The following is a 57,671-nucleotide window of genomic DNA, read 5'->3' as shown; positions in this document are numbered from 1 at the left end:
ATAGTAATTGTAATTAAGTTATTCTATACTAAGTGAAGACATAAGGTCTTCATACAACATCAATTCTTTATCAGATACATTATTTTGGTCAGAAGAAATTTCCTTTTCTGCATTTTTCTTTCTCTCATGAATATCAGGGTGCGTCGAAAGAAAAGTCACTTTACTTGCATACTTAAGCACCTCATTATTTTCATATTCATCAATAAGAATATCAAATAAATGCACCAAACCTTCTTCGGAAGCATGTACATCCTTTAGGAAATAAAGAGCATATTCGTCAGCTTCACTTTCCATACTTCTACTGTAAGAAAGTTTATTTAAATTATGTAGTTGATCTGTAATTACAGCTGTTAAACCATTAATGTCACTCAGCATTAATGATAAAATAGCATACCCAGCAGCAGCCTCCACCAATGATTTACTAGAATGTCGTTGCTCTACATGGCCTATTTCATGACCTATCAACGCATAAAGCTCATTAATATCTTCCATCTTTTCCAAGAGGCCTGTATACAATACAATCTTACCTCCTGGTAGTGCATAAGCATTGACGATATCACCGTTGACAACGTAGAATTCGATTGGAAACTCTGAGGTAAACCCTGTCTGATGAAACAGCTCATTAGCAAGTAAAGATGCTTCTTTATTGATTTCCTCCTCATCCAAAATGATTTCTGCCGACTTTTCGCCCCATTCAACATCATAGGAAATAGGTAAATTGTCTACTAAACGGTGTGATAAAAAAGGAATGGCAAAAAAATAGAAGCTTAATACAGCTGCTAAAAAAGTGACACCCAAGCCCAATGCTTTTAAGGGTGAATTAAAAATATGATAGAAGGATAAATCTCCATCTATTTTTACATCTTTCTCTTTAAGTTCTTTATAGAAATTGATATCATCGACTTCAAGAATAGGATGTGGAAAATCATCAAATTTGATTTGTACCAATCCTTTTGTAATCAATTCTATAGTGTCGATTTTTTCGTAGGTAAATGAGTTATTGACGATGACCTCCAGATCTTCTTGTACAGTGATTGTTTCGTAAGTAATCTTTAGTTGGTCTCTGTAATCCCAGGTTACAGTAGCAGTATGAGATTTAGAACTTTTACCGTTATATAGTTTACCTTTGTACATCATATTATGTAAAAAAGCCTTGAAGAGCTTTGAGGCTCTTCAAGGCTTGTTATTATTGAATTCTTCCTAAAGTTCGATTTCAAGTGCATCTAGCATATCTTCGCCAGTAGCATCCTTGTAATCTTCTTCAGTTTGCTGTACAATATCAAGATCTAACTCTCCAATAATTGTAATTCTCTCAGCAATGAATTTCATTGTTCTAATAGTAACAAATGGAGCACCTAAACCAAATGTAAACATCACGATAAGTAAGTTAACTAAGATTAAACCAAATAGCTCACCACCAGTTACATCTAGGTCCATATCAAGCTCTTTTCCATTTTGTACTACTTTCATATGTTCATATTCGTAGCGTAAAACTGCTGCTTGGAACCAGAAACCATAGATACCAAATGTGATCATTGTCAAGATTAAACCTTTAAGGTAAATTTTAAATAGCTCCTCACCTTTACCTGTAAACTTCATCTCTACATCTCCATATCGGATATTTCCAATGATGTACTTTCTCAGCTCAACGATAAACCAAGGTGCATAGAAGTTCAATGTAATTAAAGACAAGAACAACCCTTTAAAATACTTTTTAATAAGTTCACCTACTTCACCACGGTAACCAAAATGGATACTCTTCAGAGAAGTTCTCGATAAGCGGTACCTTAATGATCCATGAATTGCAATTGGAATTAATAAGAATAAACCAATATAAAAAACACCAATACCGATAGCCAATAATGTGGAATCACCAGTCATTGCAAGACCCACCATACCTACATAAAAAGCGATCATTAAAGCGACTACTTTAATAAAGCCTTTAAACATTTCTTTACCAGTACCATGAAATGTAAAGCGTTCATTTTGTAAAGAGGTCGAACCATAAAGATATTTAAGTTTCTTAGCCTTTGCCCACGGGTAATACATACCCAAAGTAATACCAGTTAGGAAATAGTTGACGATTTCAATACCAAAGTATTCACTCCCACTCCCACGAAACTGAAGTCTAGTTTTTGTATTCTGCATGATATAAAAAAGTTGAGTTAAGTTTACTTTTTGTTTATATAAAAATTTAAAATGTCTTATTGATTTATAAATAGTCTGCTTAGCAAATTTAAACACATAATTGAGGAAAAAAAACATTATTACATATTTCAAAGTTAGGTTTAAAAAAATTGGCACTCTCAAGTAGTAGAATTACTTTTGCTACTTAACATCAGAGTATTTCACAAACAATCTGTACGATGCGTCTTAATATCACCAACACTTTTACTTCATTACCAGCAGATCCGGATAAAGAAAATACAAGACGTCAAGTAATTAACGCTTGCTATTCTACTGTTACGCCTAAAAAAACTGCTCAACCTCAAATTCTTCATATTTCTGATGAAATGAGAGAAAATCTAGGAATTAGTGAAGAGGAAAGTAAGAGTGAAAAGTTTAGAGATGTCTTTACTGGAAATAAAATTTACTCAGGAACCCAACCTTACGCTATGTGTTATGGTGGTCATCAATTTGGTCATTGGGCAGGTCAACTTGGTGATGGAAGAGCTACCAATCTATTTGAAGTAACACATCAGGACAAACTATGGGCGGTACAATTAAAAGGTGCAGGTGAAACTCCTTATTCTCGTTCTGCAGACGGGTTGGCGGTACTTCGATCTTCCATCAGAGAGTATTTGATGAGTGAAGCAATGTTTCATTTGGGAGTACCTACAACTAGAGCACTTTCATTGGCATTATCTGGCGATCAGGTAATGAGAGATGTAATGTATGATGGTAACTCTGCCTATGAAAAAGGGGCCATTGTTACTAGAGTTGCACCGAGTTTTATAAGGTTTGGTAACTTTGAAATTTTGGCAGCCAATAATGATGTGGTCACACTTCAGAAATTAGCCGACTATACTATCGAAAATTTCTATCCACATTTAGGAACGCCAAATAAAAAAGTCTATCTAGAGTTTTTCAAAGAGGTAGGGGAAAGAAGCTTGGACATGGTTATCGAATGGTTAAGAGTAGGTTTTGTTCATGGTGTGATGAACACTGATAATATGTCTATTCTTGGATTAACAATAGATTACGGTCCCTATGGTTGGTTAGAAGGTTTTGACTTTGGATGGACTCCAAATACCACAGATAGAGAACATAAAAGGTATCGATTTGGTAATCAAGCCGAAATTGTAGCATGGAACTTATATAAATTAGCCAATGCTTTGTATCCACTTATTGGTGAAGCAGAAGGTTTACAAAATGCACTTGAATCATTTAGTGCCATCTATCATCAGAAATATGAAAAAATGATGAAGAGTAAGTTAGGTCTTTTTGAAACGGATACTAATGATAAAGAATTAATAGATCAACTAAATAAGACATTACATTTAGTTGAAACGGACATGACCATCTTCTTTAGAAACCTTTCAAATATCGAAAAAGATAAGCCCTTCGATCAGCAAACTGATATCCTCCTTGATGCTTTCTATCATGAAGAAGAATTTGATGGTAAAGTAAAAGAAGAATGGCAAAATTGGTTTGATAAATACTTAGCAAGATTAGAAAAAGAAACGCAAAGTGATCAACAAAGAAAAGAGAAGATGAATCAGGTCAACCCTAAATATGTTTTGAGAAATTATATGGCACAGCTTGCTATAGATGAAGCAGATAAAGGGAATTATGAATTAATTGATGAGCTTTTCCAATTACTAAAGAAACCATATGATGAACAAGAAGATGCAGAAAAATGGTTTGCAAAAAGGCCAGATTGGGCAAGACACAAAGTAGGTTGTTCGATGCTATCTTGTAGTTCATAAAAAAAGGAGTCCATTGTGACTCCTTTTTTTATAGAAAAGCTAAAATCTGATTAATTGGTTCTTCCTCAATACATAAATCAGCCGCTTCTTTAATAAATGGTTTTCTTGGAAAAACAGCGACAGATTGTGTCGCATTTTTAAACAGGTCAACATCTGCTTCACCATCACCAAAAGCTACAATATCTCCTGTGATAGAAAATTCTTTTACCACTTTATCCAATATTTTGTCTTTATGAAACTCTTCTACATGAATAATACATTTACCTGTACAAACATTATCTTCAAAGACAATTTCATTACTATATACCTTATCCAAGCCTAACTCCTCTGCCGTTATATCATTTAGAAAAGAAAGTCCTGTTGAAATCCCAACACATACATATCCCCTATCTTTATAAAATTGGATTACTTCCTTTGCACCTTTTCTTACTGGGTTATTCGCTAAAGGTTTAATCATTTCTTCTTTCGACTTGCCCTTCCACAAAGCGGCATCTTGATCACACATTTCTTGATAGGTGATTTTCCCTTCTCTCCAATTTGAATAAATTTCACCGCCTTCTTCCTCAGTATTAAAGTAGTGATGCAACATCATCCAAGGATCAAAAATTTGGCGTAAGGTACCATCAATATCAAAAACTGCTAATGACTTTTTCATAATTCTATGAATCGATTATTTACTTGATTTTAATTGTGTATGATAAAGCTGATTGAAAAAAAAGTAAAGAACAAGCACTCTCATTCAAAACACTTAAAATCAGCATTGTAAAATTGATCAATAGATTTTAATACGTATAATATCAGCTTCTTTTCATTCTTACGTTATATTTCCATATTTTTACTCGATTTTAAGTGATTCAAATTTGGGAGACCAAATACAAATAATGTAACTATATATAGCATCATGACAAAAGAAGAGTTATTTGGAGAGATCAAGAAAAAAGAAAGTTTCCTATGCGTAGGCTTAGATACTGATCCGACAAAAATTCCTGCTCATTTACACAAAGAGGATGACCCTATTTTTGCTTTTAACAAACAAATAATTGATGCTACTGCAGATTACTGTGTGTCTTATAAACCTAATATTGCATTCTATGAATCATTAGGACCTCAAGGATGGGACTCACTTCAAAAGACGTTGGAGTATATGCCAAAAACTCACTTTTCAATTGCTGATGCAAAAAGAGGTGATATTGGTAATACATCAAAAATGTATGCAAAAGCATTTTTTGAAAACATGGATTTTGACTCTATTACTGTGGCTCCTTATATGGGAGAAGATTCAGTGACTCCGTTCTTAATGGATGGTAAATGGGTGATTGTTCTTGCACATACTTCCAATAAAGGTGGATTAGATTTTCAAAAAATCATCAACAAAGACACCGGCAATTACTTATTCCAAGATGTAATGCTTAAAAATCAAGAATGGGCTACTCCTGAACAATTGATGTTTGTGGTAGGTGCTACAAGAGCAGAAAGCCTTCTTGATGTAAGAAAAGTGGCTCCTGATAATTTCCTACTTGTACCTGGTGTTGGTGCTCAAGGTGGTGACTTACAAGGAGTAGCAAAATACGGAATGAACAAAGAATGTGGCTTATTAGTCAACTCTTCAAGAGGTATTATATATGCATCTAATGGAGAAGATTTTGCAGAAATTGCTCAACAAGAAGCAAAAAAGCTTCAGGCAGAAATGTCGGAGCTTTTAGATAAATATTTGTAACATGATAGTCAATGCAACGACCTAATCAGATTTCGTTGCATTGACTCTTTGTTATAAGCTTACTAACATAAACACATAGAAAACCGAGTAAAGTATGAAAAACGCCAAAATTGCAGGCTTAGGGTTTTACGTACCCGAAAAGGTCGTTACCAACGATGATTTATCAAAAATCATTACTACTTCAGATGAGTGGATTCAAGAGCGTTCAGGTATTCAAGAAAGAAGATATGCAGCTCCTGAAGAAGCCAACTATCACCTTGCTGCCAAAGCAACACAAGAAGCTTTGGATATGGCCGAAATGAAAGCTGAAGATATTGATCTTATTATTTATTGTACACTCAGTGCCGACTATATTTTCCCTGGTTCTGGTGTGCTTTTACAAAGAGAATTAGGTTTCAGAACGGTACCTGCATTAGATATCAGACAACAATGTTCTGGTTTTGTATATGGTATTTCAATTGCTGACCAATACATTAAGACAGGTATGTATAAGAATGTATTAGTGGTAGGTTCGGAAATTCACTCCCGAGGCTTAGATTTCTCTGATGAAGGAAGAGCCGTAACCGTATTATTTGGTGACGGAGCGGGTGCTGCTATACTTACAGCAACAGATGAGGACAGAGGTATTCTTTCCACACATATGCACTCTGAAGGTGAGCATGCCGAAAAGTTAGCCGTAATTGACCCTGGTTTTACAAAACCTGAAAGATATAATCCAGACTATTGGAAACCTGGTGGTTCTGCTTTCCCTTATATGGATGGTCAGTTTGTCTTTAAAAATGCTGTGGTAAGATTCCAAGAGGTAATTGCCGAAGCACTAAAGGCTAATAATTTACAACCTGGCGATATTGACTTATTGGTACCTCACCAAGCTAACTTAAGAATTTCAAACTTTGTGCAAGCAAAAATGAAATTGCCTGACGAGAAAGTAGTCAATACTATTCAGAAATATGGTAATACTACCGCTGCTTCTATTCCGATCAGTTTAACTACTGCCTTTAAAGAGGGTAGAATAAAAGACGGTGACATTATTTGTTTGGCTGCATTTGGTTCAGGTTTCACTTGGGCTAGTGCTATCATCAAATGGTAAAAATATATCAGGCTACTTCAAATATTTTGAGGTAGCCTTTTTTGATACTTAATTATTTACCTCTACTACAACTTCTTTTCAAGTTCCTTTTTTTTAGATAAATTGTCATACAAATAATTTCACTATTTAATTCATTGCTATAGTGATATGATCTTAAAAGCTACTCTCAATCTACATGAAAAGAAGTGACATCAATCCTGATGATATAAAACATAACCTCAACGACTTAAAACAACCTGAAAATCCGGTAACTACACAAGCTCCTGATCTTGCTGGATATTCTCTAGAAAAGAAAATTGGAGGAATATTAGGTCCATTATTATTTATACTCATAAAACTATTACCACTATTTCCAGATGGTATCACAAATAATGGAATTACGGTTATTGCTCTTGCTGCTTGGATGCTTGTTTGGTGGGTAACTGAAACAGTTCCTTTGGCCGTAACAGCCTTACTCCCACTAGTTGTTTTTCCATTTTTTGATGTACTTTCTATTAAGGCAACAGCAGCTCCGTATGCCAATCCAATAATTTTTCTATTTATGGGTGGTTTTATTGTAGCACTTGCCATGGAAAAATGGAAGCTACATCTAAGAATTGCATTGAGTATTGTGAAGGTTACAGGAACATGTGCTAATCAGATTATTTTAGGGTTTATGCTCGCCACTGCTTTTTTAAGTATGTGGATTTCTAACACTGCAACTACAGTAATGATGCTTCCTATTGCTGCATCAATCATTCTTTTATTGTCATCAAATAATGAAAAAACACTCGAGAAGAATAAAAAGAACTTTGCCATTTCAATGATGCTAGGTATTGCATATGCTGCAAGTATTGGAGGAATTGCCACATTAATAGGTACACCTCCTAATGCCATCTTTGGTGGATTTATGAAAGAAACTTACAATATTGAAATAGATTTTTTTCGTTGGATGCTGATCGGTATTCCGTTTTCATCAGTAATGATGGTTATTCTGTATTTTGTCTTAACGAAACTCATATATCCTAATCACCTAAAAGAACTTAAAGGTGGTAAAGAACTCATTGAGGAAAAATACAATGAACTTGGTCCGATGGGTTGGGAAGAAAAGTCTGTCGCCATAGTTTTTGTATTGTCCGCTTTTCTTTGGACTTTCAGGTCGTTAATCAATCAGTATGCTCCTATTCAATTAAATGATTCCAGTATAGCTATCTTTGTTTCCGTATTACTTTTTATTATTCCCACAAACCAATCTGATGGTACTTTTATTTTAGCATGGAAAGACACTGAGAAATTACCATGGGGAGTGCTAGTTTTATTTGGTGGGGGTTTAAGTATGGCTTCTGCTTTAGGAAACGCTGGTGTAATAGAATTTTTAGGTGAAGCCATATCAAATAGTACTTCGATACAAGGTGTATTTATGATGTTGCTATTAATTACAATTATGTTGTTCGCCACTGAAGTGATGAGCAATACAGCATTAGCGACAATATTTCTTCCAGTTGTAGGCGGTATTGCCGTTGCATTAGGTCATGATGTACTTACTTTTGCAGCTCCTGTAGCAATGGCCGCAAGTTGTGCTTTTATGTTACCAATGGCTACACCTCCAAATGCAATCGTTTTTGCAAGTGGACATATTACAGTAAAACAAATGGTCCGAATAGGTATTATTCTTAACATTATTAGCGTACTATTGCTTACCTTATTATCACAAACACTTGTACCTATCGTTTTTAATGGGTAATCGAATTGACAATCTTTTTTATTTTTTAATTAATGACTCAACAAGAAAATACTAAAAAATATATTTCCCCTGATGAACTCGTATATATTGGGAAGCATAGAAATACTGAAGTAGATGTTCACTTAATGGACTTTGGACCCGACCATTTTGAAGAATTTTCTATCAATAATATTTCAGAAGCAAGAGGATATCTAGAGAAGAAATCTCTAACATGGATCACTTTTAATGGTTTGCATGATGTTGATCTCGTTGAACAATTAAAGAATAACCGTATCAATTCCCATATATTATCAGATATTTTAGATACTTCCTTACGTCCAACCTTTCAGGAATACGAAAATGCATTCTTTATATCATTGAAGATGTTTGATTATGATAAAGAGAAAAAAACGATATCTACAGATCATTTCAGTCTTGTGATTCATAAAAATGCAATTCTCTCTTTCACAGAAAAACCTACAACTATTTTTGATCCATTAATTGAGATTATTAAGAAAGGCAAAAAACGTATTGTTGAGAATTCAATGGACTATTTAGTCTTCAGAATCTTAGACATCGTTGTAGATCACTATATACTGTTGCTAAGAGAGTTAGGAGATGATATTGATGCATTTGAAGAGATCCTTCTTACTGAGCAGAATATGGAAATCTTAGATCAGATTATCACCTACAAGAAACTTGTCAATAGAATAAGAAGAAATATCAAGCCTGCATTAGAAACGATTACAATGCTTACAAAATACGATGTAGAATATATCAACGATAGTTCTAGTGTCTATTTCAATGAGCTTTTGAATGATTTAAAACAATCGAATGAGATCGCTGACGGATATAGGGAAATTCTTTCTGATCAGTTAAATATTTATCACACTACGATCTCCTCAAAACTCAACAGTGTGATGATGACCTTAACCATCTTTTCAGTCATCTTTATTCCGCTCACTTTTATTGCCGGGATCTACGGTACCAACTTCGAAAATATTCCAGAATTGAGGTTCAAATATTCTTATTATTTCATGTGGGTATTTATGATAATCATTACCCTGTTTATGCTCAATTATTTTAGAAAAAAGAAATGGATAAAGTGGTAATTAATTTTTATCATACAAAATAGTTATAAAAAAATAAGGGGTGATTGTATAATGCAATCACCCCTTTCAAGTTATGAAAAGTCAATATTATTTTAATTCTAACTTAGAAGTTTTCTTATAATTTGCTCCTCTTTTAGCTTCAAACTCTTTCAATAGAGATGCTGTAAGCTCAGGGTTAGCTTTGGCAATATTGTTTTGCTGTGCAGGGTCTTCTTTTAGGTTGTAAAGGGCAATTTCATTGCTATTTCCTAATTCGATGTCCACTTTAGTATTTAATTTTGGTCCCTTATATGAAGGAATCAAAACGAAATCACCTTTTCTATAGGAAGTTCTTGTAGTTGCCTCTAAAATCAGAGATTCTCTACCTTCTTTAGACTTACCCACTAATGCATCCAATACATTTTCAGAATCTTGTGATTTCATATCACTACCTACTAATGCTGCAAACGAAGCAAATAAATCCATTTGACAAACAAGTGCCTCAGATTTTGCAGGTTGAATCTGACCTTTCCAATAAGTAATAAAAGGAACATGTGCTCCCGCATCATATAAAGAATATTTTCCTCCTCTTAATCCTCCGCTTGGATCATGATCTCCAAGTTTTTCAACGGCATCATCATAATAACCATCATTCAATACTGGACCATTGTCCGAAGAGATGACAATTAGTGTATTTTCTTCGATACCCGCTTCTCTTATCGTTTTCATTAGTTCGCCTATACACCAATCTGCCTCAACGATAACATCACCTCTAGGTCCCATTCCTGATTTACCAACAAATCTTGGATGTGGCGTTCTAGGTACATGTGGTTGCTGCATTGTATACGTTAAGAAGAATGGCTTTTCTTCTTTCGATTTTTCTTTGATGTATGTTTTTACTTTACCTAAGAAGTGATCCGCCATATCAACATCACTCCATAATGCAGCTTGACCTCCTTTCATAAAACCAATTCTAGGAATACCATTAACAATAGAACTATTATGACCATGGTGCCATTTCATTGTTAATAACTCAGGATTATCTTTACCTGTTGGTTGACCTTTGAAGTTCTTTTTATAATTGATTTCAATTGGATCATTTGGATCTAAATTAACTACATCTCCATTTTCAATATAAACAGTTGGAACTCTATCTTGAGTAGCAGCCATAATGTAAGATTGATCAAATCCTACCTCGTTTGGACCAGGTGAAATATGTTGATTCCAATCTTTATCGTGTGTACCTAAACCTAAATGCCATTTACCTATAATTGCTGTATTATACCCTGCCGCTTGTAACATTTTTGGTAAAGTTACTTGAGCAGTATCAATTAACATCGGTGCTGAACCTGGAAGAATTTTAGCATTTTTTCTCCAAGGATATTGACCCGTAAAAGCGGCGTATCTTGAAGGTGTACATGTTGCCGAAGACGCATAACCATTGGAGAAGTTTATACCACCATTCGCTAATGCATCAAAGTTTGGAGTGTTTAAGTTTTTAGCCCCATTTGCACCAATATCTCCGTATCCCAAATCGTCTAAATAGACAAAAATAATATTGGGTTTACTCGTTACCTCTTTGGTTGCTGTTGAAGTATTTTTTTGACATGATAATCCGATTAAAGATATACATGCCAGTAAATAATAGTTTATTCGTTTCATTTCAAAGTGACTTTAAAAAAATATATTTCTTGTATAAATCTATTAATATAATGCCGTCACGCATCACTTTACTTGATAGTTATAAATGTCACAATTATAAATAAAAAGTGTTTACCTCTGCGTACAAAAAATGTAAAAAGTCAATTTTATATTACTATTTGGTACAAATGTGTAAATTTTATGTACTATAAGAGACATAATACCCCCCTCACCTTTAGTTTCTAGTCATAAAGAAAGGTTTGGCAAATTTGCCAAACCCTGTTGCAGAAAATCAATTTCATTAAGATTTCGAACAATATATATATGATCCTATTGAGGTTCTTCCGTTGAAGCTTTAAAGAGAGAAGTCTTTTTTCTCCACTTAGTATTTTGAAAGAGAAGACACCCAAGGTTAAATATCAAACTTGATATACTATGTATGGCCCCATTTAGACAATCGTTTATTTGGGGTTATTTTTTGAATTGAACAATTCTTAGATATAGAGGGTTCATTAAAACTATCAAGAATAGAAGAATAGTTTTGTACATTTCTAACAATCACAAAATGACTATTGTCTAAAATAAAATCACATTGTTTATTTGTGCTCGCTATAATTTATTCTACCACAATGTTACTCGAAAAATTAACGCTTTCTGCACCCAAATGGGAATTAATTAACTGGAAATTATACCCTACACTTGTTACTGATATCACTACTATATTTCCCCCCAATAAAAATGATAAGTATCTTATAGAAATATGGAATTTAGGGAATCTTAAACAATTTTTCTCAGAATTTTCTGAGGGAGAGACAATATTAGATACATCAAAATGGGTAAAAGGCACCTATAGGATTGATATTACTTTTAAGGAACAAAGGCATAGTTATAAAGTATTAAAGACAACTTAAAATGATTTCACTTTTTGAAATTTCTAATCGCATATTCAAAATTTAAATTTCTCTTTTCAAGAAACGGGCATAATAAAATTTGTACTTTTTTAATTTTAAATTTCTTAAAATATTTTGATTTACATTTATTCAATAATATACTTGCAGTATAAATATTATAACAAACGAACACTTTTTTAACTCATAAATCACCTAACTTATGAAGAATTTATTATTAATCACTACTACTTGTATTATTGCCACCGCTACTGCAAATGCACAAGGTTTAAACATTAAAACTGTGCAGGCTGAAAAGGAAAATAAAACGATCCATCAACTTGTAGAAGACAGGGCCCAAGTAAGAAAAGAAAAAAGAGCAGCAAAAAAGAAGGAAAAAGAATCGATCTCTTTCCATGAAGCTGTAAAAAACATCGTTAGGAAAGAAGATTTATCTTAAGTAAATCCTTATTTCTGCAAAAGATAAATCCTCCTGCCTTATTAGAAGACAGGAGGATTTTCTTATGCTTTATACTTTTTCCAAAGCTTGTTGGATATCCCAAATAATATCGTCTGCATGTTCGACTCCGATGGATAAACGAATAAGACTCGAGGTGATTCCGAATGCCTTTTTATCCTCATCGGATACTCCAATATGAGTCATTGAAGCAGGATGTTGAGCTAAACTTTCAGTTGAACCTAAACTAACGGCCAGCTTAATTAGGCTAAGAGCATTTAGGAATTTAAAACTTGCCTTTTCTCCTCCTTTAATTTCGAATGAAACCATTGCTCCTGGTGAAGAATATTGCTTTTTATATAATTTATACTCCTTTGTCCCTTGAGGAATACAGCCTAAATAATGTACTCTTTTTACCTTAGGATGGTATTTAATAAAGTTGGCAACAGCTTGAGCATTTTTCATTTGTGCCTCCATTCTCACCTTTAACGTTTCCAGAGAACGTAAGAGTAGCCAAGCCGTATGTGGTCCTACCATATTTCCTAAGAAAGTTCGTAAGACTTTAATTCTACCAATCACTTCTTTACTACCTAATACAGCACCTGCAATTAAGTCTGAATGACCTCCTATGTACTTTGTTGCTGAATATAAAACGATATCAGCCCCCAAAGTAAGCGGATGAGACCATAATGGCCCCATATAGGTATTATCTACAGCAACATGAACTTTCTTGTCTTTGTATTTTTTATTGAAGTGCTTCGCTACTTTTGCACATCTTCCAATATCGAAAAGGTCATTGGTAGGGTTAGCTGGAGTTTCTAGATAAATCAATGCCAATCGATCTGCTTTTCCACTCTTCTCAATCATTTTGATCATGTCTTTTTTGGTGTGATCAGGTCTGATTGGCAAAGCTGTAACATTAATTTTCACTAGTAGGTCATGGATAAAATGATCCGTACCACCATAAGTAGGTGTACTATATAGCATCAAATCTCCTGGCTTTAAGAACTCAAGAAGTACTGAACTAATAGCACTCATACCGCTTTCAAATACGGCACAGTCATCTGATTTATCCCACAAGCAAAGTCGGTCCTCTAATATTTCAAGGTTTGGATTATTAAGACGTGAGTAGATAAGGCCTAAATTTTCATCCTGTCCTTTCTCTCTTAATCCATAGGCTACTTCAAAAAATGCTTTACCTTCTTCTGCTGTTTGAAAAACAAAAGTAGAGGTTTGAAAAATAGGAGGTTTAACAGCTCCCTCTGATAGTTCTGGTTTATAGCCATGAGTCATCATTAACGACTCTGGTCTCAACTTATGTGACATATGTGTAAAGGTTGTATGTGTTTATTAACCTACAATATTAAATGTTTATTTTACAATTACTAATTCAAGATTGTTCTATTTCTAACCCAATCAATCTTTTTTCATTGTCAATCAACAAACTTGTCTCCCCTTATATTATGCTTTAAACACTACTAATTACCTTCCCTCTTACAGTAATTTTTAATTACTCAGTACTTTTAAGTCTTTGTTCAATTGAACTATTTCACCTTTCGTCAAATCCAAAGAAATAAGTTGATCATAATATATTATATCGACCTTTCGACTTGTATTCGCTTTTATAGTCACAGTATCTAATTCATTATTACTCCACCTTAAACTCACCTCAAAGTTACCTCTTGCTTTCAGCCCTTTTACTTTACCTGTGCTCCATTCTTTTGGTAAAGCAGGAAGCAATTGTAAGGTATTCATATCACTCTGAAGTAACATTTCTGCCATTCCTGCAATACCGCCTAAATTTCCATCAATTTGAAATGGTGGATGAGCACAAAATAAATTTGGATAAGTACCTCCCTGAAGTGTCATTCCTCCATGATTATGATAGTGGCATTCTTTCAATAGGTTTCTAAAACACAAGTATGCATGATTTGCGTCTTGTAATCTTGCCCAGAAGTTTACCTTCCAAGCAATTGACCAACCTGTGCCTCCGTCTCCTCTAAACTCCAAACTTTTTCGGGTTGCTTTAGCTAATTCTGGAGTATCTTTTAACGAAATCTGCTTTCCGGGGTATAGAGCAAAAAGATGAGAAACATGTCTGTGTTTATTATTTGGATCATCTCTGTCTTCTTTCCATTCTTGTAATTGACCGTATTGGCCTATTTTAAGCCCTAATAATTTTGACCTACTCAGTTTTATTTTTTGTAGAAACTCTTCATCGTTATGAAGTACATCTTGTGCAGAGATAATATTGGTAAACAAGTCCCAAACAATTTCTTGATCCATCATTGCTCCTATTGAGATACCACCATGTTCTGGTGAAAATGATGGCATTGATACTAACTCTCCATTTTCATCTTCCACTAAATAATCTAACCAAAACTCTGCTGCTCCTTTCATAACTGGATAAGCTTGTTCATGTAAGAAGGATGTGTCTTGTGTAAATAGATAATGTTCCCACAAATGTTGACTTAACCATGCCGCTCCAGCGGGAAAGTATCCCCAACTACCCCAATTATTTGCCGTGTACCCAAAGATATTGTTCATCGTATTTACAATCCATCCATTTGCATTGTAAAAATCTTTGGCAGATTGTTCACCAGGCTTTTGAAGTGAAGATACATAGTTCAATAACGCCTGATGAGATTCTGAGAGGTTTGCCACCTCCGCTGGCCAATAATTCATCTGAACATTAATGTCTGTATGATAATCACAAGCCCATTGAGGATTCATTTCTACATTCCATTTACCTTGAAGATTCGCAGGTAAAGAGTTTTCTCTTGAACTACTAATCAACAAATAGCGTCCATATTGAAAATACAAACTTTCAAAACCAGGATCTGCATCACCTTTAGAATACCTTTCTAATCGCTTATCAGTTGGCAACTGATCTAACTTCGAAGAAGGTTTTCCTAACTTAAAGCTCACCCTATCAAATAGATTTTGATAGTCTATTTTATGATCCTTGTAAATTTGCTCTGGACTTTTCTTATCAATTCTTGATAGACGTTCTCTATTCACCTTTCGAAAGTCGGTTCCTTTATAAGTAGGATATTCATTTTTATAATCAGAACTCAGAGTCACCAAAATAGTCAACTTATTCGTATTAGTGATTTCCACTCTTTTTTGATGAAATCTTATATTTTTTGAGTCTTCAGCAACAATTTTAGCTACTGCTTGAAATTCCATTCCATTATTTTTCAATTGGCAGTCCAAGTAATAAACCCCATCTTTAAAAGATGCATTTTTTACTTGATGAAACGTCTCAAACCAAACATTATACGTTATCCCTTCTTTTTTATTATTCTCAAAATCAAAGACCAGGAAGTGGTCGGGATAGCTTGCAAATGACCTTCTTGAATGTGATGTATTACCCACAGAATAATCAAGTCTTGAGACACTATTCTTAATGTCAAGAGACCTATTGTAATTTTCGACTTCCCCAAAGTCCTCTACTTGTACGAGTAAATCTACTGCAGTCTGATAAGTTCCAAAACCCTTAAAAGAGATATCCTGATGTTTAGGGTTTCTTGTTACAGGACGGTTGGCACTTACAGGAATATCCGTTTTTGGACCTTTTTGGACCTCTCCAAATAGTTCGTCTTTCGTCAGTTGATACGCCTCCTTTTTCTTCCCTTCTTTAAGTAATTTTCTAACAGGTTCTAGATGTTTGTATGCACCTGATTTATTCCCATAATTATATTCTTCTAATTCGCCAGGTCCCCCTGCCCAAATCGTTTCTTCATTTATTGGAATGCACTCAATATCCACTTTACCTCTGATTAAGGCACCCATATATCCATTACCGATTGGTAAGGCTTCTTGATACCAATACTCTGCAGGTTGTTCATACCACAATTGAAGTTGTTGTCTATCTATTTGAGTATTCTCTTGGCAAGAAAGCACCATGAATATACTTATTACCTTAATGAAGTATTTAATAAAGTTATTGCTCGTTTTTTTCAATTCTGGATCATTAATTAGTTAATAAGAATTACATGATTTCAATTGCACCGATACTTGGTATCTCTGAAATTGGATTACCTAAAATATCCTCAGATACTTCAAGACCATAAATTAGCCCTATACTATCTTGTTGTATAGTCTGAATTCGGATGCCTTTTTGTTTAATTTCTTTGCTATTATGAGGAATAAAATCTTCAATCGATGACCCTTTTACATTTGCAAAATGTACATCTGCATACTTTGATTGATTCGGTTGAATGAGTACCTCTTTTGGCCAATTTGATCGAGAATAAAAGATATTATTTTTGAAAGTTATATTCTCCACTTCAGAGTCACCACCTTTATCAGGTGTATATTGGTCTCCTAATACCAGCTTGGCATCACCTTCGAAGTGAAAAATATTATTGGCAATAAATACTCCTTTCGTTGCCTTATCAACAGCAATTTTTGCAGTGATTTTGTTATCCAAGTAGATCGTATTGTTATAAATATATGTATTAAAAGGTCCTTTTCGTTTTTTATTTCCTTGGTATCCCGAAAGCCAAAAGACTTTTCCCTCTTGAAAAGCACCATCTTCACCTTTTGTTCTATACCCATCATTTACACTTACATTATAGCGATAACTACAATTATAATTATTGCCTAATACCTCAATAAAACCTCCTGCATTATTCTGACTGTAATTGTATTGTAAAACAATGTTGTTGCAATTATAGTCAATATGTGCTCCTGCGGAGTCCCCCGGACCATTGGCATTTGTTAACCTATTCTTTTCTATTAAAATACTATCAGAACCCCAAGTCCATAATCCACTTCCTCTACCCCATTTTCTAGAGTCGTCATCACTCCCAGAGTGGTCAACAATATTATTATAAACATGTCCTTTTTTAACTCGAGACATTTGTATACCAGGCCCACCAGTATATTCTACTACACAGTTTTTAATCACAAAATTTTCGATTCCAACATTTGCATTCCCTGTTAACTTGATACCCGTATGGGCTACATTCCTAACATGGCAATCTTCAATCAAAAGGTTGTGAAGTGTTGAATTTTTATTTTTAAGAATTGCTCTGATACCCCATCCATACTTTTGCGTTCCATTGGCTGTATTCACTTCTTTAGCACCACGTTCAATCCCTGGTTGGTTGTAGAAAATATCTTCGACTTCTAGGTCTTTAAAAGTAATATTTTCAAAATCACCCGCTTTAGTTATAGTATAAAGCACTCCACAACGCATTGCTTCTTCCTCATCTACTTTACCAGCATTACCCACTAACCTAAGGTTTGTAGCCTTTATATTCGAGCAACTATTGATATATAATGCATGTGTTCCACCCTTTGCATCAATTGTTGCCTTCTCTTTTTCCGTTGAAGTAATAACTAATGGAATTTGCCAGTCTTTACCTAAAAATTCCAAAACCACACCACCTTCAAACGTTTGTCCACTTTTGAAAAGTATACTATCTCCTGCCTCCAACTGAAGTGATTTTATCTTTTCCAACGATTTAAAAGGTGATGTCTTTGTTCCATCATTTAGGTCATCTCCAACAATAGTATCAAAATAATAGGCTGTTGAAGTTTGCTCTTTTTGAGTGGTGCAATTCATTAAAAGTAAACCCACACAAAATAAAATTAGTTTATATATTTTCATTGCTTTAAACTTTGATGATTCATTTCATTTTTTCTAAAGCAATTTCTTAAATCAAAACCTGTAATAAGGGGACAAATCCATCAAAGATGAGTCTAAATTAGGATTTTTACTTTGTGTTAAAGTATAATAGGGTTAATGAACGATTCTTAGTTGAACTGAGTATAACAAAATCAACTCTTGGAAATTAAAGCATCCATCTAATAGATCCTAAAACCTGTCTTCCTCTAAGCTGAAAATAAGTATTTGTTGTTTGATAAAACATCATTTCATTAGTGGCAAATGATTTCTCATCCAAGAGGTTTTGAATTTCGATGCCTATCCTTACTTTTTTTGATGTAAACGTATAGTCATAATTCATATTCATCATGATAATACCATTAGCTAAAGCAGAGTTTTCTAAGTAGTTATTTTCCCAATTAAAATGATGCTTTGTTGAAGTATATTCCAAGGTAGCCCCAACACTGCTCTCAATTATTGAACCCAATTGGTTGAATTGAAAGGAGTTTCTTTGTGTAAAATAATGATAGTTGGCGATGAGGTTCAACCTGTCACTCATAGATATATTAATTGAAGCATTCGCCCTTTGGTATTCTCCTAAGTTATTACTCAAAACCTTTGTCACCATAATATCTTCAGAAAGTTGTCCAAAGGTATAACTACCATTAATTTTAGTATGAAGAGAAGAGATATCCCAACCCAAAATAGCTTGAATTGATTGGTTATCTTTTAGGTTTTCATCAAATGCAATATACGATACTCCATTCAATCCATCTTCTTGCACTTCAATGCTCGATATCCAATTTCTTTTGACTGTTTCATAGTTATAGTTGACGGTAAGATCTAACATCAACAATTCCAAAAAGGTATTTATTTGTGCATGATAATTATTCACAGTATTGGAAAGCAAGGGTAAATTCTTTTGGAGGAAAGTTCTATAATCCGTCAATATATAACCGCTGTAAATATCAGGTAATGAATTAAATTCCACATCTCTCCTGTGATAAAGCTCAACAAAGAAGTGATCTGATTTATAATGAAATTTAGTTGAAGGTTCGAAGGTTAACTTTGCAACATGATCACTATCGGTGGTAATACTATTATTCAACTCTTGAAACTGATAAGCAAATTGAGGTGTCGTCGTAAATAAAAACCTTCCTTTCTTAAAACTAAACTCTGGTCGAATAGAAGGTATAAAAGAGTTTGATTCTATATCATTTACATAGGTATCACTTCTTGAAACCTGTTCTCTAAGACCCAAGGATGAGGAAAGTTTTTGGTTACTGTAGGATAAATCCATTTTGGTTTCTAGAGCGATATTATTCCATTGCTTTTTATAAGCACTACTAACATAGGCTTTTGAAGTGGTCGTCTCTACCTTTTGATCATATTGCTGATCATCCCAAAATAGTCTAACATCTTGTAGTGGCCCTCCATTGACAAATAAATCCTCGAGCTGATGTTGGTATACTATAAATGAGTTAAAGCTTAACCAACTATCTTCTTTTAATGAATACAATACATCCAATTGATTGCCTACAGTATAAAAATGGCTTTTATGATTTTGCTGTACTTCCTGATTATTCCAATCTATGATTGATTGTTCCTGATGATCTAGATATTTGAAGTAAGTCTTATTATTAATTTTTTTAATATCATTGACAAATTGATAGCCTAATTGTGCTGCAACGTAAATATTCTTAAAGTTTGATTGACGTTTATCAGAAAAGTGGATTGTATCACTATGTGCAAAGTACATGTCCTCATTTTGAATGGCTTGTGATCGCTGATCCGTATATCCACTCAAATTAACTTGAAAGGTAGAATTCCCCTTTTCAATAAGAGAGTTCGATTGGAAGGAGTGTGTTTCCTGTGTATTTATAAAATCATTAGACAACATTTTACTATTCACTTCATCTTTGCCAGAGATAAATAATGGTATACTTTCTATTGAACCATATTTAAATAAATTACTTAAATCAACTTTCTGAAGTTTCTTGATATCATTTTTCCCACTATTAGAGGAATGAAAAGTATTGGTGCTTTTAAAGTTTTCTTTTTGAATTGTAGGTTGCAACATAATATCCCAAAGAAAAGCTACTCCTCCACTCATCATCATTTCTGTGGTGAATTCTTTCATTGAGTTACCTTTTACCTCCATACTGTTGCTCTTATTGGTTTCAATACTTGAAAAAGAATCTGTAATCGATAACAGAGAATCATTTTCCAATGATAACTCTGGCTCTAAAGTAACTGTATAATTAGTCAATTCTTGTCCATAATAGTGTAAAGTACCCTTTGGAGAAATACTTACACCTGGATAATTATAGCCTAAATCAGTGTTAATTCTAGGAATCTCTTTTTGTGGAATATTCTGTTCTAAAACTTCCAGAGACTTTGTAAGTCTCTTCTCCTGCATTATTTCTTTATCGAAATCAGTCCCAGATTTTGAAAGGGTAAATTCCGAAGTATGATCAATGTTAGGTAACAATAAAGTCTGAGACTTAAAACCTATCATATGAAGTAAAACTCGGACACTATCTCCCTTAGTACTCACATCAAGTGTGAAACCACCTGCTGTATCAGTAATATCATTGCTCAGTAAATAATCGTCCTGCATTTTATAAGCAAGTACTGTCACTCCTTCTAAAGGTTTTCCATTTGAATCTCTAACATTTCCTGAGATAATAGTTTGCGAAAAAGAAAGAGTAGAAGTAAAAAGTAATAAGAAGTTAGCTAAAAAAAATCCTTTCATACTTTATAAGTTACAAAAAAATGCAATCAATAAAATAGTATGAAAGGATTTGAATTTATTTTTATAACGAAATATATTCTATCAATTTTGTATTTGAAGAAAAATTAATCTGACTTCAAATCCATCATTAGGTTATCAAAACTTACGATATCGATTAATTCACTAGAACTTTCATCATAGAAAATCCTAACACTATCATTTACATTTGTAATTGGTAACTCATTGGAGATCATTGAAGAACCTACAAATAATTTAGAGTTCTGATCTTTTAGTAATAGGTAATAATTTGTATTCCCATTTCTAATATCTTTAGATATTCTTTCAACAACAGAAGAGATAGATTTTGAATCTGCATATCCATTAGTATGAATAGAGTTGCCTTTACTATTAATACTGTTTTTATAAGATCGTAGCGCTTCTTTGATATTATTGCCTACCCCAACGATAGTATAATCCTCAACAGAGACCATTGCAATCATTTTTATCAACCCTGCATTATCTTTTAATGACATCACATAAGTTGGGATACCAGTGATATTATATGTAATAGGGAAAGAAGCTACATATCTTTTCTCTTGTACCTTACCCATAGCAGACTGTCTTGCTGCTTGTTCTGTAGCACCTACTTGTTTGTACCAAATTGTCTCTTTTGTTCTAGTATCTACCAAAACAAACCCAACTGTACCTTCATCTCCACCGACAGATGTTAAACCGGTATACCAATACGATCTATTATCAACTCCATACACTAAAGACATTCCCTTTGTTGTGGTTAGCTTATTCTCGTTAGAAAAATTAAAATAACCATGAACATATTCACCCCAGTCATCTAATTGTGTCACTATAAATGATTCCGGCTGAATTCTATCTATCCATTTTGGAGCATCTTCAATACTATACTCATGGAGTGCGCCTGTTTCTACATCAACAACTAAAACTCCTTTTGCATTTTCTCCGGAGAAGCCTACTTTTCGGTCATATAAAGTAATAATCCAATGAGGATTACCTTCATCATCTACCTCAAACGAATAGTCATCGTAACCTTGAGTGACATAACCATTGAAATAAATATGTCTAGAAAGATCAGTTGTAAAAAATGCTTCTGGTTGATATTTAATTCTTACAGGCTTATTATTCACTTCTTGTACAAGCTTTACATCTCTTTCATTTGTAGCAGAAACCATTACGTATCCTGGTGTTCCTTCTTTATTATTGTTCCACTTGAAAAACCCCGAGTGCAAAAGTGGAGCCACCCAATACAATTGCCCTTTTACATTCTGAATACTGAATGACCCAAGGTAGGCCTGAGACCCTAAACTTGGTATTGAACCTAGTACTTTATCACCTAATCGGGAAGCTGTATATTCATCAACAATTCTTATTTCATCTGTAGAAATTGGAGCTACCTGACTAGAAAAGTCTTCTCCCATTTTCACAGTACCTATCATATTTCTATAGGCCTTACTTCTTATGATGGGTGTGGTCGTAACAAATGGTAAAACGAAAGTATAAAAAAGTAAAGCGGTTATTAAGCCTATATTTATCTTTTTAAAAGTAGTGATGTCATTTCCTGTAAACGAAGTTTCGAAAATAAATAGTACTCCTAGAATACAGGTAAGTGCCATCGACCAGCCATTGAAACCGTAGGCAATAGTTGGCATCATGAAGTAAAGAACAATCGATGAAAGTATTAAAAATGTAATACTTAAAATAAGAGATTTCTTCATTGTTAGTTTTTAATGATTATTGATAGAAGCAATATACTAACTACTAAAATAAGAACATAAAAAAAGCAGATACCATAAATATTATCGTATCTGCCCGTTTAATACTACTTATTTCTTCATTAAATTTTATAGTAGAATAAATTGCTATCTGTAAATAAGACATAGACACATCATTTTTGTAATCACTTTTATTGAAAAAAATATTTTTTCTTTTTCATCTTTCTTCAAAAACAGCCCTATCTTTACCAAAAACCAACATTTTGATGGAAAAAGAAATTGAAAAATTTATTCTTCAGGAAACGAAAGCTGAAAGAATTAATGATAAAATAATGATCCAAAGCTTATGGAGTGGTTACGGATCTATCGTTAGGTACTCACTTGATGGGTACAAACAAAAGAGCATAATTGTAAAACATGTCCAACTAGGAGCACAAGGAGATCACCCTAGAGGATGGAATACTGATATCTCGCATCAACGAAAATTAAAGTCTTATCAAGTCGAGACCTACTTTTATAAAAATTATAGTCATCTCACTAACGACAATTGTAGAATCCCAGATTGCTTAGGCATTACATTTATTGGTGATGATGTTGTGATCCTCTTAGAAGATTTAGATGAAGTAGGTTTTGATCGAAGAGTATCTGAAATCACATGGGAAGAAATTAATGCTTGTTTATCTTGGTTAGCTAATTTTCATGCCGTCTATCTCCAAAAAGAGCCAAAGGGTTTATGGGAAATTGGTACGTATTGGCACTTAGCAACTAGACCAGATGAATTAGAGGCATTAGATGATATTCCTTTAAAAAATTTAGCACAAGTTATCGATCAGCGTCTTAATAATGCTAAGTACAAAACTTTTGTTCATGGTGATGCCAAAGTGGCTAATTTTTGTTTCGATAAAGAAGGTAATAAAGTGGCTGCTGTAGATTTCCAATATATAGGAGGAGGTTGTGGAATGAAAGACCTTGCTTATTTTATTGGTAGTTGCCTCCATGAGGAAGACTGTGAGAAGTATGAGGATATTATTCTAGAAACTTATTTTAATTATCTAAAAGACGCTATTCAAGAAAACCATATTGATATTAACCCTGAAGAAGTAGAGGAAGAATGGAGAACTTTATTCCCTATTGCCTGGACTGATTTCCATCGTTTCTTAAAAGGGTGGAGCCCCGGACATTGGAAAATTAATTCTTACAGTGAAAAGATGTCAAAATTAGTAGTTGAAGCACTATCATGATAGCACTAAAACCATTATTACAATCTACAGAGGAAGTTGCGAGAAAGGCCGGAGCATTAATTATGACGTATTTTGATAAGGACATTGAAGTCTTAATCAAAGAAGGTGGGCACAGTTTAGCTTCTCAAGTTGTGACTAAAGTTGACAAAGAGGCACAAGACCTTATTCTTGATTTACTTTCTCCATACACAAAGGAATATAATTTTGGTATTCTCACAGAAGAAAGTGAAGACAACAATAGCCGATTCGAAAAAGACTATTTTTGGTGTATCGATCCTTTAGATGGGACCCTTCCTTTTACAGAAAAAAAAGAAGGCTTTGCTGTAAGCATCGCCCTAGTAAATAAAAATGGACAGGCTGTTTTAGGGGTAATTTACAATCCTATCACAGAAGATATATATAGTGCTGCCTTAGACCTTGGTGCATACAAAAATCACCAACCGTTTAGTATAACCTACAACAATTTCTATACATTAGTTTGTGATAGAAGTTCAAAATCTACTGAATGGTTTAAAGAAGCAATACATAAATATCAACCTAAAGATATTATTGATTTTGGTGGAGCATGTATGAATGCAATATGGGTTCTTGAAAACGCTCCTGCATTATATTTTAAACCAACAAAACAAAAATTGGGTGGAGGTAGTATTTGGGACTATGCCTCCTCTTCTATCCTATTCAAAGAGTTAGGATTGCCCGCGACTACTTTCGATGGTCAGGAATTACCACTAAATAAGAGAAACCACACTTTTATGAATGATTGTGGCATCTATTATAGTAGTGAAAAGCCGTCTATTTCATAATTAAGACGGCTTTTCAATTTCTTTATTTATATAGCATTATTGGTGAATCATTAAACTCTTCAGGAACGAGAAACGGGGTTTTGTTTCCTACAATATAAATAAGTTCCAATGACTCCAACTCAGTCAGTCGAGCCGGTAATGTTCCTGTAAAAGAATTAAAAGGGATGACCATTTTTCTTAAATATTGAAGGTCAGCTAATTCTTCTACAAAATCACCATTTACATTTAGATCAATCAGCTCAATAACATTTACCCTTCCTTCTTCATTGGTACCGATACCATACCACTCACTAAGTGGTTTATCAGTTCCCCAATTGGTATTGTGTCTCCAATTATCTCCGCCTGTAGAATTGTAGAATAACATAAGGATTTCTCTATCTGAGAGAGCTTCTTTTACTATTGGTTTTTCATAAGTAGCAACAAAGTTAACATCAAAACCATCGCCTGAAGTAGAGCCATTATCTACGATTTTCACCCAAGAAATCTCAGTTCCTTCAGCCAAATCAGTATTACTTGACAAGTGGAATTCATTATTGGCGATATATGCATCTCCAATTTTCACCCACTCACTATCTTCTTCTAAACCATCATAGTAGTATCTTCCTGTATATGATCTGTGGACATAAACTGCCGCTTTTTCTTCATAAGCAGACCACGCATCTTCCCATACTTCATAATAGGGTTGTTTGCCCCAAGTCGTTTCTACAACTTGTAAAGTTGTTTCGTCCGTAACTGTTACTTTATTTGGAAGTTGTAATAGCGTATACCCACCATTACCTCCTAAAGCCACAAATTTATTGGCATTCTTTCTAAAATCAGCGATGTCAGCATTTGCTGAATTTCTTCTAGATTCTTTTGAAACATTATAATTATCATGAGAAAGGTCTTTCAACCCATAATTAAAATCTTTGGGTCTATATAGTTTCATTTCTGCTAACTGATACCCTTCTAGATTACCTCTAAACCAATCTCCAAAATATTCCCCTTCTATAGACCTATTATCTAAGATGATATCTTGTGTATTCTGAGAGTTCTTATCAAATGATTGAGTTGATGCCATATCACCCCAGTTGTGGTATAATGCTCCTTTTTCATTACCATTTCGATCCAATAGAATCATACGAACATCATCTTTGATGATCTGACCATTTAATGTTCTTAGTTGTAAATATTCCGAATAGTGATGTGAAGTAAAGACCATATTATCTCCGGTTAAAGCAGCTCCAGTTACTCTTCCTCCACTCTTTTCTGTGATTTTATTGTTCAACCCTGTGTATAAAGTTCCTGCATTGAATGTAACTTTTTGATCGTCCCAATTCCAATCTAAGTTATTGAGATAAATAGCAGAACCTCCATTCCATTGAGAAAAAGAAATTAATCTTTGCTCTTCAAACCCATCTGTTTCTAATGAGTTTTGAGTAAAAAGAATATCTCCACCTAAAAACTTTACAGTATTTAATGTTGAAATAGTATTTTCTTCAAAGTAAGTTTCTTGCTCAAAAAACACCTCATCTTCGGCTCCTTCTACAGCAAGGTTTCCAGAAAATTCAAACTTTACAGCATGAGCCCAAGTCTGTCCCGCAAATCGAGTTCCATCCAACTCAGGATCTTCATCATTCCAAATATCTCCATTACTATTTTCAACATTACCCCAATCTGTAATCACTTTATAAAACCCAGATTTTCCTGCTAAGAAGAGGTATCCATCCTGATCTACATCTACTTGGGTAATTTTACCTCTAAACTTAAATTTTTTAAGGTTTCTTCTCATATCTGCACACTTTTTATTCGGAAAGTACCCAAATAGATGAATTACCTTAACTTCTAAAGAAGCGATATTTACTAGATATATTTTCTTTAATCTACTCACAACAACAGTAATAAAATCGTTATTTGGGCTAATACACATATGTCCTCCTCTAGGTATTCTAAATGGACGGCCATTTTTTGTTAATCGTAATTTAGTAAGGTATGCATCATCTTCTAGCCCTTGAAAATCATAATCGATTTTATAAATTTCAGAACCTTTTTGGCTTGAATTAAGGATAAATAATTTTTGATTAAAAGGCATTCTAACTGATGAAGGAGCCGGATCATTATTAGGCATAGTATCTACATCTCTTTGACAAGAGGAATGAATGAGTAGTATTGAAAACATCAATACGAGAGATCTATAGGGTAATATTTTCATGATTAGTTTTAATTAGGATTGAAAAAAGGAAAATCTTTAAGGGGGTGTTCAATCTTAATTCTCAGACTTCTAAAACTAATCGACAAAAAATGATATGAGCCAAATAAAGGCAATTTCAAATGAAGATCAAATTATTTACTCTTTTTGAATTCTAAGATTTGAATTGCAGATGAACAGAATAAGCAACTTATTATCAATTATTTGAACCAAGTATCAAATGTGATGAAATTAATAAATAATCAAAATTTTGTGTTGCTGATAAGGCTTCTTATATCCTACAGTATTCATCAATGATTGGAATCTTCATGTGATTTATTTTATAAGAAAATATATTTATAGCTAAACTTTCAGATTCTGATTTAAATACCACTCCATCTAGAAATTATTAAGTATTCTATTTTTTTATTATTCATCATAATGAAGAATTTTAGAATTGAACTTTTAAAAGAGACATATATCATTTTGTTTAGAAAATTGCAGAATACTTAAAAAAAATAAGATGTAAGAATTTTCTTATTACTTAAAAAAATTGTCTGTGATCAGACTGAAATGGCCTATCAGACTACAAAAACATGCATTTTTAAAGAGTACTAAAAAGAAGAAAAGTATAAATATTTTTACTTTTTTCACCTTACCTCAATAAAAATAAAACTTCAACAAATATCTATTCGGCAACAGAATTTATCAATCACCGTTCATCACATTACGATTCTCAAAGACTTCTAAATCAAACGATAATAAAAAGATGAATAGCCCTTAAAAACAAAAATCATGAAAACTATTACGCTCTGTATACTATTAATTTATTGTCTTCCTCAATATCTGTTATCACAAAACTTAGTTGGAGGATTTACTCCAGCTAACTCAATTACTTATGATACTGACCCCGATACTGAAGCAGATGAAATATCTTCAAATTATAATTTAAAAACAGATATAGATGTTAGCAGTGATACAGAAGATAATATTGTACTCAAAGGAAATAGTCCAGTTAATACAATCACTGTGGAAAATGGCGAAGATGTTACGCTTACAGCAACAACAGTTCTCCTATCACAACTTACCATCGCTGTTAACGCTGGCGGTAGGTTAACAATAGATGGAAATTTAAATGTTGCCAACCTAACTACTCTTACTATTAATGGGACTTTTATTGTCAATGGAGATATTTCTACCTCAAAAAGTGCAATAAATGGAGGAAGTGCAGATCAAGGTGAAGGATCTCTAATATTTTTCAATGGAAGTGGAAGTATTACTGTTGGAGAAGCATTTAATGCGGGAACTATTTCTGATGGGAATGTAAGTAGTTCACTGTCCTGGACAATTGATTGTGGTAAATTTAATTCTGGTGGAGGTTCATTATCATGTGCAGATGACCTACCTGTAGAGTTACTATCTTTTGATGTTTCTTCTGAAGATGAAAATGTATTGATAAAATGGATTACGGCACAAGAAATCAATAACGCATACTTTGAAATAAGAAGATCAGAAGATCAGAAAAATTGGGAGCAACTAGGAATAATAAAAGCGAAAGGTGTTAATAGCAATACCACTATTCACTATCAGTTTATCGACCAACAACCTCTAGCTAAAAGCTATTACCAATTAATTCAATACGACTTAGATGGTACTCATGAGAACTTATCTATTGTAGAATACCAATTTGAAGATAGTAATAATTTAATTTTTAATGTTGATATACTACCAAATATTATTGATTCAAATCAAGAATTTATATTAAATTTCAATAATAATTACAGTACTTTAATATGGATAAATATAATAAATATTAAAGGTAATTTGGTTGATCAATTTAGCATTAACAATGAAAATAATTTAGCAGTTAGACTATCAAAAAAATATCCGAAAGGTACATATATTCTTCATGCAAGATCAGGTATACATGAAGTAAATAGTAAATTTATTGTTAAATAAATAGGTAAGAAAAGGGCTAGAGTGATCTAGCCCTAATTTATTTTTTTAGAAAGTAGTAGGTAACTCAGAGCAACCTTTTATACTTCCGCCTGATTCTTGCCAAATTTTTGGATATACTGCATTTCCTGGATTTCCAAAATCAAAATCTGGAATAAGTAATCCAATGATATCTTCTGAATCGATATAATATTTTCCTGCTGAATCATCCCATTGAATAAAGTCTTCCAATACAAAAGAAGAAGCTACAACACCATTACTAAAACCTGGGTCTAAGTCTGGTACATCAACACATCCAGAAGCAAACTTTAAAGATTGGCTATAAGTCGCCCCTTCATCTACATTAATAGTGTAATCATAATCATCAGATCTTGAGTTACTTGTAGCATTTAGAGTAAAATCAAGTACAACATCTAATGTAATTGTTTGGCTTGCTCTAGAAGAAGTAGGAAGATTATCAATATTACTTGGATCTAATTTCCCAACTACTCTCACTTCATTTGTTTGATGATCGAAATTCAACTGAAGGTATACTTCACCTAAATCACCCATTTCCACTTCTCCATCAGAGGCGAAATAAATAGGGTTAGCATCTTTAGGGTTAGTGTCGTCATCATCATCACATGAGAAAAAGAATAAAGATAAACCGAGAAGCAATGACCATTTTAAGAGTTTCATAATTAATTGATTAGGTTCAAATTTTTAAGTATCTGAATTTATGTAATCAAAAAATGATGTGAAAACTTTTCAGTAAAATATTCAATACTTTCGTATAATATTAAAAATAAATAATCAATAATTTAAAATATAACAGCTAATAACGAAAGATAAATAAACGGAAATTAAATTATAATTATATACATCAATTTGTATTAAATAAAAGCAGAATATAACTATTCCCTTTTAGTCATTTTCTACTTTTAATAAGAAATCTATTTTTTCAAATCCCATCAGGTATTGCATTATTGCCACAGCCCCTGCTCTACTTAAGTCATCTACTAATTCTATATGAATATCAGCCGTTTCGCCGTCTACTTCTATATAGGTATGGTCAAAAAATTCTCTTGGAAATGCTGAATGCGTCATTTTAAATATGTTGTTTTGGAATATTTGCTCTACGATATATGCTATTCCTAAAAATACAAACTCTGACTCATCGACATCTGCATTACGCATCAACGCATCTATTTGTCTCTGTAAAGCATCCGCTTCATCTCTATCATGATTGAGAATATGAAAAACCTCCCAACAATCGTTTAAATCGAAAGTCAAGATTAAACCTTTATGCTTATGTGTAAGTTGTTCCATTTGATGGGAATAAATTTGATATGATTGATTGACCGAATATATCAGTTTTATTTCACACTGAAAGATTTTTATTTTTGAAGTTCAACAATATTGAATATCTTCATTACAGACTAAATTAAAGAGAATGATTTTTTCAAGATATATTATTGTATCAATTTTATTAAGCATTAGTTTACTTACAAATGCTCAAGATGCTCAGTGGAATACAGAAACTACTGAAGAAGGAAGTATCACAGTAACAAGTAGAGTATTTACAACAAAAGTAGATGGAAAAAATAGACAAATTGTAGAATATAAAGCCTCAACAATCACTGATATTGAATCTGAGAAAATTTTAGCTCTTCTAAAAGATGCTAGTACTCATAAAAATTTTAGTAAAGACACGGAAGAAAGTAAAAAACTAAAAGACCTTCCCAATGGCGAATGGCTCGTTTATTATTTTATTGATGCTCCATTCCCAATTCCTAATAATGATCTCATTGTAACAATGAAAGAGGTGCAAAGAGAAGACTCCACTGAATTAATTGGATGGTCAACACCAAACGCACATGAGAAAGGTGATGTTAAAAGAATGGTGCATTACAACTTAAAATATATCATTACAAAATTAGAAAATGGGCAATCAGAACTAATTATGGATGTAAGCATGACTCCTGTTACAAAAGCTCCTGATTTCCTTGTGAAAACTTGGTTACCAGCAGGTCCTTCTGACATGATTGTCAACATACTAAAAGAAGCAGAGGATTATAAATAAGATTAACGTTCTATTTTATCAATCACTTTACTCATTAGTAAATAATTAAGTTCCTGTACATCATTTCTATCAATATTTTTTAATGATATTTCAAACTCTTCTTTGCTTTTTAAGGTAATCGTTAAGATGTCTTTTTTAAGTGAAGAAGATAAAATATCCTTAAATCGAAAGCGTATACCTTTCTTTGTATTCACTTTAATATAAATACCCGTTTTCGTAATATCTACTACATGTTTCCACCAAAATACCTTACTTTGAAAAATAATTAATACGGCAAACCCAGTACCCATAATTATATTTCTCTCCATTGCTGAAAGAACTGATTCTATTGTACCACTACCATAAACAACCAATACTATAGCAAATGCATGCATTAGTAATTCTGCCCATTGTGGCACTTTTATAAACTTGATTTTTTCCATAATCTTAATTCTTATTACAAAGGTAAATAGTAATTGACCTATATCAAGAATTGTTAGGCTTATACTTATAAATATCGATGTTTACCCATGATTTTATGTTATTAGTGTAAGATGAAAACTATTGCTTATGAAGAATTTTGTAACTGATTTTGATTACCCGGAAAAACTATCATTTCTTAAAGTGATAGAAGACATGATCCACGCTGACTGCAAAGTAGATCAAGCTGAATTACAATACCTTGAAGATTTTAAACAACAACTAAGTTTAGATGAAAATTGTATTGAGTTGGCACAGTCATTAAACAAAAAAGAATGTATTAAGATTCTAAAAAATATGCCTATAATTAAAAAAGAAGTGGTATATGAAAAGTTAATTGAAATAGCGAATATCGATAATGAATTCCATCCTTCTGAGGAAGTATTGATATTAAATCTTTGTCAGTTAATTGATTTCAAGCCTGTGGCTTTATTATAAAAAAGGTGGATAAAAATTAATCTAACCACCTCTTATTATTTATTTCTTTATTCCAACTTTCAAAAAGACTGGAAATACGACTTCATGCTTGCTTTTTTCTCCCCATACAGGTTTAAGATGTTTAAAAAGATCATCAACAGGATCATGGGTTGGATTTTCTTCCATGTACTTTTTTACACTTGACCAAGTATGTAAATACCCATAAAGTTGGTCTAAATCCCAATTTACAACCATATCAACAACCTCATTTTGTGGAATTTCTTCAAAATCAAAAGGTATATTTTTGTATTCCTCTTCTAGAATTTTTCTTTCGTCATCCCAATAAGGGCCAATCACATCGTAATAAAAGTAACTGATCATTTCATCTATTTCAGGATTCACTTTAAATAGATTATATCCGAAAAGTGCAATTACTCCTCCGGGTCGAAGTAAACGAATTGCTTCTTGATTAAAAGCCTCTAAATCAAACCAATGTAATGACTGTGCAGCCGTAATTAGATCAAAAGATTCATCCTTAAATCGAGTGGCATTAGCATTTCCTTCTAAATACCAGATATTCCTTTCACTTTCAGCATTATTGATTTGATTTTTACTAATATCAATTCCTATTACACTCTTAAAATTTTTTGAAAGGTATCTTGTAGCCTGCCCATTTCCTGTTCCACAATCTAAGACATCATTAGTATCTTTTACATGTTCCATAATCTTTTCAAAAAGACTATCAGGATATCTCGGACGAAATTTTTTATATGATGAAGATGAAGAAGAAAACTTATCCAAAACCTGTTTCATGGTTATATTTTTATAACAATAGTTGTATTGAGTTCTATATATACAAGTAAAATTTATTCGAAATTAATTCTAGCAATAAAGACTTCCAAGCGATTCCATATATTTTGGTAGTAACTAGTTCGTAATAAAGGTTACTATACTTTCATTCTTATAAAAAATAGTAAATAATTCTGACCTGTACTCTGTTGACGGTACATTTATTAATATTTTACTATCAATTTCTTCGATTTCTACATCTAGTGCATATTTATCACCAGAAAAGCCGAATAGCATTTGTGATACATCTGTTCCTTTTTCAAAAACTAATTGTCCTCCTTTTTTATCGGAGAATACCTTACTTTTTGGAGAGATCAGTTTGATATTATTTTCGAAGTACGATAAATAGTAAATTGGAAAATCTAAAAACTGTTGTTTAGTAATATCACATAACGTCCATTTCTGATCAGAAGGGTAATGATTTAGCACAAATTGTTCTGGATCCATCATAAAGTAAATGTCTGTATACTTTTTATAGAATTTTAAATTATCGTCTATCCCTCCAGAAGCCCACGTTACATCTATTAAATGCCATTGATGATCAATTTTTATCACATTCCAAGCATGATCATTTGTTATTTGTTTTGGGTTTGATTTTTTCAAATCAGAAATAAAAGCTTTTGAAGTCCCTTCAATAGTTTGACATTCCACCCCTACCTTTACACATAAAACTTCAAATAATTTAGAGTAACCATCACAAACTCCTTTTGCCTCTCTTAAAGTTTTTTCTGCTGTGTTGTATTTATATTCTTCTAATATTCTCTGTTTTTCTGCTTCATTTGAATAGGTATAGCTGAAAGGTTGACTTGGACGTTGCCATGCCTCAACATCATAAGCGATAGTATTTCCTATATAACAATATATTGCTCTTGCTTTTTCTAAATCTGACGTAAAAGTATGATTAATCTTTTCTGACAGATGCTCAATGTTTTTGATTTTCAGAAATCTATCAATAACTATTTCATCTACTTTTGATAAATCTTGAGCTACAGTAAAAAAAGGAAAAATAATAAAGAAGTAGAAAAAATGTAAGTTCTTCATATTTAGGATTTTCAAGTAAAATAAGTTCGTTTTTATTTAAGATGAATGGAACGGAAAGTCAGGTTTATCCTTGGATAAATTACCTTTTTAGATTTTGGTAATGCATGTTTCCAATATTTTTGTGTTTCGCCTTTCATTAATAATAAGGATCCATGCTCAAGAAGAATATCGATTCTTTCTTTTGATTCTTTATGTTTAAAAGAAAATTTTCGTTCCGCTCCAAGTGATAAAGAGGCAATGGTTCCAAATTCTTTCATGTCTTTCTCATCATCACTATGATAACCCATCCCTTCTGAACCATCATGGTAGAGGTTCAATAAGCAGGAATTATAATTTTCTTTACTCACCTCCTTTACTTTACCTAATAATTCTTGAAGTTTTTTTGTTAACAACAGAGACCTTCTTGTAATATTTGAATAAGTATAATCGTAAACAGAAGTGCCATACCAAGCCATTTTCCGTTTGGTAATAATTTCCTTACCAAAGATATTTACTATATCATTTTGCCATTCAATAGTTTTCATCAAGTGTTGAAAAGTTTGTGTTGCATCGGCTTGAGAAAGAATTTTACCATAATAAAGAACTTCTCCATCATATGGTAATAAGTTTTTTTCTTGGTCGAAGTTTTGGTCAAAAAGGCTCAACATAATTATTCATTTTAATATTAATCCGTTTTAACGACCCATTGTTTAAATTTCGAAACTTTCTCCTTTGGAATAATAATTTCCTCTTGCTCGAACCCTTTTATCCTCAAAACCCATTTTCCGTTATAATAAGGTTCTATGGATTTTACAGCATTAATCTGAACAATAAACTGCCTATTCACCCTAAAAAAGTCTTTTGGATCTAACTGATCTTCCAATTTATCCAATGATAGATCTAATGTAGCATTTAGGTCACTATTGGAAAGCACATGAACAACTTTATTTTTAGAGTAAAAACAATTGATCTCATCTACTTTTAAAACCGAAAGGTTAATTGGTAAGTTGACCCATATTCTTTTTCGATAAACCTCTTTCTGATTTTGAATAGTATCTGAAATGCTACTTATCAACTCTTTTGATACTGGTGCAGACTTTCTAGTCTGAAATTTATCGATAGCATTTTGGATATTCTCTTCATCAAATGGTTTTAGTATATAATCAATACTGTTTACCTCAAAAGCTTTTAGGGCATATTGATTGTATGCTGTCACAAAAATGATAGGAACATCTATTTCTACTTCTTTAAAAATGTCAAAACTCTCACCATCTGTTAGTTGAATATCAGAAAATATGAGGTCGATCTTTGTATTTTCTTCTTTAAAAAACTCTAATCCCTCTTCTACCGATTGTATAGGAAATAAAAATTCTGCTTCTGGTAATAAGGTTTGCACTGTTTTTTTAAGATAACGTTGTGCAGGAATTTCGTCTTCGATAATTAAGATCTTCATTATTTATCTATTGTTAGTAAAGGTATTTCTACTATAAATTCGTTTTCATTTTGTTCAATTTTGACTGTAGCATTTGAGTCAATATGATGAAAACTATCATTTAAATATTTAAGGCCTATGTTATACGACTCAGGTTTCTGTGATTTTAATTGAACATTATTCTTTACAATCACTGTATTTGTATCTGAAATGATACTTAAATGTAATGGTTTTCTTAATGTAGCTTGATTGTGTTTAAAACAATTTTCAAGAAGAAGTTGTAAACTAAGTGGTGGAATTTTCTTATCCAATGAATCTTCATGTATTTCACTTTCAAATATTAAACCCTCACCTAATCTCACTTGATGCAAATGTATATACCCCTGCATTACTTCCCATTCTTCTTTAAAAGAAACTAATTCTTTGTCCTTACTATCTAAAACATATCTGTAGATCGTTGATAAATCCAATGCAAATCTCTTCGCACTCTTAGGATCATAATCTATTTCAGATATCAACACATTAAGACTGTTAAATAAAAAGTGCGGATTAAGATGAGCTTGTAATGCTCTATTCTCTGCCCTCAGTTTTTGTTTTTGCAATTCTGAAATTTCAATGGAACTCTGACGCCATTTGTTCAAGAAATCTTGTGTGATCGTTAATGAGGAATATAGTAATAATACCAACCCTTGAAATACTCCTATAATAGTATTATTCTTAGTAAAGATAATCGCATCTCCCCTACCGCTCATCACACTGGAAGTGATTAAAGTAACATAAAAAAAGATGAAACTCATTGCGAATAAAGACATCAACTCAACAAATAACCTTGTATTTGTATGTATCTGAAAGTACTTAATATTATAGAAAAACTTAGATAACTTAATACTTAAGTAGACAGTCCCATTAAAATAAATGAAATATAAATAAGTGATGGGATACCCCAACATCTCCCGGATCATAAATTCTTTCGACGCCGCCCAATACGTAAATACAAATAGTATTAAGGAGATGACAAAAGAAAGAATTGGAGGAAGCCATTTATAGTTCCGTTCTAATAAAATCATATAACAATTGATGTTAGACTAATTTATACTAATCTATAATAATTCCTCCAAAAAACAGTGTTAAGCAATGTTTATCTTATAAATCTCTTTCCTCTGATTCTGTAAGCAACACCTATTTGGAATGTAGCATATAAGTCAGTTGGTGATTGTTGCGCTCTGTTTAAATCCAAGGTATTTGATGAAGTCACTCTACCCATTGCTTCGGCTGTTAAAAACCAATTGTCTTTGATTCTATGTCTCATACCGATACCAAAATTCAGTGTTCCCCCCGCTTTATTGGCCTTAGTGTTCAATAAATGGTGATTTACTTCTGCTAAAAATACACCCGTACCTCCCATTAAATACCATTGTGTATTTCTATTATTTAATCTTTCAATATTACCTAAATCGAAAATAAAAATAGGTGCGACTTCTAAAATTGTAGTATTAAAAGCATTTTGGCCATAGGTTTCGCTATTTGCCCTTAAATCTCTAGATGATAAACCAGATAGAGAGGTTTGGTATCTTAAATGAAACCTTCTTGATAATCTTGTTTGATAATACAGCTGAAAAGATGGCTGATGACTTTTCCCATCGAAGATGCGTTGGTTTTGATTAACATAACCACCTGAATATAAAGAAGTACCAATACTACCACCTACCATATGATAATTAGTGAAATCGGCAGTGGATTGCGCTCTTACAGCAAATGATAAAAGAATTGAGAAAATGAATAAAAAGGTATTTTTCATGTCGATTGTTTTATGTTTCAATTACTTAAGCGACAATTCCTCGAAAAAACCCTATAAGTAGCATATAAGTCATCTATATTTTTCTGATTCTTAAATTTTCTAAACCCAAATTCCATTATATTAGTAATATCAAAAATGTTTACTAGATTTACCTATAGACTGACTAGAGTATTCATTTCTAGTAAAAGTTGTAATCAAAAATTAATCTAACCTTTTGAACTATGAGCGAATATAAATTCGAGACCCTCCAACTACATGCAGGACAAGAAGTAGACCCGACAACCAACTCAAGAGCAGTGCCTATTTATCAAACCACTTCCTATGTTTTTGATAATGCAGAACATGCCGCAAATCTATTTGGTTTAAAAGAATTTGGTAATATTTATACCAGAATTATGAACCCAACTACAGATGTTTTTGAAAAAAGGATTGCAGCCTTAGAAGGTGGTGTAGCCGCTTTAGCTACAGCCTCTGGTCAATCGGCACAATTCCTTGCATTAACAAACATCTTAGAAGCAGGAGATAACTTTGTATCTTCTTCATTTTTGTATGGAGGAACTTACAACCAATTTAAAGTACAGTTTAAAAGATTAGGTATTCAGGCCAAGTTTGCTAATGGTAATGATCCAGAATCGTTTGCTGCACAAATCGATGATAAAACAAAAGCCATCTATTTAGAAACAATTGGTAACCCTGAGCTATGTATTCCTGACTTCGAAAGAATTGCAGAAATAGCAAAGGCCAACAAAATTCCTTTAGTAGTAGATAACACATTTGGTGCTGGTGGATATGTATTCCAACCGTTAAAACATGGTGCTAATATTGTTACTGCCTCTGCTACCAAGTGGATTGGTGGTCACGGTACTTCTATTGGAGGTGTAATTGTAGATGGTGGTAATTTCGATTGGTCAAATGGCAAATTCCCTATGTTTACTGAACCTTCTGAAGGATATCATGGACTAAAATTCTGGGAAGTATTTGGTGAAGGTAACCCATTAGGATTACCAAATGTTGCATTTACAATTAGAGCAAGAGTAGAAGGACTTAGAGATTATGGTCCAGCCATTTCTCCATTCAATTCTTTCCAACTACTGCAAGGTTTAGAAACACTTTCTTTAAGAATGGAAAGAATCTGCCAGAATGCTCAAACTTTAGCAGAAAAATTAGAAGCACATGATTTAGTGGATAGTGTAAATTACCCTGGATTAGCTTCTAGTAAATATAACGACTTGGCCAAAAAATACTTCAAGAGAGGTTCTGGTGGAGTGTTTACTTTTGAGGTAAAAGGTGGATTTGATGCTGCGAAAAAATTTGTTTCTGAACTAGATTTAGTTTCACATTTAGCTAACGTAGGTGATGCTAAAACATTAGCAATTCATCCATCATCAACAACACATGAGCAATTAAGTGAAGAGGAACAAATTGCAAGTGGTGTAACCCCAGGTATGGTAAGAATTTCTACTGGTTATGAGCATATCGATGATATCATTTCAGATATTGAACAAGCTTTAGAGAAGACTACAATCACAGTTTAGAATATATATATAATTCTATAATACAGAAAAAGCCACTAAATAATTGAATTTAGTGGCTTTTTCTACTTGTGGTAATTAATCTCTTCTCACTCCAAAAAGGGAATCTAAAAACGTTAGCACTGTTGAATAAAACAAACTAAATACAAACGATGTTCCTAATCCTCCTGTTGAAAAACCATCTACCCAACTACCTGCCCAATAAAACATTAGTGCATTGATGACTAGTAGAAAAAGTCCCAAAGTAAAGACAGTAATTGGTAATGTCAATAAAGTTAAAATGGGTTTAACAAAGGCATTTAGAACACCTATAGCTAAAGCTGCCCATATTGCAGTTCCATAATTGGTGACACTTACTTCAGTTGTAAACTGTCCTAAAACACCAGCACAAGCCCAAACTGCTATAGCCGAGACTAATATTCTTACGATAAATTCTTTCATTACTGTATTCTTTTTGCTTTTATTTCATTAAAATAGAAATCGTTATTCGGAACATCAAATGAAAGCCCAATTATCTTATTTTGGTTATCAGTATCAAATTTTACAGTACCAAGAGTAAACCAAGGACTTTGTCTATACCATTCCATCTTAAAAGTATCATAATTCCAATGTGTCAACTTTGCATTTAACATGTTTTGGTGTTCAAACTCAATGGTAAGATTTCCATCCTTTAGTTTAACTGTAATATCCCCATTCAAGTCAGAATGATACACTCCTTCATAAGAAGTCAACTTAAGTGTTGGTTTTGTACCCTCAACTCTACTATTTTCTATATCTTTTACTCTATGATCATTTTTATATCGATCATTAGAATATTGTAAATATTTAGAACTATAATCAGGAATATCATCCAAACCCATGAATAAATCTACCGCATAGTTTGATGCTGCACTTATTGGTGACTTCAGACCATTCGTCAAAACAATTACACCAAGATTTTCATCAGGTATCATAGTCACCATGGTAATCATACCGTCATACCCACCTGAGTGACTTACCCTCATTTTACCATGATAATCCTTAATCCCCCATCCAAGACCATAACCTGAAAAATGTGTATTTACCTTTGCTTTAGTTAGGTCAGAGGTATAAACATTCTGTAACTTCCAAATTGTATTTCTAGTAGAAGCTGTCATTAAAGTATCTTCACCAATTATTCCATTATTCATGTTAAAGGTAAGCCACTTTGAAAGGTCTTCTACAGATGAAATTAAACCTCCTGTCGCTGCTATCTCTTCCCAGCTTGTCCATTCAATAGGTTTGTTCACAGTATTATCAATAAGCATATGAGGTGTAGCATAATTCCCCTTTTTATCTAGTTCCTTTAAAGAGTAGATTGTTCGGTCCATACCCAACGGATCTAAAATTCTTTCTTGAACGTTTTCTCCCCAAGATTTACCCGTCACTGTCTTGATTAATTCACCAGCGGTGATAAACATTAGATTCGAATAGCCGAAGCCATCTCTTAGTTCGAAACTTTGATCGACATATTTAATTCTTTCAATAATTTCCTTTGATGTATAATCTGATTGATACCACATAATGTCACCAGAAAATGTTCCTAGACCAACTCTATGTGATAAAATATCTTTAACAGTAATCAACTGAGAAATATATGGATCATACACTGCGAAATAAGGAATATAATCAACAATCTTATCGTCCCAATGTAGTTTTCCTTCATCTACTAATTGGCCTATCATTGTAGCTGTAAACCCTTTTGAAATACTAGCTATAGCATATAATGTGTTTTTGTTTGGAATTTCTTTTCCCCCTTCTTCTTTTGTGCCATAGCCTTTAGAGAAAATTAATTCTCCGTCTTTCACAATCCCAACAGTCATACTTGGCACCTCCCAAGAAGCAATAATCGATTGACAGTATTTGTCAAGTTGTTTTATTTCAGACTTATAGTTTGCTTTTTTCTGTCCAAATGAAAGATTTGAAAGGAAAAAAATTACTAAAAAATATAATGTAAAGTGTTTCATATAATGGTTTTATAATCAATATTTTTTATGATTTGACCTAAAAATACCTAAAAAGGGGGATACCCTAGAACCGATATGAAATTTAATTTTACCCTTGTTAATATAAATTAACATATAACAATAACAAATTTTTAATGAAGACGAAATTACTCTTGCTATCTGCCTTGCTATTTTCGAGCATGGTTAGCTTTGCCCAAGACATGCCTTACGATCACTATGGAGAAAAGTTTGCGATTGGAGTTAGCGGTGGCTCCCACGGTATTGGTATTGATGTGTCCAAAAATCTACACAAGCACTTTAATGGATCTTTAGGATTCAATTATTTCAAAATCAACGACTTTTCTAGATCAATTACAGTTGATGGTAAACAATTGAAATCAACTGTTGATGTAGAAATGGTAAACGTTGATCTAAGAATCGAGTATCTACCTTTCAAAGGTAGTAGCTTTAAAGTAGTTGCAGGTCTTGCTTACATGATGAGCAGTGGCGTCAAATTACTTGGTGTTTATGAAAATTCTGTAACATTTGGTGAGTTAACGATCGATCCAGAAGACATTGGTGAGTTAAAGTTTGACGCTGAATGGAAACAAGTTTCACCTTACTTCGGAATTGGTATTGGTAGAGCAGTACCTAAGAAAAGAGTTGGTTTTGGTTTAGATATCGGGACTTACTACTTAGGAAAACCAAATGTTCAATTAACAGGAACTGAATTGTTGAGTGCAATGGGTACTCAAGAAGCTCAACTTCAGTCGAACATGGAAGAATACACTTGGTTCCCACAATTAAAATTAAGATTAGCAGTTAGATTAAACTAAACATGAAAAAATTATATATTCTCTTATTCTGTATTGCAGCAACATTCTATCAGTGTACAAACCCATTGGAAGGTGTTGATATTACTGTAAACTCATCTACATCTACCCATTTTGGTATGATTGAGATTTCTGATACTACTCAGCAAGACCTTTCTCAGGAACAAATTTCTGTAGAAATCATTGGAGAAGGTGCTGAATACTTATACAACGAAGCAGGAGATAAGAACTTTACTCCTTCGAACGGTATGTTATCTTTTGTAGTGGATCCAGACTACACTTTTGCCGCACCTTTAGAATTTACTGTAATGGTACGTGGTGATAACTATATCGAACAACAAATCCCTGTTACTTTAACTGAAAGCGATACGCTAAGCTATACTCGTATTGAGTTAGATCGTTTAGATAACGTGACTCAAGGAGAAGAGGTTGACGAAGATAATTTTGATTTAAGCTCAGGAAGATTTTCATCTACAGCGACATTTAGTACACAAAGAACTTACTGGAATAACAGTAGCTTAAGTGCTGAAGTGTCAATTCCTGCAAGTTCAGGTTTCACTGATTTCTATGGAAACAACATCGATGCAAGTGGACTAAGAATGGGTCTTGGTGCTTTCGATTATGAATCGTATTCATGGAATGGTTATTCATATAGAATGTATATTCCTGCTTTAATCAGAAATACACAAGGAAACTTACAAAATGATAGAGGTATTTACATGTGTCAATTCTTATATTTCTACATGTATGCTTATACTTCTTCATACCAAAGAGTATATCAAACTTCAAGTTCTTTTACTGTTAGAACTGATATTAACCCTAATACTGTCAATCAATTAACTGGTAACAGAATTCAAGCAGGAGATCAAATCTTTGTTTACAGAATGTCAAATAATAATAACTATTATGATTGGTACGTTCGTGAAACTGAAGAAGCTGCTACTGTACAAGAAGATGGAGATGGAAGCCTTTATATCTCTTTTGAAACTAAAAATGCTTCATACTTCTGGATTGGTTATGACATGCAAGTTTGTAGATCATACCAAGCACAAACTACACCTAAAACATACACTAGTAGCTATTCGAACTACACTTATGTTTACTATCCATGGGTAAGAAATGAGGACTTTGGTTCAATCAAATTCTCAATCGATAAAACATATAATGATGCAGTTCTTGCAGGTGTTAGAGTTTTAATCACTTTCCCTGACGGTACTAAGCAAAGAGTATATGATTACTATGGTATGCGATTGTATGATGGTTTAAATATTCGACCATGGTATAGTTTAGGAAATAGTAGTATGACAGTTGAAATCTATGACAGATTTGATGCATCTAAAGTTTATTATACTTCAAATGCTTTCGACTTATGTAATGGTGACGTTACATTAAATGTCGATGAAATCTTAAGTAAATTACCAGATTATAAAACGGTGACGATTGATTACACAGGCCGTTGTGGCGATACTGTAATCCGTCCAACTGTACCTCTTTACGTTGAATACGATGTTTCAAACAGCTACTATTGGTGGTCTAGATACCAATATTACTATGTTCGTAATGGTAAAGTAACATTATACTATATGGAAATCGGTAAAACATATAAATTCCACACTGTTTACAATGGTAAGTGGTATTCTGAAGATGTTACGATTACTAGCGAATTAATGAAAGATGATGATTACGAAATTCCACAAAGACTTTGTGATTTACTGTAACATCCACTAACATTAAGTCTCAAAACTTAATGAAAACAAAAAGCACCATAAGAGATTATCTTATGGTGCTTTTATTCTATATAAGTCTTTTTAAAAAGGTAATTCTTCCTCCAAAAAGAACTGAGGAAAATCGTTTTTATTCTCCAAAACCTTAATGGTACATTTAAACGTCTTATTATTTACGTCCTTAGCCTTACAATAACTTATCATACCATCTTTACCTTTTTCTATTAAAAGTCGATTACCGGCGTTTTTAGGGTGGTTTAAAGTATTATTCACTGGTAAGATAACCCCCAGTATTCTTTCCATTCTAGAGAAGTAACTCAATACAAATCTTGTGTCATCGTTAGGTGCATCCTGTACTAGTACTAACCTATTTGATAATGAAGCAACCACTTTACAAGCTTCAATATATCTGTATTCATCATAAGCAACAGTAGGAGAAAAAGGAGATACCACACATTTCATTGTAGCACTATGTATATCATGGTCTGGTGTATAAAGTTGGTCGAGACTTGAAGCTGCAACACCAACAAACGTTCCATCAAACTCTTTTAGTACTTCTATGGTAACACCTTTTTGTTGATTTAAAATGAGATTCACTTCTTCTTCTGTACAATACTCTCCGATTCTATTTGAAATTTTCATACCTACCTGATCTGGAGTTCTTGTACCAATAATTCCAACAGAGTATCTATTTAATAACTTATGATTACCTACTGTGTAAAGTAAAGGCCATAACTCGGTTACTTCAGCAACTTGTTGAGGGTAATCCTGAGATAAAAAATTCAATACTTTAATATTATATGATAAACAATCTTCAAGTATCTTATTTGCTACATTAATACCTTCATTGATTTCTTCTAAAGCCACCTTTTGAATTCTATTGGTTTTCTCAAAAACAAAAGAAATTGCCTCTAAAACAGTTTCACATGAATTCTCTGCCTCAATTAAGTAATCTTTATATCTGAATAAGAATTTTGGACCAAAACCCTTGATATTCAATATGGAAAGTAAGAGTCTATCTAGCATTTCATTAAAGTTAAAACATTGGTGCAATGTAACATTTTTCACAAATACTTACATTTTTTTGTGATTTTAATTTTTTTGGTTTTATATTGCGTTTGGGTAAAGAATCATAGGTTAGTCACCTATATAAAAAAATCAACTAGTTAAGCATTCGTGCTTAGCTAAAAGCATCTTGCATTGCAGGATGCTTTTATTTTTTCCCAAACTCAAGAATTATACCTGTTTCATTAAATTTGAATTTCTTGAATATGCCCAATGAATCTTCAGATGCCTGAGTTACTACTTGCTCGACATTCATATTTTTAGCAAAATACAATGCCGCTTCTACCAGCTTTGTTCCTATTCCATTTTTTCTTTGATCACTAAATACAGATAGATTATAAATACCTGCTACCTTAGGATTTTCTGGATCAAGAAATAATTCTATCACTCCAACTGTACTTGTTCCATCAGAGTAATTTAAAAGAATCGATTTATCCTGCTTTAAGATGAATTCAACATTCCTATTATAATGATGTAAAACCTCGGTATCAAATGGATCCCAATTGTTTGCTATAACAAAGGCATGATCAATGATATCTTGCTTTTCTTTTGCTTGAAAAATATTTTTATCGACTTCATTTAGTTCTACAAGTGATAATGTTGGTAATTCTAACATAATACTTGATCCAGCTTCTTCTAAGCTCAAATTTTGAAAAATATCACTTAATGTATCATTTAAGTCACTCTTGTCAAGCCAAACACATGGTTTTCTCAATCTATTCTCACAAAAGTCAATTGCCTCAGAAACTTCATTTATTACAATTTTGTCTGTATCATGAATATGAATGATATTATATGTATCAGATTTAAAACCACTATCTATATAGGTTAATGAATCTGTATTTAGAACCCTCATTAAAGCATTATTTGAGGGAAAGTAATTTGCATGATTTTTAAAATTTCTATTTGATAAATTCATTATCCTCACTTTATTTTTGAATAAAAAGCTAAATATAGTACAAAAAATAACATTCTGTATAAAGACATATACTTCATTATTCCACAGCAACTGTCCTCTAATACATCATAATTTGGGTATAAAATGATTAAAAATCTCGATTTATGAAGCTAAAAAGAAAAATAGACCTAAAGTGTTCAAGGTAGGATTGCTTGAAAATCATGCTACACATTTTCCGAAAAAAATGACAAGTGAAATAATTTCACTAAATAGATTAAATACTTGGTGAACCATATTCCTATTAGATAAACTTACATTATCAAAAAGTTTTCATCTTCTGAACTAACTTTAAAATATATCTCAAATGCTACATGATAATTTTTAGGCTTTGGCAAATTTGCCAAACGCATCATTTTAATATCGTATTCATAAATAACGTAAAGCTCATATGTAGCATTTAAGATACTTTTTATTATTAATACTTATCTGTAACAATTTATTATTGAACACTTACTTAGAAAAGTATCTTATTTGATACTTTCAAATACTCATCATTTCTATAGTCTTTTATTCATCAACTGTATTTTCATTTCTGAATATATTGGAAATAGCCTTTGGTAAATTTGCCAAAACTAATATAGAACTGAGACTAGTTATCTAATCGAATAATAATGTTTAAATAAAATCTGATTGTAGTGTCCTTTTCAAGCAAGTAATACTTATATATCTTTAGTGCTAAGTATTATTTTGTGTTGGAGTAATTATGAGATCGTGTTTCTTTTACAATAGATGATATTAATCGTTCTTGATTTAATAAGCTTAATATACCAAGTAGGTATAGCTTTTTTCAAAGTTCAATAATTCATATTTCTAGGATATTCAAAGTGTACAATTTATTTGTTATGATCTTCAAAAGTTGTCAGGTAATTCCATTTATCATTTTGCCTAGGGGTATTATCTGGATAAACAATCTAAAATGAAGTGAAACCTTCCAAAGTAAAATTACAGTTTATCAATATCTAAACTTGTAGTACCTAATTTGATTTTCCTGATTCAAATAATAGAAGTAGATATAATATTGAATTAACGCTAAGACTGAGAACATCGGTAGAGTAATAAAAAATATCATTTTCAAATAGAGTTCTATTGAAGAGAATATTTATATAATCAATTTCTGATAAATATTAGAAAGCGAGTAATAATACCTTTGTAGCTTTTAAGATACTTTTCTAAGTGCGTCAGAATTCATGAGCCTTAATATTTAACCATTGGCAAATTTGCCAAACCTAACAACAAATGGAAAATATAAGATGTAATAAGTCAAAACTGATATAAAGATAAACTCTTAATAATAGTCTTTCATACTCAGAAATAGGATAGATGATATATTAAGACTTTCGTTCCAATTGATAGAATTTAGTTTTTTAATTAAAGCAATCTTCTTTATAGATCGTCAGTGTAATGTTCATTTCTTTTTGGTCTAGAAAACTTATTCTGATTATACTCTTTTGATTTTCCTTTTGGTATTGAAAGAGATTTCCAACTTTCATTCTGTATAACTTTCCCAATAAAAACAATTTGCCCTATATGATATGGATAGTGTGCTAATTGCCTATTTATTGCTTCTGATACTGAATGTCCCATATTACGAATGTATACTATTTTATCAAGGTCTTTTTCAGTCAAAGAATTTATAGCATTAAATAAACATTCCCATCCCTCGTTCCATTTCAATAATAATTCTTCTTTAGTTTTTATATCATTATCAAATTCTTCATCTCGATTTCTCCATTCTTTTTCTCCATCAGATGTTAGAAAGTTAGTCCAACGAGAAAGCATATTTCCATTAAGATGTTTAACGATCATAGATATACTGTTACTTTCTTTATTCAGTTGCCAAAATAATTTCTCATCAGGTACTTGCTCAAATGTTTTCTCTCCAAGGAATTTATAATAATCAAACTGTTTTTTTATACTCTCTAGGTATGTATTCATAAATGTTACTTTTTATAATAATTAGTTTCGACTGACACTAATATAAAACTTTCTCAAAGTTGTTTTATAATACTAATGGAGTCCTATTAATTTACTGTAAGCCAAAAAATATACTTGTGAATTTGAAGGAGTAATTACAACAAAATTTAGCTATACAATTCAAACTCTACGATGTTTCTATTCATTATTTTAAATAATTCAGACGAGTTGAAATTAATATATATCCAATAACCTTTGGCAAATTTGCCAAACCATAAAGGGAAAGTATCTTAAATGCTACTTCTATAACATGTGATTGATTTGAAGTATTAATGAAATAAAAACTAGATTTTAAAATTCTTGATCTATTAAAGTAATAGTGATCAAAAGAAATTTATAAACTTATATTCTAACAGAACTAACACTGACTAATAGTTATTTTACTTGGTGAACTACTCCAATGATACCAATAGATATTATGGCAGATCGATTATTAATAATTCATCTTATTCAGAATTTATGTGAATTATCACAAAACAGTTTTTCCAGGTAATCTAAGTTTCACAAATGAAAAATAAATCTTCAATTAATTTTCTGTAGAAGGTTCAACTATGATAAATAATGTGTATCTATATATCGATCAAATAAGAATTCAAATAATCAAAGCTAGGTTAACTTTATAATCTCTAGTATAACTTACACCAAGAACAATTTAAAAAGACAACATAAAGCCTTTGGTAAATTTGCCAAACCCATACACAAAGTAATAATATCAATCACAGTACTTATAATAAATGTAGCTTTTAAGATACCAAGGTTCGACAATAAACTTCTTATAAATCAATCTTTGGTAATCTTACAAAGCCTTAAAAGGAAGAATCATAATAAGTAATCACTTTAACTATATCATCACTAATTTGATTCAAATTTTGAATAGCTACATATCTAATTAAAATAGCAACATATATCAGATGTAGCATATAAGATACTTTTAGGCTACCATAAATAAATTAGGAATTTAACCTTTGGTAAATTTGCCAAACCTGTTGAGAGATAAAATATCTAATAACTAAATACAGTACTTTGTAGCATTTAAGATACTATACATATGAATAAATTCTGAAATCATTAATATACCAACCTTAATTATATAACCAACTTGAAAATAATGCACTAGAAGCTTAATGAAGGTATTTGAATAATATAAATAAAGTATCTTAAAAGCTACCTTGGGCAAATTTGCCAAACCATGATCTGGAACATATATCTTATATGCTACAATTCAATTTACTTTAGAATAGTCTAGTTACGACTTATTAGAACTAATATTTCCCGAAGTACAAATGTGATCAAAAAGAAATATAGCTTTTATAGGGAAAGGATTGAAAACCTTTTTTATAGTCTAGTTCTTTACGATAATGAAGAAAACCTTAGCAGTAGTATAATTGTTTGAAGATGTTCATTGCAATGATTCTAATAATAATTTCTAGGTAAACTAAAATAAATATTTCACCCGAACATCTTTCAATGATAAGTTCCTATTGATTGTTCATTTTATAGAAAATCACCTAAATCAAAAGATACTAGCTTCAGTTGATGATTCTATTAGTAGAGGCTAATTTCTCATGATATTATGAAGTCACCATTACCAGTATACAAACACTTTAAATGATAAATTGATTTGTAGAAGGAAAAATAATATTTAACTGATCGAGTAGGATATAATAGTAGAGTATAAAAAAAGTAAGCCCCAATAACTAACTATTGAGGCTTACTTTTTTTATTGAAAAACTTTAATGAATTAAATTAAGCTGCTATAATCTTAACCATAGCCTTAACTCTTTTAACCGTTGTAGTACTGACATTGTGTTTCTCAGAAAGTTTAGAGATAGACAAGTGATCTAATTCAATATCTCTAACCAACAATGGGTACCTTTCGAGGTAGTTCCCATTTTGAGTCGCTTGAGGTTTTGAAAAACTAAAACCAATATTACTTTCTTGAGTTGGTGTATTCAAATTGATTTCGTTTAATGGAACCCTCTCTTTAAACTCCGGTTGAAAATAATTGCTCTGTGAAACATTAGATGTTTGTGGATATGTTTTCATAGGGGATCCTTCTAATGTAGACCAACTGGCTAAGGCTGACAATAAAAACAATGCAATAGTTAAACCTTGTAGATGATTTGTTTGACCTGATATTGCCTTTAGTTCTGTAGCTTTCTCATTGACTTTCGTAGACAATTGTTCCTCTAACTTTACAATCTGTTTTTCTATTCTTGATGCATTACTGTGAGACTTCCAAGAGTTCTTCTTTGATGAATTCTCTAACAACATATTTTGAGCATCTAATAATGATTTCTCAAGAACTGAAATTTCTTGGTCGAACTTTGAATTGATTTTTTCATTGGCTTGAACATGGATTCCTAAAAAATCAGATGATACAATCACACCACCAAGAACAATCGCTACAAAAAGAGAGGGAGATAATCTCTTTCGTTTTAGAGCAGTCATACCTTCTATAAGGTAGGCATGTGCTAACAAAGAGAGAGTAGAGGAGCCTAAATAAGCGATCCATAAGTTTACATGTTGAGCTAAAAAAGCGCCACTTACATAAGCACTGTAAGACACCGATAGTGTAATTAACACAAAATGGTGTAACTTTGAGATGTTCATTTTACTTGAAGATTTAAATTGGACAAAATAGAAGGATACACAAACTTTGGTCGGGGAGTGTATCCTTTTTTGTATTTAGAATTTTGAATATTACTGATTGTAATAACTCGATAGAATTTTTACAATTGTTTCTTCTATTGATTGCCCATATTGAGAGGCATCATTTGCAATTGCTGTTTGAATAGAATTTGGTAATTCTAATGCTACATTAATTGTATTAATATCTGAGCTAATCACCTTTTTCTGATCATTAGATACAGTTGGAGGTGTTTGGGTTACTGTTTTTTTCTTTGGCTCTACTACTTGTGTATAGGCCTTGTGAATGGACTTTTCTCCAGCAAGAACTTCGTTGACTAATTCATCATCACCTAGCTCTTTAATTTTTTTATACTTTCCTACATTTCTTGCAGAAGTATTAGATAGTTTGGCTACCTCTTCTCTAGTATCAATTTTTGGTAAATTACTCTCACCTTTACCTCCTGCTACTAGATTAGCTTTTGCTTGCTCTTGAATCTGTCCTTCTAATGCTAAAGCAATCTCAATACGTTCAGCATCTAGTAAGTTTCTACGTCCTAATTGGTTTCTCAACATCCACTGTACAGCATCAGACTGAGATTCAAACTCAAGACGTTTAATAGGGACCCTATCAATCCCAAGGTCTTTCGCTGCTTGCAAACGGTGGTGTCCATCTACAATAAATGTCCCTAAGTTATTATCATAAACAACTAGAGCATCACGAATACCTTCATCATTAATTAATTTCCTAAATTGTTCTGCCTCCTCTTTCCTTTGGGGACGGATAGTTTTTTGATAAACTGGGTCAATTTGGAGTAAAGAAGTCGGTACTTTTTCTACCTGTTCAGAATTTCTTTCAGCTTCTAATTTAATATCTAATCTCTGCTTCTCTTTTGTAGTATTATCTTTAATACTTTTCGCAGTGAGTAGATTCGCTATTGAGCTTCTTCCTTTTGCCATAATATTACAGGCCTAAATGTGTTATTAATTCGTTATAAAGGTCATTGTATTCATCTTTTGCTTTCGCCTTTACAATCTCATGTTCTAAACTAAGATCGCGATGATATCTTACCTTTTGCTTTAAAGTAGTATTTAACAGCTTGATGTTATCGAAGCTTTTTAAAGCCTTAAGATCTTTACTTTCTAATGTATTGCTGTCTTTATTTATAATTCCTAGAGCAATGAAACTTCTACCTTCTTCTTTTCTTTTTTCTTCAATATCTGGTAAGACAGAGATTGTTGCAAACGAAGATGACAAGGCTACTGTTGTTGCTTCTAATGGTAAAATAGCTACATCAGAATAAGCTAAAGTGGTAATGATAAAGTCAGATTGTTGTAATGAACCTGCTGTATCAATAGCAATAATATCGTAATTATGTTTCTCCTTTTCTAAGATTTTAATAAAGTCTAAAACGGGTGAGTTAGATCTATTTAAATCGAAAGTAAGTAAAGAAATATTGTCATCAATACCAGCTGTTTCTACTATCGTAGATATTGTTTGCTGATAATCACAATCGATAACAAGAATTTTAAGATTTTCTCTTTTCGCTATTGATGTCATAAATAAAGTCAACATGGTTGATTTACCTACTCCTCCTTTTTGATTGGCAAAAGTGATAATCTTTGCTTCTTTCTTTTTCATCAATTCCTCAAAAGAAACACCTAAAACTCCAGCTATATCTTCAATCTTTTTGATCGATAAGTCTGTATCACCACGTTCAATTTTGGTATATCCAGACATAGACATACCTAATGCCTCAGCCATTTTACTCTGACTAATTCCTTTTGTGGAGCGTACTCGTTTAATATTTTCAACTATATTACTCATAAGGATAGAATGTTTATTATTTGATGCAAATATATATCACTTTTAAGGAAATCAAAATTAATTTTGAAAAAAATTATATTACTTTCAGTGATAATATTATTTGATAACATGACATACTTATCAGGTAGTTAGTATAAAACTATCACTTTCAAGGCATATTTATTAAATTTTCACAGGAAATATGACTTAAGTGCTACAATAAATCAATAAAATTGTTGTTTTTAAGTATCTAACATGCTACATTAGGACATTGAAATTAATGTAGCATTTAGGATACATCGCGTAGTCCTAAATTTTTTTAGGTATAAGTATCTAACTTGCTACATTAAAATAGACTGAGCAATAACGATTGTTTACTCTTATTTCTATAGAATGTATCATTTAAGTCATATTAATTAATCTACTCCTATATTTTTAAAGTAGCATTTAAGATACCTAAGGTAAACTATTTTAATTTTTATGTAGCAAATGAGATACTTTCGAAAAATAAATTGAATTATTGATTAAATGAATCCTCATTGTATCTCAAATGATACTATAACTATTCATAAAATACTTAAACACATAATAAATTAAGTATCTTAAATGATACATAAATTTAAGTATGAAGTGATTATTTAATTATTAATAGTTATTACCTTATATATTATAGAATCCATAACTAACTGATATACAGTTGTTAGTAGGTTATTTCAGTAGCATATAAGTCATTTTCAAACAGCATTTTAGATATATTGAGTAGCATTTAAGTCATATTAGCGTAGCATTTCAGACATCACAAGTAGCAAATAAGATACTTGGGTAGCATATAAGTCATATATGAAAGATTTAATAGTTAATATTAGTAGTGGTAAACAGAAAGTCAGGAGATCTAACCACTTTATTAATGCAGAAGATAGAAAAACTCTTACTCCATTGGCCCAAAAAGTATTACTATACTTTTTTACAGTAGTTGACCGATCGAAACCAGAAGATATGGTAACGTTCGATATCAAGGACCTTTATGGTATAAAGAAACTAAACAGATCACATTATGTGAATGTAGATAAGGCGTGTAGATTGTTATCTGAGTCGTCTCTAAAGTTTACAACAGGTGAGCCCGGTAAACACTTCAAAGGAAAATATATTCCTATCTTTAGTGAAGTGAATATCGATGGTTGTATGGTATCATTTGAGTTTAATCAGAAATTCTCAAAGTTATTGACACCTTCTGATAACTACACTGATTATATGTTTCAGAATATTAATGAAATGCGTTCTACATTCTCTATGAGGGTATATGAGCTCTTGAAACAGGGTGTAGGTAGATATAAGACAAGGGAGTTTACTGTTGTAGAGTTAAAGAAACTATTGGCCATAGATGGAAAACCAACTTACAATAGGTTTGCTATGTTGAAAAATAGAGTCCTTGATGTAGCTTGTAGAGAGATTACAGAAAAAAGTGACTTAAATGCTACATGGGAGATCAGTAAGAAAGTAAAAAGAACTGTAGTAGCAGTTAAGTTCCACATGGAACTCAAAGACCAGACACTTGAACTCGATACAGTTAGACAAGATATCACATCGAATGTATCATTTGAGTCACAAGCTGAAATAGAAGAAGAACCTAAAACAACTCAAGCATCAATAAACTTTGGAGGAAGTAACTTAAATGCTACAATAGTACCCCCACAAAATGATTTTGATGATAAAGTTGAGAAGTTAAGGTTACGTTTAGAAGAAATAGGTGTCTCAAAAGCTACAATAGCTGTAGCAGTAAAAAAATACAGAACTCTCCCTACATGGAAAATATGGCCAGAAGTAAATGCGGTAAGAATGGCCGTAAAAGATGGCAACAAATTTCCAAACAAACATACATTGCGAAAATTTATACTAGGAGAGGAATAACAATATGACTTATATGCTACATTAAGTATTTACTTTTCTAGAATTATAAATGTTGGAATACAAAAAGGGTTGACATAATTATAAATAATGCGAACCCTTTTTCAATATCTTTGTAATAATATCTATTTCTTTTTCATATCCTCTTCAATCAGAGTTCTAATATAATCCGATACCTTCTGATTTTTCTTATTCGCCTGTGTCTCTAAATCATTATATTCTTCCTTAGACATACGGAAAGTGACGATCTTATTCGATCCACCTTTCTTTCTTGGCTTTCTACCTCGGTGTTGGATGGCAATACGATATTCCTCTAAAAAATCCTTTGTAGATAAAGCATACGGTTTAACACCATCTACGAAAATCATAGATGTTGCTTCGTCACCTTTCCAGGCGGCTTTTCTTTTTGACGTAAAACTTTGGAAGAAGGCCTTTCTAGTTTCAAAGTTTTTTATATCTGAAGATGGAAGACCCTTAATATAATCTTTCAAAGATTTCTTATCGTTCTTCGCTAACTTTTCAACCTCTTCAAAAGGTTTTTTATAGTAAATATACTTTGCCATTTGAGATATATTCGTATTACGTTATATACAAATAATTAATTTTCACAGACAATTGCAACTTATTCGTAATGAAAATTTTATATTTAATATTTTTTTTTAGATACATTATTTGAGTGATGAATATTTCTAATTAATGTACAATTCATTAGTTTCGTAAAAGTCATTACTTTTTGCATGTAATGTTAATGGAGAAGAAAGCTATACTTTTTAATAATGAACCCGACATCATTTTTTTTTTATGATTATGAGACTTTTGGGAGAGACCCAAGAAAAGATAAAATTGCACAATTTGCCGGAATCAGAACTGATATTGATCTAAATCCGATTGGAGATCCTATCACTTTATTCTGTAAGCCATCAAAAGACTTTCTTCCAGATCCGGAAGCTTGTTTAATAACAGGTATTACACCACAAATAGCAGATGCTCAAGGGATAAAGGAATTCCAGTTTATGGGACAAATTAAAAATCTGTTGGGAGCCAAAGGAACTTGTCATATCGGCTATAATAATATCAAGTTTGATGACGAATTCACTCGTTTCGGATTCTACAAGAATTTTATCAATCCATATTCTCATGAATGGGCAGACAATAATTCAAGGCTAGATGCATTAGATATCTTAAGATTTACTTATGCCTTAAGACCGGAAGGAATTGTATGGCCTGAAAATGATGAAGGAAAGAAAAGTTTTAAGCTTGAACATCTCTCTGTAGCAAATAAGATACTTCATGAAAATGCACATGATGCTACTGCAGACGTTTTAGCAACTGTTGAAGTATTGAGACTCGTAAAAACTCATCAACCTAAGTTGTTTAATTATGCAATGAAGATGAGAAATAAGGCCAAAGTAAAAAACATGATCAATAATGCAATGTCGAATCAACAATGTTTATTGACAGTTTCTCCTTTTGTACCGGTAGAAAATGGTCATCTCGCATTTATGTATCCTATATGCTACGATACTAAAAATAGCAATGCAGTAATTGCATATGATTTAAGAACTAACCCAGAACTCTTAAAAGATATTTCAATTGAAGAATTGAAAGCACTAATCTTTAAGAAGAAAGAAGATATGAAGGAGGGAGATGTAAGGCCTGGGTTACAACAATTATATATCAATCGTTCGAGTATTTTTGCAGAAACTAGAACTTTATCAAAAGCAAGAGCATTGGAATTGAATATTTCATTGGATACTATTGAGGAAAACAGAAAGAAAATGACAAGTATCTTAAATGATACATCTGTAATGGAAAAAGTCAAAGAAGTTTTTAACTCACAATATGATATTGACCCAGATGTAGATACTCAGTTATACAATGGTTTTATTTCTAATAATGATCAAAACCTTGCTAATAGAATTGATAACATTGCTTCTAATGCACCTCAAAATTTAAATGCTAACTATTTTCCATTTTCTGATGAACGTTTAAAAGAAATGTTATTCAGGTTCAAAGGACGTAACTTCTTTGAGATTTTAGACCATCAAGAAAAGGAAGAGTTCAAATCTTTCTGTAGATCAAAAGTGATGGATGTGACTAATGATAGTATTGGTATCAAAGTCTATAAAGAACAAATAAAGTCTATGATCGAAGAGGATACTAAAGATGGTAGGGCCAAAGGTATTTTGACTTCCTTATTGGTTTATGCAGATAGATTAGAATCAGAGCTTCAATAGAAAAACTAAAAAGCAATATTCATGAATCGCTTATTTTTTAAATATATATTTTTGACTTTTATTATTTCATTGAGTTTTCAAATAGCAAATGCACAGGTATTTAAATTTGAGACTCCTAAGAAGAATGAAGGAATTCAAGTAAGAACATTACCTAACGGAAATAAGATTTCAAATTGGAAAAAGGTAATAGAGAAAAAATCTAAAAGACCAACTTCAAATGACCTTATTGCTGATGCATTGTTTGTAGATTTTGGTAAAATAGATCTCAATTCCTCGAAAAGTATCACTATAAAGTGTATAGCCGGAATTGAAAGCGAGGATATTGAATTATTTTATATTGGGGACACTGATTTGTTCTCTATAGACATCGGTGATGACCAAAACTTTTGGCAGACAAATGATAGTACTGTATTTCATCAATCACCACTTGAGGATATCAGTATAAAAATAAGGCCGAAACCAATTAAGAAAGGTACAAACCAGGCCTACATGGCTTTTCGTATTGATAAACGATTGGTAAGAATTGCGATGAAATCAAACGTTACTGAAGAAGTAACCTTTCATCAGGATACAGTCAGTATCAATTTAGGTTTAGTGGAAGCAGATTCTATTGGGTTTACAGATTATACATTTTTTGATTTGCAAGAACTCCCACTAAACTTTGAATACTCAGGAGATGCTAATGCCTTTCAGTTTATGGTAGATGGAGATTCCATTTTAGCAGACAGTATATCTCAAGTGATACCGAATTCAGATACACTGACCTTATCCATTGCACCTATCGCAGATAAACTCGGAGATCATTATGGTGCAGTTAAATTAGGGAATAACTATTTACAGCAAGAAATAACGATAACCTCAAGAGTTGAAAAAGTGCGAGGAGAAATCTTCTGGGCAGATACAAATCATCTTGAAAGAAATATTGAATATTTAGAAACCACTTTATATTCTCCTCAAGACACACTTTATGCACAATTGTCATTATATAATGATAGCGATTATGACACTCTATTTGATATCTCACATTATATAAATATAAATGCTGATGATTGGTTGGATTATAGTTTGCCTGTGACTCAAATGCTACCAAGAAGTATCACTATGATCCAAGTTCCATTTTATCCGAACAAGACATCAAATTTGGATAATGACTTAAATGCTACGATAGATATTTTAATTTTAAAGGATTCTTCTACAAATACTCAAAAAGTAAATTACAAGCCAGTAGAGAAATTAAGAGAAGAATTGAAAACTAACTTTCCTTCTTCATTAACCTTTACCTCAAAGAAAGATACACTTGAAATACGAATCCCTTATTTGAATACAGGTAAGAATGCCGTTTATCCAACAGTTAAAACTTTTATGGATGAGATAGAATTACCATCAGCAATTCAAGTATATTATGGAACACCTAGAATCAAGTCTTGGAGAAAGGGATATATATCTATTTATATGACACCTTATGATTCCATCAACTTTCACAAAGAAAAGACGCAAACATTAAAATATAAGGTTTATGATGAAGTGGTCGAAGCAGATATTCATATAAAGCAAAAACCATTATCTGCGATTATTAAAGATTATACCCAAGAAATTATATTAGGTATCATTTCAGTCACTTTATTAATCTTATTGATTTTTTCACCTAAGATCTATAAGTATGGTAAGAGAGAATATGCAAACTATCTTATCAAGGCGAACCTTAAGAAGGATATTTTCTCAATAAACAGAACAATAGGTATCATTCAAGATACTTCCATACAATCTGCCTTAGAGCAGGACCTAAATAAGAAGAAAGAAGAGTTAAGTAATATAACTTAAATGCTACATTGAAACTCTAAATTCGTAAAGAGCATATTAAAATGTGTATTTGAATTTATTTTGAATAAAAAGGTAATGGGACTATTGTTTTTTTAAAATGACTCATTACCTTTGTCATCCCTTCAAACGGAAGGCGATATGAAAACAACATTTTTATTAAAGTGCTATTCATTTCAACATTTTGCAAAGAAGAAAGCGATGTAAATTAAAATTTCAAATGAAATTAAATAAGCATTGCATATTAAATTTCTCTTCTTACCTTTGCACTCGCTTCTGAAAAGAGGTGGTTACAAAAGACTAAAACGTTGGTCTTTTTAAGCAGAGAATAGAAGTTGAAAATCTTCAGAAATTAGCTCAAAAAAATAAAATAAAATTTTTTCAAAAAGAGTTTGGAGATTAAAATTTAGTT

At 32.2% G+C, this 57,671-nt stretch carries 47 protein-coding genes (1 of these 47 running past the window's edge); 18 read left to right on the top strand and 29 right to left on the bottom strand.

The features are described 5' to 3' along the window. From QL232_RS17345 to QL232_RS17335, 3 genes are all read right to left on the bottom strand, one after another. A protein-coding gene (locus QL232_RS17345; RefSeq protein WP_281615104.1) for a hypothetical protein crosses the window boundary here: on the bottom strand, window positions 1-2 show a 2-nt sliver of it. The gene continues 397 nt to the left of window position 1, outside the view; just 2 of its 399 coding nucleotides fall inside the window; only part of the start codon is in view: it crosses the left edge, with 2 bases visible at window positions 1-2; the stop codon falls past the left edge of the window. Window positions 3-18: 16 nt separating this feature from the next. Beyond that, a complete protein-coding gene (locus tag QL232_RS17340) occupies window positions 19-1,137 on the bottom strand; it encodes a M48 family metallopeptidase (RefSeq protein ID WP_281615103.1) in 1,119 nt (372 codons plus the stop codon). Window positions 1,138-1,200: 63 nt separating this feature from the next. Next, the gene (locus QL232_RS17335) at window positions 1,201-2,148 is read right to left on the bottom strand and encodes a YjgN family protein (protein ID WP_168884279.1); all 948 of its coding nucleotides are present in this window, start codon (window positions 2,146-2,148) and stop codon (window positions 1,201-1,203) included. Window positions 2,149-2,366: 218 nt separating this feature from the next. Between QL232_RS17335 and QL232_RS17330 the strand changes: the two genes are divergently transcribed. Further along, on the top strand, window positions 2,367-3,929 hold the full coding sequence (locus QL232_RS17330; protein WP_281615102.1) for a protein adenylyltransferase SelO: 1,563 nt from the start codon (window positions 2,367-2,369) through the stop codon (window positions 3,927-3,929). Between the two features lie 28 nt (window positions 3,930-3,957). Here QL232_RS17330 and QL232_RS17325 read toward each other — a convergent pair whose 3' ends face one another. Next, window positions 3,958-4,584, bottom strand: coding sequence for an HAD family phosphatase (locus tag QL232_RS17325; protein ID WP_281615101.1), 627 nt, complete (start codon window positions 4,582-4,584; stop codon window positions 3,958-3,960). A gap of 246 nt (window positions 4,585-4,830) precedes the next feature. On the opposite strand from QL232_RS17325, the gene pyrF reads away from it, so the two are divergent. The 4 genes from pyrF to corA all read left to right on the top strand — a co-directional run bounded on the left by pyrF (window position 4,831) and on the right by corA (window position 9,550). Continuing rightward, a complete protein-coding gene (pyrF, locus tag QL232_RS17320) occupies window positions 4,831-5,646 on the top strand; it encodes an orotidine-5'-phosphate decarboxylase (RefSeq protein WP_281615100.1) in 816 nt (271 codons plus the stop codon). A 94-nt stretch (window positions 5,647-5,740) separates the two neighbouring features. After that, window positions 5,741-6,736: a beta-ketoacyl-ACP synthase III gene (locus QL232_RS17315; protein WP_281615099.1), complete on the top strand. Its 996-nt coding sequence runs from the start codon at window positions 5,741-5,743 to the stop codon at window positions 6,734-6,736. Window positions 6,737-6,911: 175 nt separating this feature from the next. After that, a complete protein-coding gene (locus QL232_RS17310; RefSeq protein WP_281615098.1) occupies window positions 6,912-8,459 on the top strand; it encodes a DASS family sodium-coupled anion symporter in 1,548 nt (515 codons plus the stop codon). Window positions 8,460-8,491: 32 nt separating this feature from the next. After that, a complete protein-coding gene (corA, locus tag QL232_RS17305) occupies window positions 8,492-9,550 on the top strand; it encodes a magnesium/cobalt transporter CorA (RefSeq protein WP_168884273.1) in 1,059 nt (352 codons plus the stop codon). Window positions 9,551-9,637: 87 nt separating this feature from the next. Here corA and QL232_RS17300 read toward each other — a convergent pair whose 3' ends face one another. Further along, on the bottom strand, window positions 9,638-11,191 hold the full coding sequence (locus QL232_RS17300; protein WP_281615097.1) for an arylsulfatase: 1,554 nt from the start codon (window positions 11,189-11,191) through the stop codon (window positions 9,638-9,640). A gap of 608 nt (window positions 11,192-11,799) precedes the next feature. Between QL232_RS17300 and QL232_RS17295 the strand changes: the two genes are divergently transcribed. Both QL232_RS17295 and QL232_RS17290 read left to right on the top strand, forming a co-directional pair. After that, window positions 11,800-12,081 (top strand): T9SS type A sorting domain-containing protein, encoded by a 282-nt coding sequence (locus QL232_RS17295; RefSeq protein WP_281615096.1) that lies wholly within the window; start codon window positions 11,800-11,802, stop codon window positions 12,079-12,081. Window positions 12,082-12,280: 199 nt separating this feature from the next. Further along, window positions 12,281-12,517, top strand: a complete 237-nt coding sequence (locus QL232_RS17290) for a hypothetical protein (RefSeq protein ID WP_168884270.1) — start codon at window positions 12,281-12,283, stop codon at window positions 12,515-12,517. Between the two features lie 69 nt (window positions 12,518-12,586). Here the strand turns inward: QL232_RS17290 and QL232_RS17285 are convergent, their stop codons facing one another. From QL232_RS17285 to QL232_RS17265, 5 genes are all read right to left on the bottom strand, one after another. Continuing rightward, a complete protein-coding gene (locus QL232_RS17285) occupies window positions 12,587-13,840 on the bottom strand; it encodes a cystathionine gamma-synthase family protein (protein WP_281615095.1) in 1,254 nt (417 codons plus the stop codon). 180 nt (window positions 13,841-14,020) lie between these two features. Next, a complete protein-coding gene (locus QL232_RS17280) occupies window positions 14,021-16,423 on the bottom strand; it encodes a glycoside hydrolase family 95 protein (RefSeq protein WP_281615094.1) in 2,403 nt (800 codons plus the stop codon). An 85-nt stretch (window positions 16,424-16,508) separates the two neighbouring features. Beyond that, a complete protein-coding gene (locus QL232_RS17275; protein ID WP_281615093.1) occupies window positions 16,509-18,134 on the bottom strand; it encodes a right-handed parallel beta-helix repeat-containing protein in 1,626 nt (541 codons plus the stop codon). Between the two features lie 184 nt (window positions 18,135-18,318). After that, window positions 18,319-20,886: a carboxypeptidase-like regulatory domain-containing protein gene (locus QL232_RS17270; protein WP_281615092.1), complete on the bottom strand. Its 2,568-nt coding sequence runs from the start codon at window positions 20,884-20,886 to the stop codon at window positions 18,319-18,321. Between the two features lie 104 nt (window positions 20,887-20,990). Further along, window positions 20,991-22,613: a hypothetical protein gene (locus tag QL232_RS17265; RefSeq protein ID WP_281615091.1), complete on the bottom strand. Its 1,623-nt coding sequence runs from the start codon at window positions 22,611-22,613 to the stop codon at window positions 20,991-20,993. 263 nt (window positions 22,614-22,876) lie between these two features. Here QL232_RS17265 and QL232_RS17260 point away from each other — a divergent pair, with 263 nt between their 5' ends. Both QL232_RS17260 and QL232_RS17255 read left to right on the top strand, forming a co-directional pair. Then, a complete protein-coding gene (locus QL232_RS17260) occupies window positions 22,877-23,851 on the top strand; it encodes an oxidoreductase family protein (RefSeq protein ID WP_281615090.1) in 975 nt (324 codons plus the stop codon). Continuing rightward, the gene (locus tag QL232_RS17255) at window positions 23,848-24,654 is read left to right on the top strand and encodes an inositol monophosphatase (protein ID WP_281615089.1); all 807 of its coding nucleotides are present in this window, start codon (window positions 23,848-23,850) and stop codon (window positions 24,652-24,654) included. The genes QL232_RS17260 and QL232_RS17255 overlap by 4 nt, the downstream gene beginning before the upstream one ends. Window positions 24,655-24,676: 22 nt before the next feature. Here QL232_RS17255 and QL232_RS17250 read toward each other — a convergent pair whose 3' ends face one another. Next, a complete protein-coding gene (locus tag QL232_RS17250) occupies window positions 24,677-26,845 on the bottom strand; it encodes a hypothetical protein (RefSeq protein ID WP_281615088.1) in 2,169 nt (722 codons plus the stop codon). 771 nt (window positions 26,846-27,616) lie between these two features. Here QL232_RS17250 and QL232_RS17245 point away from each other — a divergent pair. Further along, on the top strand, window positions 27,617-28,780 hold the full coding sequence (locus tag QL232_RS17245; RefSeq protein ID WP_281615087.1) for a hypothetical protein: 1,164 nt from the start codon (window positions 27,617-27,619) through the stop codon (window positions 28,778-28,780). Between the two features lie 45 nt (window positions 28,781-28,825). Here QL232_RS17245 and QL232_RS17240 read toward each other — a convergent pair whose 3' ends face one another. Both QL232_RS17240 and QL232_RS17235 read right to left on the bottom strand, forming a co-directional pair. Beyond that, window positions 28,826-29,455 (bottom strand): hypothetical protein, encoded by a 630-nt coding sequence (locus QL232_RS17240; protein WP_281615086.1) that lies wholly within the window; start codon window positions 29,453-29,455, stop codon window positions 28,826-28,828. Between the two features lie 225 nt (window positions 29,456-29,680). After that, the gene (locus tag QL232_RS17235; protein ID WP_168884259.1) at window positions 29,681-30,085 is read right to left on the bottom strand and encodes a hypothetical protein; all 405 of its coding nucleotides are present in this window, start codon (window positions 30,083-30,085) and stop codon (window positions 29,681-29,683) included. Window positions 30,086-30,209: 124 nt separating this feature from the next. Between QL232_RS17235 and QL232_RS17230 the strand changes: the two genes are divergently transcribed. Then, window positions 30,210-30,839, top strand: coding sequence for a hypothetical protein (locus QL232_RS17230; protein ID WP_168884258.1), 630 nt, complete (start codon window positions 30,210-30,212; stop codon window positions 30,837-30,839). Between the two features lie 2 nt (window positions 30,840-30,841). Here the strand turns inward: QL232_RS17230 and QL232_RS17225 are convergent, their stop codons facing one another. Beyond that, window positions 30,842-31,261, bottom strand: coding sequence for a hypothetical protein (locus QL232_RS17225; protein ID WP_281615085.1), 420 nt, complete (start codon window positions 31,259-31,261; stop codon window positions 30,842-30,844). A gap of 127 nt (window positions 31,262-31,388) precedes the next feature. Between QL232_RS17225 and QL232_RS17220 the strand changes: the two genes are divergently transcribed. Next, the gene (locus tag QL232_RS17220) at window positions 31,389-31,736 is read left to right on the top strand and encodes a hypothetical protein (RefSeq protein WP_281615084.1); all 348 of its coding nucleotides are present in this window, start codon (window positions 31,389-31,391) and stop codon (window positions 31,734-31,736) included. Window positions 31,737-31,775: 39 nt separating this feature from the next. On the opposite strand, the gene QL232_RS17215 is transcribed toward QL232_RS17220, so the two are convergent. The 6 genes from QL232_RS17215 to QL232_RS17190 form a co-directional block, all read right to left on the bottom strand. Next, the gene (locus tag QL232_RS17215; protein ID WP_168884255.1) at window positions 31,776-32,528 is read right to left on the bottom strand and encodes a class I SAM-dependent methyltransferase; all 753 of its coding nucleotides are present in this window, start codon (window positions 32,526-32,528) and stop codon (window positions 31,776-31,778) included. Between the two features lie 114 nt (window positions 32,529-32,642). Further along, a complete protein-coding gene (locus tag QL232_RS17210) occupies window positions 32,643-33,605 on the bottom strand; it encodes a transglutaminase domain-containing protein (RefSeq protein WP_281615083.1) in 963 nt (320 codons plus the stop codon). A 32-nt stretch (window positions 33,606-33,637) separates the two neighbouring features. After that, window positions 33,638-34,252, bottom strand: coding sequence for an alpha-ketoglutarate-dependent dioxygenase AlkB (locus tag QL232_RS17205; protein WP_348646752.1), 615 nt, complete (start codon window positions 34,250-34,252; stop codon window positions 33,638-33,640). A 17-nt stretch (window positions 34,253-34,269) separates the two neighbouring features. Continuing rightward, the gene (locus tag QL232_RS17200) at window positions 34,270-35,037 is read right to left on the bottom strand and encodes a LytTR family DNA-binding domain-containing protein (protein WP_168884252.1); all 768 of its coding nucleotides are present in this window, start codon (window positions 35,035-35,037) and stop codon (window positions 34,270-34,272) included. Next, window positions 35,037-36,083 (bottom strand): histidine kinase, encoded by a 1,047-nt coding sequence (locus QL232_RS17195; protein ID WP_281615082.1) that lies wholly within the window; start codon window positions 36,081-36,083, stop codon window positions 35,037-35,039. The genes QL232_RS17200 and QL232_RS17195 overlap by 1 nt, the downstream gene beginning before the upstream one ends. A 71-nt stretch (window positions 36,084-36,154) precedes the next feature. After that, complete coding sequence (locus QL232_RS17190) at window positions 36,155-36,814, bottom strand: outer membrane beta-barrel protein (protein ID WP_281615081.1); 660 nt, start codon at window positions 36,812-36,814, stop codon at window positions 36,155-36,157. A gap of 221 nt (window positions 36,815-37,035) precedes the next feature. Between QL232_RS17190 and QL232_RS17185 the strand changes: the two genes are divergently transcribed. Further along, the gene (locus QL232_RS17185) at window positions 37,036-38,349 is read left to right on the top strand and encodes an O-acetylhomoserine aminocarboxypropyltransferase/cysteine synthase (RefSeq protein ID WP_281615080.1); all 1,314 of its coding nucleotides are present in this window, start codon (window positions 37,036-37,038) and stop codon (window positions 38,347-38,349) included. Between the two features lie 75 nt (window positions 38,350-38,424). On the opposite strand, the gene QL232_RS17180 is transcribed toward QL232_RS17185, so the two are convergent. After that, window positions 38,425-38,787: a phage holin family protein gene (locus QL232_RS17180; RefSeq protein WP_168884248.1), complete on the bottom strand. Its 363-nt coding sequence runs from the start codon at window positions 38,785-38,787 to the stop codon at window positions 38,425-38,427. Further along, on the bottom strand, window positions 38,787-40,331 hold the full coding sequence (locus QL232_RS17175; protein ID WP_281615079.1) for a serine hydrolase: 1,545 nt from the start codon (window positions 40,329-40,331) through the stop codon (window positions 38,787-38,789). The genes QL232_RS17180 and QL232_RS17175 overlap by 1 nt, the downstream gene beginning before the upstream one ends. Window positions 40,332-40,465: 134 nt before the next feature. On the opposite strand from QL232_RS17175, the gene QL232_RS17170 reads away from it, so the two are divergent. Together QL232_RS17170 and QL232_RS17165 are read left to right on the top strand one after the other, a co-directional pair. Continuing rightward, window positions 40,466-41,146 (top strand): hypothetical protein, encoded by a 681-nt coding sequence (locus tag QL232_RS17170; protein WP_168884246.1) that lies wholly within the window; start codon window positions 40,466-40,468, stop codon window positions 41,144-41,146. Window positions 41,147-41,148: 2 nt separating this feature from the next. Further along, window positions 41,149-42,861: a hypothetical protein gene (locus tag QL232_RS17165; protein ID WP_281615078.1), complete on the top strand. Its 1,713-nt coding sequence runs from the start codon at window positions 41,149-41,151 to the stop codon at window positions 42,859-42,861. Window positions 42,862-42,951: 90 nt separating this feature from the next. Here the strand turns inward: QL232_RS17165 and QL232_RS17160 are convergent, their stop codons facing one another. The 6 genes from QL232_RS17160 to QL232_RS17135 form a co-directional block, all read right to left on the bottom strand. Next, entirely contained in the window at window positions 42,952-43,893 is a 942-nt protein-coding gene (locus QL232_RS17160) for a DNA-processing protein DprA (RefSeq protein WP_281615077.1), read from the bottom strand. Window positions 43,894-44,080: 187 nt separating this feature from the next. Continuing rightward, window positions 44,081-44,851 (bottom strand): GNAT family N-acetyltransferase, encoded by a 771-nt coding sequence (locus QL232_RS17155; protein ID WP_281615076.1) that lies wholly within the window; start codon window positions 44,849-44,851, stop codon window positions 44,081-44,083. Window positions 44,852-46,273: 1,422 nt separating this feature from the next. Continuing rightward, complete coding sequence (locus QL232_RS17150) at window positions 46,274-46,825, bottom strand: DUF1572 domain-containing protein (RefSeq protein WP_281615075.1); 552 nt, start codon at window positions 46,823-46,825, stop codon at window positions 46,274-46,276. 1,785 nt (window positions 46,826-48,610) lie between these two features. After that, the gene (locus tag QL232_RS17145; RefSeq protein ID WP_281615074.1) at window positions 48,611-49,477 is read right to left on the bottom strand and encodes a hypothetical protein; all 867 of its coding nucleotides are present in this window, start codon (window positions 49,475-49,477) and stop codon (window positions 48,611-48,613) included. A gap of 90 nt (window positions 49,478-49,567) precedes the next feature. Next, window positions 49,568-50,452: a ParB/RepB/Spo0J family partition protein gene (locus QL232_RS17140; protein WP_281615073.1), complete on the bottom strand. Its 885-nt coding sequence runs from the start codon at window positions 50,450-50,452 to the stop codon at window positions 49,568-49,570. A gap of 4 nt (window positions 50,453-50,456) precedes the next feature. Then, window positions 50,457-51,320 carry an AAA family ATPase gene (locus tag QL232_RS17135; RefSeq protein ID WP_168884239.1) on the bottom strand — a complete coding sequence of 288 codons (864 nt, stop codon included), beginning with the start codon at window positions 51,318-51,320 and terminating at the stop codon, window positions 50,457-50,459. A gap of 819 nt (window positions 51,321-52,139) precedes the next feature. Here QL232_RS17135 and QL232_RS17130 point away from each other — a divergent pair. Next, window positions 52,140-53,207, top strand: a complete 1,068-nt coding sequence (locus QL232_RS17130; protein ID WP_281615072.1) for a replication initiation protein — start codon at window positions 52,140-52,142, stop codon at window positions 53,205-53,207. Window positions 53,208-53,329: 122 nt separating this feature from the next. On the opposite strand, the gene QL232_RS17125 is transcribed toward QL232_RS17130, so the two are convergent. Continuing rightward, window positions 53,330-53,767 (bottom strand): hypothetical protein, encoded by a 438-nt coding sequence (locus QL232_RS17125; RefSeq protein ID WP_168884237.1) that lies wholly within the window; start codon window positions 53,765-53,767, stop codon window positions 53,330-53,332. A gap of 213 nt (window positions 53,768-53,980) precedes the next feature. Between QL232_RS17125 and sbcB the strand changes: the two genes are divergently transcribed. Both sbcB and QL232_RS17115 read left to right on the top strand, forming a co-directional pair. Then, a complete protein-coding gene (sbcB, locus tag QL232_RS17120) occupies window positions 53,981-55,441 on the top strand; it encodes an exodeoxyribonuclease I (RefSeq protein ID WP_281615071.1) in 1,461 nt (486 codons plus the stop codon). Between the two features lie 69 nt (window positions 55,442-55,510). Beyond that, entirely contained in the window at window positions 55,511-57,262 is a 1,752-nt protein-coding gene (locus tag QL232_RS17115) for a hypothetical protein (RefSeq protein WP_281615070.1), read from the top strand. Window positions 57,263-57,671: the final 409 nt, after the last annotated feature.

This window comes from Flammeovirga sp. SubArs3 (genome assembly GCF_947387565.1).
Classification (GTDB): domain Bacteria; phylum Bacteroidota; class Bacteroidia; order Cytophagales; family Flammeovirgaceae; genus Flammeovirga; species Flammeovirga agarivorans.
The sequence above is the reverse complement of the archived record's forward strand: the minus strand, read 5'-3'. Positions and strand labels throughout refer to the sequence as shown.

What these genes read in the sequence shown, in the direction of transcription:
- QL232_RS17295 (WP_281615096.1), top strand. Translation starts at nt 11,800, where the DNA reads ATGTTACTCGAAAAATTAACGCTTTCTGCACCCAAATGGGAATTAATT.
- QL232_RS17160 (WP_281615077.1), bottom strand. Translation starts at nt 43,893, where the DNA reads ATGCTAGATAGACTCTTACTTTCCATATTGAATATCAAGGGTTTTGGT.
- QL232_RS17290 (WP_168884270.1), top strand. Translation starts at nt 12,281, where the DNA reads ATGAAGAATTTATTATTAATCACTACTACTTGTATTATTGCCACCGCT.
- QL232_RS17270 (WP_281615092.1), bottom strand. Translation starts at nt 20,886, where the DNA reads ATGAAAGGATTTTTTTTAGCTAACTTCTTATTACTTTTTACTTCTACT.
- QL232_RS17180 (WP_168884248.1), bottom strand. Translation starts at nt 38,787, where the DNA reads ATGAAAGAATTTATCGTAAGAATATTAGTCTCGGCTATAGCAGTTTGG.
- QL232_RS17150 (WP_281615075.1), bottom strand. Translation starts at nt 46,825, where the DNA reads ATGAATACATACCTAGAGAGTATAAAAAAACAGTTTGATTATTATAAA.
- QL232_RS17340 (WP_281615103.1), bottom strand. Translation starts at nt 1,137, where the DNA reads ATGATGTACAAAGGTAAACTATATAACGGTAAAAGTTCTAAATCTCAT.
- corA (WP_168884273.1), top strand. Translation starts at nt 8,492, where the DNA reads ATGACTCAACAAGAAAATACTAAAAAATATATTTCCCCTGATGAACTC.
- QL232_RS17235 (WP_168884259.1), bottom strand. Translation starts at nt 30,085, where the DNA reads ATGGAACAACTTACACATAAGCATAAAGGTTTAATCTTGACTTTCGAT.
- QL232_RS17155 (WP_281615076.1), bottom strand. Translation starts at nt 44,851, where the DNA reads ATGAATTTATCAAATAGAAATTTTAAAAATCATGCAAATTACTTTCCC.
- QL232_RS17195 (WP_281615082.1), bottom strand. Translation starts at nt 36,083, where the DNA reads ATGATTTTATTAGAACGGAACTATAAATGGCTTCCTCCAATTCTTTCT.
- QL232_RS17185 (WP_281615080.1), top strand. Translation starts at nt 37,036, where the DNA reads ATGAGCGAATATAAATTCGAGACCCTCCAACTACATGCAGGACAAGAA.
- QL232_RS17335 (WP_168884279.1), bottom strand. Translation starts at nt 2,148, where the DNA reads ATGCAGAATACAAAAACTAGACTTCAGTTTCGTGGGAGTGGGAGTGAA.
- QL232_RS17275 (WP_281615093.1), bottom strand. Translation starts at nt 18,134, where the DNA reads ATGAAAATATATAAACTAATTTTATTTTGTGTGGGTTTACTTTTAATG.
- QL232_RS17255 (WP_281615089.1), top strand. Translation starts at nt 23,848, where the DNA reads ATGATAGCACTAAAACCATTATTACAATCTACAGAGGAAGTTGCGAGA.
- pyrF (WP_281615100.1), top strand. Translation starts at nt 4,831, where the DNA reads ATGACAAAAGAAGAGTTATTTGGAGAGATCAAGAAAAAAGAAAGTTTC.
- QL232_RS17315 (WP_281615099.1), top strand. Translation starts at nt 5,741, where the DNA reads ATGAAAAACGCCAAAATTGCAGGCTTAGGGTTTTACGTACCCGAAAAG.
- QL232_RS17310 (WP_281615098.1), top strand. Translation starts at nt 6,912, where the DNA reads ATGAAAAGAAGTGACATCAATCCTGATGATATAAAACATAACCTCAAC.
- QL232_RS17280 (WP_281615094.1), bottom strand. Translation starts at nt 16,423, where the DNA reads ATGGTGCTTTCTTGCCAAGAGAATACTCAAATAGATAGACAACAACTT.
- QL232_RS17200 (WP_168884252.1), bottom strand. Translation starts at nt 35,037, where the DNA reads ATGAAGATCTTAATTATCGAAGACGAAATTCCTGCACAACGTTATCTT.
- QL232_RS17215 (WP_168884255.1), bottom strand. Translation starts at nt 32,528, where the DNA reads ATGAAACAGGTTTTGGATAAGTTTTCTTCTTCATCTTCATCATATAAA.
- QL232_RS17190 (WP_281615081.1), bottom strand. Translation starts at nt 36,814, where the DNA reads ATGAAAAATACCTTTTTATTCATTTTCTCAATTCTTTTATCATTTGCT.
- QL232_RS17330 (WP_281615102.1), top strand. Translation starts at nt 2,367, where the DNA reads ATGCGTCTTAATATCACCAACACTTTTACTTCATTACCAGCAGATCCG.
- QL232_RS17130 (WP_281615072.1), top strand. Translation starts at nt 52,140, where the DNA reads ATGAAAGATTTAATAGTTAATATTAGTAGTGGTAAACAGAAAGTCAGG.
- QL232_RS17220 (WP_281615084.1), top strand. Translation starts at nt 31,389, where the DNA reads ATGAAGAATTTTGTAACTGATTTTGATTACCCGGAAAAACTATCATTT.
- QL232_RS17175 (WP_281615079.1), bottom strand. Translation starts at nt 40,331, where the DNA reads ATGAAACACTTTACATTATATTTTTTAGTAATTTTTTTCCTTTCAAAT.
- QL232_RS17325 (WP_281615101.1), bottom strand. Translation starts at nt 4,584, where the DNA reads ATGAAAAAGTCATTAGCAGTTTTTGATATTGATGGTACCTTACGCCAA.
- QL232_RS17145 (WP_281615074.1), bottom strand. Translation starts at nt 49,477, where the DNA reads ATGAACATCTCAAAGTTACACCATTTTGTGTTAATTACACTATCGGTG.
- QL232_RS17170 (WP_168884246.1), top strand. Translation starts at nt 40,466, where the DNA reads ATGAAGACGAAATTACTCTTGCTATCTGCCTTGCTATTTTCGAGCATG.
- QL232_RS17250 (WP_281615088.1), bottom strand. Translation starts at nt 26,845, where the DNA reads ATGAAAATATTACCCTATAGATCTCTCGTATTGATGTTTTCAATACTA.
- QL232_RS17245 (WP_281615087.1), top strand. Translation starts at nt 27,617, where the DNA reads ATGAAAACTATTACGCTCTGTATACTATTAATTTATTGTCTTCCTCAA.
- QL232_RS17135 (WP_168884239.1), bottom strand. Translation starts at nt 51,320, where the DNA reads ATGAGTAATATAGTTGAAAATATTAAACGAGTACGCTCCACAAAAGGA.
- QL232_RS17265 (WP_281615091.1), bottom strand. Translation starts at nt 22,613, where the DNA reads ATGAAGAAATCTCTTATTTTAAGTATTACATTTTTAATACTTTCATCG.
- QL232_RS17165 (WP_281615078.1), top strand. Translation starts at nt 41,149, where the DNA reads ATGAAAAAATTATATATTCTCTTATTCTGTATTGCAGCAACATTCTAT.
- sbcB (WP_281615071.1), top strand. Translation starts at nt 53,981, where the DNA reads ATGAACCCGACATCATTTTTTTTTTATGATTATGAGACTTTTGGGAGA.
- QL232_RS17205 (WP_348646752.1), bottom strand. Translation starts at nt 34,252, where the DNA reads ATGTTGAGCCTTTTTGACCAAAACTTCGACCAAGAAAAAAACTTATTA.
- QL232_RS17225 (WP_281615085.1), bottom strand. Translation starts at nt 31,261, where the DNA reads ATGGAAAAAATCAAGTTTATAAAAGTGCCACAATGGGCAGAATTACTA.
- QL232_RS17140 (WP_281615073.1), bottom strand. Translation starts at nt 50,452, where the DNA reads ATGGCAAAAGGAAGAAGCTCAATAGCGAATCTACTCACTGCGAAAAGT.
- QL232_RS17285 (WP_281615095.1), bottom strand. Translation starts at nt 13,840, where the DNA reads ATGTCACATAAGTTGAGACCAGAGTCGTTAATGATGACTCATGGCTAT.
- QL232_RS17300 (WP_281615097.1), bottom strand. Translation starts at nt 11,191, where the DNA reads ATGAAACGAATAAACTATTATTTACTGGCATGTATATCTTTAATCGGA.
- QL232_RS17230 (WP_168884258.1), top strand. Translation starts at nt 30,210, where the DNA reads ATGATTTTTTCAAGATATATTATTGTATCAATTTTATTAAGCATTAGT.
- QL232_RS17210 (WP_281615083.1), bottom strand. Translation starts at nt 33,605, where the DNA reads ATGAAGAACTTACATTTTTTCTACTTCTTTATTATTTTTCCTTTTTTT.
- QL232_RS17260 (WP_281615090.1), top strand. Translation starts at nt 22,877, where the DNA reads ATGGAAAAAGAAATTGAAAAATTTATTCTTCAGGAAACGAAAGCTGAA.
- QL232_RS17125 (WP_168884237.1), bottom strand. Translation starts at nt 53,767, where the DNA reads ATGGCAAAGTATATTTACTATAAAAAACCTTTTGAAGAGGTTGAAAAG.
- QL232_RS17240 (WP_281615086.1), bottom strand. Translation starts at nt 29,455, where the DNA reads ATGAAACTCTTAAAATGGTCATTGCTTCTCGGTTTATCTTTATTCTTT.